Annotated in this window: 58 protein-coding genes (2 of these 58 cut by a window edge); 38 read left to right on the top strand and 20 right to left on the bottom strand. The window is 74.1% G+C overall.

From position 1 onward, the window contains the following. Together ACFZP7_RS31705 and ACFZP7_RS31700 are read left to right on the top strand one after the other, a co-directional pair. A protein-coding gene (locus ACFZP7_RS31705; protein ID WP_385637420.1) for an amidohydrolase crosses the window boundary here: on the top strand, positions 1-709 show its 3' portion. The gene continues 917 nt to the left of window position 1, outside the view; only the last 709 of its 1,626 coding nucleotides appear in the window; its start codon lies beyond the left edge, outside the window; it ends in the stop codon at positions 707-709. A gap of 93 nt (positions 710-802) precedes the next feature. Next, positions 803-1,513, top strand: coding sequence for a type 1 glutamine amidotransferase (locus ACFZP7_RS31700; RefSeq protein ID WP_385637417.1), 711 nt, complete (start codon positions 803-805; stop codon positions 1,511-1,513). 45 nt (positions 1,514-1,558) lie between these two features. Here the strand turns inward: ACFZP7_RS31700 and ACFZP7_RS31695 are convergent, their stop codons facing one another. Both ACFZP7_RS31695 and ACFZP7_RS31690 read right to left on the bottom strand, forming a co-directional pair. Further along, complete coding sequence (locus tag ACFZP7_RS31695; protein WP_385637414.1) at positions 1,559-2,734, bottom strand: GDSL-type esterase/lipase family protein; 1,176 nt, start codon at positions 2,732-2,734, stop codon at positions 1,559-1,561. Between the two features lie 32 nt (positions 2,735-2,766). Next, positions 2,767-3,345: a TetR/AcrR family transcriptional regulator gene (locus tag ACFZP7_RS31690; protein ID WP_019327898.1), complete on the bottom strand. Its 579-nt coding sequence runs from the start codon at positions 3,343-3,345 to the stop codon at positions 2,767-2,769. A gap of 131 nt (positions 3,346-3,476) precedes the next feature. Here ACFZP7_RS31690 and ACFZP7_RS31685 point away from each other — a divergent pair, with 131 nt between their 5' ends. The 9 genes from ACFZP7_RS31685 to ACFZP7_RS31645 all read left to right on the top strand — a co-directional run bounded on the left by ACFZP7_RS31685 (position 3,477) and on the right by ACFZP7_RS31645 (position 12,165). Next, a complete protein-coding gene (locus tag ACFZP7_RS31685) occupies positions 3,477-4,043 on the top strand; it encodes a GNAT family N-acetyltransferase (RefSeq protein WP_385637412.1) in 567 nt (188 codons plus the stop codon). 278 nt (positions 4,044-4,321) lie between these two features. Continuing rightward, entirely contained in the window at positions 4,322-5,320 is a 999-nt protein-coding gene (locus ACFZP7_RS31680) for a GlxA family transcriptional regulator (protein WP_385637409.1), read from the top strand. A gap of 28 nt (positions 5,321-5,348) precedes the next feature. Beyond that, a complete protein-coding gene (locus ACFZP7_RS31675) occupies positions 5,349-5,918 on the top strand; it encodes a DUF488 family protein (RefSeq protein WP_385637406.1) in 570 nt (189 codons plus the stop codon). Positions 5,919-5,960: 42 nt separating this feature from the next. Continuing rightward, on the top strand, positions 5,961-6,971 hold the full coding sequence (locus ACFZP7_RS31670; RefSeq protein WP_385637405.1) for a hypothetical protein: 1,011 nt from the start codon (positions 5,961-5,963) through the stop codon (positions 6,969-6,971). 73 nt (positions 6,972-7,044) lie between these two features. Next, positions 7,045-7,383, top strand: a complete 339-nt coding sequence (locus ACFZP7_RS31665; RefSeq protein ID WP_385637402.1) for an SCO0607 family lipoprotein — start codon at positions 7,045-7,047, stop codon at positions 7,381-7,383. Positions 7,384-7,561: 178 nt separating this feature from the next. Continuing rightward, entirely contained in the window at positions 7,562-8,389 is an 828-nt protein-coding gene (locus ACFZP7_RS31660) for a hypothetical protein (protein ID WP_385637399.1), read from the top strand. Between the two features lie 45 nt (positions 8,390-8,434). Then, on the top strand, positions 8,435-9,319 hold the full coding sequence (locus ACFZP7_RS31655) for a DMT family transporter (protein ID WP_193449565.1): 885 nt from the start codon (positions 8,435-8,437) through the stop codon (positions 9,317-9,319). A gap of 41 nt (positions 9,320-9,360) precedes the next feature. Continuing rightward, positions 9,361-10,815 (top strand): basic amino acid/polyamine antiporter, encoded by a 1,455-nt coding sequence (locus tag ACFZP7_RS31650; protein ID WP_385637396.1) that lies wholly within the window; start codon positions 9,361-9,363, stop codon positions 10,813-10,815. Positions 10,816-10,902: 87 nt separating this feature from the next. Then, a complete protein-coding gene (locus ACFZP7_RS31645; RefSeq protein WP_019327889.1) occupies positions 10,903-12,165 on the top strand; it encodes an arginine deiminase in 1,263 nt (420 codons plus the stop codon). A 25-nt stretch (positions 12,166-12,190) separates the two neighbouring features. On the opposite strand, the gene ACFZP7_RS31640 is transcribed toward ACFZP7_RS31645, so the two are convergent. Both ACFZP7_RS31640 and ACFZP7_RS31635 read right to left on the bottom strand, forming a co-directional pair. Continuing rightward, entirely contained in the window at positions 12,191-12,469 is a 279-nt protein-coding gene (locus ACFZP7_RS31640; protein ID WP_019327888.1) for a hypothetical protein, read from the bottom strand. Between the two features lie 124 nt (positions 12,470-12,593). Then, entirely contained in the window at positions 12,594-13,484 is an 891-nt protein-coding gene (locus ACFZP7_RS31635; protein WP_385637393.1) for an MBL fold metallo-hydrolase, read from the bottom strand. Between the two features lie 133 nt (positions 13,485-13,617). On the opposite strand from ACFZP7_RS31635, the gene ACFZP7_RS31630 reads away from it, so the two are divergent. From ACFZP7_RS31630 to ACFZP7_RS31615, 4 genes are all read left to right on the top strand, one after another. Next, positions 13,618-13,794, top strand: coding sequence for a hypothetical protein (locus tag ACFZP7_RS31630; protein ID WP_019327886.1), 177 nt, complete (start codon positions 13,618-13,620; stop codon positions 13,792-13,794). After that, on the top strand, positions 13,781-15,148 hold the full coding sequence (locus tag ACFZP7_RS31625; protein ID WP_019327885.1) for an Asp-tRNA(Asn)/Glu-tRNA(Gln) amidotransferase GatCAB subunit A: 1,368 nt from the start codon (positions 13,781-13,783) through the stop codon (positions 15,146-15,148). The genes ACFZP7_RS31630 and ACFZP7_RS31625 overlap by 14 nt, the downstream gene beginning before the upstream one ends. A gap of 28 nt (positions 15,149-15,176) precedes the next feature. Continuing rightward, entirely contained in the window at positions 15,177-15,740 is a 564-nt protein-coding gene (locus ACFZP7_RS31620; protein ID WP_385637392.1) for a TetR/AcrR family transcriptional regulator, read from the top strand. A 142-nt stretch (positions 15,741-15,882) separates the two neighbouring features. Then, entirely contained in the window at positions 15,883-16,341 is a 459-nt protein-coding gene (locus ACFZP7_RS31615; RefSeq protein WP_239099868.1) for a hypothetical protein, read from the top strand. 12 nt (positions 16,342-16,353) lie between these two features. On the opposite strand, the gene ACFZP7_RS31610 is transcribed toward ACFZP7_RS31615, so the two are convergent. Together ACFZP7_RS31610 and ACFZP7_RS31605 are read right to left on the bottom strand one after the other, a co-directional pair. Next, the gene (locus ACFZP7_RS31610) at positions 16,354-18,729 is read right to left on the bottom strand and encodes a glycoside hydrolase family 65 protein (protein ID WP_385637389.1); all 2,376 of its coding nucleotides are present in this window, start codon (positions 18,727-18,729) and stop codon (positions 16,354-16,356) included. Then, a complete protein-coding gene (locus tag ACFZP7_RS31605) occupies positions 18,726-21,116 on the bottom strand; it encodes a phosphoketolase (RefSeq protein WP_385637386.1) in 2,391 nt (796 codons plus the stop codon). The genes ACFZP7_RS31610 and ACFZP7_RS31605 overlap by 4 nt, the downstream gene beginning before the upstream one ends. Positions 21,117-21,590: 474 nt before the next feature. On the opposite strand from ACFZP7_RS31605, the gene ACFZP7_RS31600 reads away from it, so the two are divergent. Next, complete coding sequence (locus ACFZP7_RS31600; RefSeq protein WP_385637384.1) at positions 21,591-22,973, top strand: rhodanese-like domain-containing protein; 1,383 nt, start codon at positions 21,591-21,593, stop codon at positions 22,971-22,973. After that, positions 22,970-23,713, top strand: a complete 744-nt coding sequence (locus ACFZP7_RS31595) for a sulfite exporter TauE/SafE family protein (protein ID WP_127443714.1) — start codon at positions 22,970-22,972, stop codon at positions 23,711-23,713. The genes ACFZP7_RS31600 and ACFZP7_RS31595 overlap by 4 nt, the downstream gene beginning before the upstream one ends. A gap of 48 nt (positions 23,714-23,761) precedes the next feature. Here the strand turns inward: ACFZP7_RS31595 and ACFZP7_RS31590 are convergent, their stop codons facing one another. Beyond that, complete coding sequence (locus ACFZP7_RS31590) at positions 23,762-24,040, bottom strand: metal-sensitive transcriptional regulator (RefSeq protein ID WP_003978241.1); 279 nt, start codon at positions 24,038-24,040, stop codon at positions 23,762-23,764. Positions 24,041-24,136: 96 nt separating this feature from the next. Here ACFZP7_RS31590 and ACFZP7_RS31585 point away from each other — a divergent pair, with 96 nt between their 5' ends. The 3 genes from ACFZP7_RS31585 (at position 24,137) to ACFZP7_RS31575 (ending at position 27,166) form a co-directional block, all read left to right on the top strand. Beyond that, entirely contained in the window at positions 24,137-24,718 is a 582-nt protein-coding gene (locus ACFZP7_RS31585; protein ID WP_385637381.1) for a rhodanese-like domain-containing protein, read from the top strand. Between the two features lie 89 nt (positions 24,719-24,807). Then, the gene (locus tag ACFZP7_RS31580) at positions 24,808-25,428 is read left to right on the top strand and encodes a TetR/AcrR family transcriptional regulator (RefSeq protein WP_029393858.1); all 621 of its coding nucleotides are present in this window, start codon (positions 24,808-24,810) and stop codon (positions 25,426-25,428) included. Positions 25,429-25,543: 115 nt separating this feature from the next. Beyond that, entirely contained in the window at positions 25,544-27,166 is a 1,623-nt protein-coding gene (locus ACFZP7_RS31575; RefSeq protein ID WP_385638554.1) for an MDR family MFS transporter, read from the top strand. Between the two features lie 107 nt (positions 27,167-27,273). Here the strand turns inward: ACFZP7_RS31575 and ACFZP7_RS31570 are convergent, their stop codons facing one another. After that, positions 27,274-27,786, bottom strand: coding sequence for an N-acetyltransferase (locus ACFZP7_RS31570; protein ID WP_359485471.1), 513 nt, complete (start codon positions 27,784-27,786; stop codon positions 27,274-27,276). Positions 27,787-28,334: 548 nt separating this feature from the next. Between ACFZP7_RS31570 and ACFZP7_RS31565 the strand changes: the two genes are divergently transcribed. Together ACFZP7_RS31565 and ACFZP7_RS31560 are read left to right on the top strand one after the other, a co-directional pair. After that, entirely contained in the window at positions 28,335-29,969 is a 1,635-nt protein-coding gene (locus ACFZP7_RS31565; protein ID WP_371847229.1) for an ABC-F family ATP-binding cassette domain-containing protein, read from the top strand. A gap of 67 nt (positions 29,970-30,036) precedes the next feature. Beyond that, positions 30,037-30,489, top strand: coding sequence for a flavodoxin family protein (locus ACFZP7_RS31560; protein ID WP_030975953.1), 453 nt, complete (start codon positions 30,037-30,039; stop codon positions 30,487-30,489). Positions 30,490-30,517: 28 nt separating this feature from the next. Here the strand turns inward: ACFZP7_RS31560 and ACFZP7_RS31555 are convergent, their stop codons facing one another. The 6 genes from ACFZP7_RS31555 to ACFZP7_RS31530 all read right to left on the bottom strand — a co-directional run bounded on the left by ACFZP7_RS31555 (position 30,518) and on the right by ACFZP7_RS31530 (position 37,875). Then, positions 30,518-31,450 (bottom strand): M56 family metallopeptidase, encoded by a 933-nt coding sequence (locus ACFZP7_RS31555; protein WP_031015719.1) that lies wholly within the window; start codon positions 31,448-31,450, stop codon positions 30,518-30,520. A 6-nt stretch (positions 31,451-31,456) separates the two neighbouring features. Then, positions 31,457-31,843: a BlaI/MecI/CopY family transcriptional regulator gene (locus ACFZP7_RS31550; RefSeq protein ID WP_019327861.1), complete on the bottom strand. Its 387-nt coding sequence runs from the start codon at positions 31,841-31,843 to the stop codon at positions 31,457-31,459. Positions 31,844-31,925: 82 nt separating this feature from the next. Further along, positions 31,926-33,614 carry a hypothetical protein gene (locus ACFZP7_RS31545; protein ID WP_385638553.1) on the bottom strand — a complete coding sequence of 563 codons (1,689 nt, stop codon included), beginning with the start codon at positions 33,612-33,614 and terminating at the stop codon, positions 31,926-31,928. A 128-nt stretch (positions 33,615-33,742) separates the two neighbouring features. Further along, entirely contained in the window at positions 33,743-34,435 is a 693-nt protein-coding gene (locus ACFZP7_RS31540; protein WP_062130796.1) for a lytic polysaccharide monooxygenase, read from the bottom strand. A gap of 253 nt (positions 34,436-34,688) precedes the next feature. Continuing rightward, the gene (locus ACFZP7_RS31535; RefSeq protein ID WP_385637377.1) at positions 34,689-36,665 is read right to left on the bottom strand and encodes a DUF1996 domain-containing protein; all 1,977 of its coding nucleotides are present in this window, start codon (positions 36,663-36,665) and stop codon (positions 34,689-34,691) included. A gap of 196 nt (positions 36,666-36,861) precedes the next feature. Next, positions 36,862-37,875 carry a zinc-binding dehydrogenase gene (locus ACFZP7_RS31530; protein WP_385637374.1) on the bottom strand — a complete coding sequence of 338 codons (1,014 nt, stop codon included), beginning with the start codon at positions 37,873-37,875 and terminating at the stop codon, positions 36,862-36,864. Between the two features lie 140 nt (positions 37,876-38,015). On the opposite strand from ACFZP7_RS31530, the gene ACFZP7_RS31525 reads away from it, so the two are divergent. Further along, positions 38,016-38,606 (top strand): TetR/AcrR family transcriptional regulator, encoded by a 591-nt coding sequence (locus ACFZP7_RS31525; protein WP_385637371.1) that lies wholly within the window; start codon positions 38,016-38,018, stop codon positions 38,604-38,606. Positions 38,607-38,616: 10 nt separating this feature from the next. On the opposite strand, the gene ACFZP7_RS31520 is transcribed toward ACFZP7_RS31525, so the two are convergent. From ACFZP7_RS31520 to ACFZP7_RS31495, 6 genes are read right to left on the bottom strand one after another with little or no spacing between them, the layout of a single operon-like run. After that, positions 38,617-39,453 carry an ABC transporter ATP-binding protein gene (locus ACFZP7_RS31520; protein WP_385637368.1) on the bottom strand — a complete coding sequence of 279 codons (837 nt, stop codon included), beginning with the start codon at positions 39,451-39,453 and terminating at the stop codon, positions 38,617-38,619. Next, the gene (locus tag ACFZP7_RS31515; protein WP_355513158.1) at positions 39,450-40,523 is read right to left on the bottom strand and encodes an ABC transporter ATP-binding protein; all 1,074 of its coding nucleotides are present in this window, start codon (positions 40,521-40,523) and stop codon (positions 39,450-39,452) included. The genes ACFZP7_RS31520 and ACFZP7_RS31515 overlap by 4 nt, the downstream gene beginning before the upstream one ends. Then, a complete protein-coding gene (locus tag ACFZP7_RS31510; protein ID WP_031015736.1) occupies positions 40,523-41,368 on the bottom strand; it encodes an ABC transporter permease in 846 nt (281 codons plus the stop codon). The genes ACFZP7_RS31515 and ACFZP7_RS31510 overlap by 1 nt, the downstream gene beginning before the upstream one ends. After that, entirely contained in the window at positions 41,365-42,318 is a 954-nt protein-coding gene (locus ACFZP7_RS31505) for an ABC transporter permease (protein ID WP_385637365.1), read from the bottom strand. Before ACFZP7_RS31505 ends, ACFZP7_RS31510 begins: the two co-directional genes overlap by 4 nt. Before the next feature lie 7 nt (positions 42,319-42,325). Next, positions 42,326-44,002, bottom strand: a complete 1,677-nt coding sequence (locus ACFZP7_RS31500; protein WP_385637364.1) for an ABC transporter substrate-binding protein — start codon at positions 44,000-44,002, stop codon at positions 42,326-42,328. 15 nt (positions 44,003-44,017) lie between these two features. Next, the gene (locus tag ACFZP7_RS31495) at positions 44,018-45,277 is read right to left on the bottom strand and encodes a C45 family autoproteolytic acyltransferase/hydolase (protein WP_385637361.1); all 1,260 of its coding nucleotides are present in this window, start codon (positions 45,275-45,277) and stop codon (positions 44,018-44,020) included. Positions 45,278-45,404: 127 nt separating this feature from the next. Between ACFZP7_RS31495 and ACFZP7_RS31490 the strand changes: the two genes are divergently transcribed. The 15 genes from ACFZP7_RS31490 to ACFZP7_RS31420 all read left to right on the top strand — a co-directional run. Further along, positions 45,405-46,340: a MurR/RpiR family transcriptional regulator gene (locus ACFZP7_RS31490; protein ID WP_385637358.1), complete on the top strand. Its 936-nt coding sequence runs from the start codon at positions 45,405-45,407 to the stop codon at positions 46,338-46,340. A 170-nt stretch (positions 46,341-46,510) separates the two neighbouring features. Further along, positions 46,511-46,738 (top strand): hypothetical protein, encoded by a 228-nt coding sequence (locus ACFZP7_RS31485; protein WP_385637355.1) that lies wholly within the window; start codon positions 46,511-46,513, stop codon positions 46,736-46,738. Then, a complete protein-coding gene (locus ACFZP7_RS31480) occupies positions 46,735-47,586 on the top strand; it encodes an SDR family oxidoreductase (RefSeq protein ID WP_210902334.1) in 852 nt (283 codons plus the stop codon). Before ACFZP7_RS31485 ends, ACFZP7_RS31480 begins: the two co-directional genes overlap by 4 nt. Positions 47,587-47,773: 187 nt before the next feature. Continuing rightward, a complete protein-coding gene (locus tag ACFZP7_RS31475; protein ID WP_385637352.1) occupies positions 47,774-48,430 on the top strand; it encodes a class I SAM-dependent methyltransferase in 657 nt (218 codons plus the stop codon). Between the two features lie 86 nt (positions 48,431-48,516). Next, a complete protein-coding gene (locus ACFZP7_RS31470) occupies positions 48,517-48,834 on the top strand; it encodes a gas vesicle protein (protein ID WP_046251147.1) in 318 nt (105 codons plus the stop codon). Between the two features lie 34 nt (positions 48,835-48,868). Beyond that, positions 48,869-49,390, top strand: coding sequence for a gas vesicle structural protein GvpA (locus ACFZP7_RS31465; protein ID WP_127432281.1), 522 nt, complete (start codon positions 48,869-48,871; stop codon positions 49,388-49,390). Beyond that, the gene (locus ACFZP7_RS31460; RefSeq protein WP_046251145.1) at positions 49,387-50,208 is read left to right on the top strand and encodes a GvpL/GvpF family gas vesicle protein; all 822 of its coding nucleotides are present in this window, start codon (positions 49,387-49,389) and stop codon (positions 50,206-50,208) included. The genes ACFZP7_RS31465 and ACFZP7_RS31460 overlap by 4 nt, the downstream gene beginning before the upstream one ends. 4 nt (positions 50,209-50,212) lie before the next feature. Then, a complete protein-coding gene (locus ACFZP7_RS31455; protein WP_019327847.1) occupies positions 50,213-50,491 on the top strand; it encodes a gas vesicle protein GvpG in 279 nt (92 codons plus the stop codon). Next, a complete protein-coding gene (locus tag ACFZP7_RS31450; protein WP_385637347.1) occupies positions 50,488-51,078 on the top strand; it encodes a hypothetical protein in 591 nt (196 codons plus the stop codon). Before ACFZP7_RS31455 ends, ACFZP7_RS31450 begins: the two co-directional genes overlap by 4 nt. Continuing rightward, a complete protein-coding gene (locus tag ACFZP7_RS31445) occupies positions 51,075-52,031 on the top strand; it encodes an SRPBCC family protein (protein WP_385637344.1) in 957 nt (318 codons plus the stop codon). Before ACFZP7_RS31450 ends, ACFZP7_RS31445 begins: the two co-directional genes overlap by 4 nt. A gap of 18 nt (positions 52,032-52,049) precedes the next feature. Then, a complete protein-coding gene (locus tag ACFZP7_RS31440; RefSeq protein WP_019327844.1) occupies positions 52,050-52,418 on the top strand; it encodes a gas vesicle protein in 369 nt (122 codons plus the stop codon). Then, on the top strand, positions 52,415-53,254 hold the full coding sequence (locus tag ACFZP7_RS31435) for a GvpL/GvpF family gas vesicle protein (protein ID WP_385637341.1): 840 nt from the start codon (positions 52,415-52,417) through the stop codon (positions 53,252-53,254). Before ACFZP7_RS31440 ends, ACFZP7_RS31435 begins: the two co-directional genes overlap by 4 nt. A 35-nt stretch (positions 53,255-53,289) precedes the next feature. Beyond that, positions 53,290-53,499, top strand: coding sequence for a gas vesicle protein (locus tag ACFZP7_RS31430; RefSeq protein WP_029393852.1), 210 nt, complete (start codon positions 53,290-53,292; stop codon positions 53,497-53,499). Next, entirely contained in the window at positions 53,496-53,789 is a 294-nt protein-coding gene (locus ACFZP7_RS31425) for a gas vesicle protein K (protein WP_019327841.1), read from the top strand. The genes ACFZP7_RS31430 and ACFZP7_RS31425 overlap by 4 nt, the downstream gene beginning before the upstream one ends. 98 nt (positions 53,790-53,887) lie before the next feature. Further along, a protein-coding gene (locus tag ACFZP7_RS31420; RefSeq protein WP_385637338.1) for a substrate-binding domain-containing protein crosses the window boundary here: on the top strand, positions 53,888-54,215 show its 5' portion. 755 nt of this gene lie beyond the right edge of the window; the window shows 328 of its 1,083 coding nt (coding positions 1-328); it begins with the start codon at positions 53,888-53,890; its stop codon lies off the right edge, out of view.

Raw genomic sequence — 54,215 nt, 5'->3', positions numbered from 1 at the left:
CGGCGAGTCCCGGCACGCCTTCTGGCCGGACCCCGAGGAGTACACCCGGATCGTCGGCGAACTGCACCGGGCTGGCGTGCCCACGGCCACGCACGCGATCGGCGACGCGGCCGTGCGCCATGTCCTCGACGCGGTCGAAAAGGCCCGGGCGAGCGGCGGGCGCGGGGTGCGTCACCGGGTGGAGCACATCGAGACCGTGCCGGACGACACCCTGCGCCGGTTCGCCGAGCTGGGTGTCGTGGCGTCGATGCAGCCCACCCACTGCTGCGACTTCACCCGGGCCGACCACTCCGACAACTGGTCCCGGCGACTGGGCGAACCGCGCGCCTCACGGGCGTGGCGGTGCCGGGACCTGCACGACTCCGGCGCCGTCGTGGTCCTCGGCTCCGACTGGCCCATCGCGCCGTACCCGCCGCTGGGTGTCATGGCCGGGGCCCGCCACCGCCGCCCGACCCGTGATCTCAGCCTGCCGCCGCACGGCCCGGACCAGGCCCTGTCGGCGTTGGAGGCGCTGCGCGGCATGACCGTCAACGCGGCTTACGCGGCCGGCGAGGAGCACGAGGCCGGGCGGATCGCGGTCGGTCACCGCGCCGACCTGACCGTGCTGGCCGCCGACCCGCTCACCGTGCCGGCCACTGAACTGGCCGATGTTCCCGTGCTGTTGACGGTCGTCGACGGCGAACCGACCCATCGTGCCGCGCAGGTGTGACCCGTCGGCCGGGTTGCGTTCCGAGGCTCCGCGGGCAGTGAGGTGGTGTCCGAGGCCGTGAGGCGGGGAGTGCTGTGAGGCAGGGAGTGGGCGATGGCGCGGCTACTGGTGGTGCAGAACGGACCGGGCGGCGGGCCGGGCCGGTTCGGTGACTGGCTGACGGCGGAGGGGACGGCGCTGGACGTGGTGCGCGCCCATGCCGGCGCCCCGCTCCCCCGGCGCCTGGCGCACGACGGCGTCATGGTCCTCGGCGGCGGTTATCTGCCCGACGACGACGTCCGCGCGCCCTGGCTGGCGCCCACCCGCGCGCTGGTCGCCGAGGCACTGGAGCGGGGCGCCCCCGTGTTCGGCATCTGCCTCGGCGGACAGCTCCTCGCCCAGGTCGCGGGGGGCACGGTCCGCGGCGAGCACGGCGCACCGGAGTTCGGCAGCACGCCGCTCACCCTGCGACCGGAGGCCGGGGACGATCCGCTGCTGTCCGGGCTGCCGCGGCGGGTGACCGCCGTCGAGCACCATGTGGACGCCGTCACCGCCCTGCCGCCGGGCGCCGCCTGGCTGATGGAGAGCGAGCGGTGCCCGTACCAGGCGTTCCGGGTCGGCGACCGGGCCTGGGGCGTGCAGTTCCACCCCGAGGCGGACGCGGCCCGGGTCCGGTCGTGGAATCCGGAGCGGATACGCGCCCGGGGCCTGGACCCGGTGGCGCTGGCCCGCCGGGCGGAGCGCGACGAGCCCGCCGCCCGGACGGTCTGGCACGAGGTCGCCCGGCGCTTCGCCGCCGTCCTGCGAGGCCGGGGCGGCGGGTGAGCGCTCGGCGGCGGTTCGGGGGCGGTCAGGCGGGGGTCCGGGCGGTCAGGCGGCGAAGGCGCCGCCGTCCCCGAAGGCCAGCGCGGCGAAGCGCTCGCCCATGCGGCGATGGGTGGCGGCGTCCGGGTGGACGTTGTCCGGCAGCGGCAGCTCGGCCGCGTCCGCCTCGCCGTAGAGTTCGCGGCCGTCGAGGTGGTGCAGGTTCGGGTCGTCGGCCGCCCGCTGGGCCACGATCCGGGCCAGCTCGTCCCGGATGACGTTCAGGGTCAGCTTGCCGCTCGCGCGTTCCGCCGGGTCGCCGGTGGCCACGAAGCGCAGCCGTCCCTCGGCGGCCTCGCTGAAATCGGGTGCGAGGGGGCCGGGCGTGTCCTCGTGGACGGGGCACAGCACGGGCGAGACGACCAGCAGCGGGGCGGTGGGATGGCCTTCGCGGACGGTGTCGAGGAAGCCGTGCACGGCGGGGCCGAAGGCACGCAGCCGCATCAGGTCGGCGTTGACGACGTTGATGCCGATCTTGACGCTGATCAGGTCGGCGGGGGTGTCGCGCATGGCCCGGGCGGTGAACGGGTCGAGCAGGGCGCCGCCGGACAGGCCCAGGTTGACCAGTTCGACGCCGCCGAGGGAGGCGGCGAGGGCGGGCCAGGTCGTGGTGGGGCCGGCGGCGTCGGAGCCGTGGCTGATGGAGCTGCCGTGGTGCAGCCAGATCCTGCGGCCCGGGTCCGGGGCCGGCCCGACGGGCGCGTCGGCGCGCAGCGCGACCAGTTCGGTGGTCTCGTTGTGCGGCAGCCAGATCTCGACGGTCTTGTCTCCCGGGGGCAGATCCGGGAAGCGGAGGGTGCCGACCGGTCCGGGCTCGAGGGACGCGGTGCCGGCGGTCATGTCGATGGTCAGCGTGTTGCCGCCGGCGACCGTGCCCTGCCCCGCCGGACGTCCGTCGACGAGCAGGTCGTACACGCCGTCCGGGCGGGGCGGGGCCCCGGCGTAGACCCGCTTGGTGGGCAGCGTGTCCAGCTCCAGGACGGTGGCCCGGGTGCGCAGGGCCAGGCGTACGCCGGAGGGCTGGGACTCGGCCATGGCCAGCTGTCCGTCGGTGTTCTGGGCGCGGGCCCGGGCGGGCAGCCGGTGCGGCAGCAGACCGTGCGGGGTGCGCTCCAGGTCGAGGGCGCCGCGGACGAGGTCCGGGGTGAGGGGGGTGCTGATCAGGTCGCCGTGGGCGTGCATGTCTTCTCCGGCTGTGGGGGTGTCGGTGCTCGTTACGGGGCCGAGGGGGCCGGCCAGTTGCGCAGCAGGGCGTCGAGGGCGTCCACGATGCGGGTCCAGGTCTGCTGGGTGTCGGGGGCGCTGTGGCTGAAGCCGCCGCCCATCTCGAGGCTGACGTAGCCGTGGAAGACGCTGCCCAGCAGGCGGACGGCGTGGGTCTGGTCGGGCTCGGTCAGGTCGTAGCCGCGCAGGACGGCGCGGGTCATCCGCGCGTGGCGGACGCCCGCGCTGGCGGCCGCCGTCTCGGGGTCCAGGCGCAGCTGCGCCGCGGCGTAGCGGCCGGGGTGTTCGCGGGCGTAGTCCCGGTAGACGTCCGCGAAGGCGGCGAGGGCGTCCTTGCCGGCCCGCCCGGCCAGCGCCGTGGCGGCCCGGTCGGCCAGCTCCTCCAGGGCGAGCAGGGCGATGCGGGTCTTGAGGTCCTGGGAGCTGCGCACGTGCGAGTACAGGCTCGCGACCTTGACGTCGAACCGCCTGGCCAGCGCGGAGACCGTCACCTGGTCGAAGCCGACCTCGTCGGCCAGTTCCGCGCCCGCCCGCACCAGGCGTTCCGTGCTCAGACCCACGCGCGCCATAACCATCCCTCCGTTTACCTGAAGCGATTATGCGTTTGCCTAATAGCTTTAGGCAAGCCGGACGCAGAGGCTGAGGGCGGAGACCGGTGGCCGCGTGCGGGCCGTTCGCGTCACGCGACTACGATCACGCGATGATCGAAGGACGACTGACCAGGTTGCGGGCGCTGCGGTCCGAGGACGCGGCGCATCACCTCCGGTGGCGCAACGACCCCGAGGTGGTGCGCTGGGCGGCCGCCGGCGACCCGTGTTTCGGCCCCGTCACGGCGGAGGCGGTCGCGCTCGCCTTCGACACCATGCTGCGGCTCAGCCCCCGGGAGTCGGCCGTGTTCACCGTCGAGGACGCGGCCGAGGGCGGGGCGATAGGCATGGCCGACTACCGCGACCTGGACCCGTACGCCGGAGTGGCCACCCTGGGCGTCACCATCGGCGAGAAGGAGTTCTGGGGCCGCGGTCACGGCTCGGAGGCACTGCGCCTGCTCATGGACCACCTGTTCGGCGCGTACGGCCTGCACCGGCTGGAGCTGGACACCTGGAGCGGCAACGAGCGCGCCGTGCGCTGCTTCCTCGGGCTGGGCTTCCGGGAGGAGGGCCGGCGCCGTGCCGCCGTGCTGACCGACGGGCGGCGGCACGACCGGGTGCTGTTCGGCATCCTGCGCGAGGAGTGGGCGGGCCTCGCGGCCGCCACCGGCCGGCCGTGAGCCTCGGCCCCGGCACGGCGGCGCCTCGGCGGCGGGGGACGCGTCCGGCGGCGGGGCGCTGGCGTCCGGCGGCCGGGCGGTGGCGGCGTTCGGCGGCAGGGCGGTGGCGGCGTCCGGCGGCAGGGCGGTGGCGGCGTCCGGCGGCAGGGCGTGGCATTCGTGCCACCTTTCGACGGGATAGTGCCACGGTGCGCGAGGGCCCCCGCGACCTGCGGTTCAATGGGTCGGCGGCGGGCCGTGGCCGCGGCCGCCGATCCGTGAGGAGGTCCGATCCGGCCGTGCACACCGTCGCCGTTCTCGCCCTGGACCAGGTGATCCCGTTCGACCTGTCCACGCCGATCGAGGTCTTCACCCGCACCCGGCTCCCCGACGGGCGCCCCGGCTACCGGATCCGCGTGTGCGCCGAGCACCCCGAGACCGACGCCGGGGCCTTCACCCTGCGCGCGCCCTGGGGTCTGGACGGCCTGCGGGACGCGGACACCATCATCGTGCCGGGCACGGCCACTCCCGGCGGCGCGCTCTCCCCCGCCGTCATCGAGGCGCTGCGCGCCGCCGCCGCCGAGGGCACACGCATCGCCTCCATCTGCTCGGGCACCTTCCCGCTCGCCGCCACCGGGCTCCTCGACGGCCTGCGGGTCACCACCCACTGGGCCGCCGCCGACGTCCTGGCCGCCGCGTACCCGGCGGTGGAGGTCGACCCGGACGTGCTCTACGTGGACAACGGCCGGATCCTCACCTCGGCCGGCGCCGCCGCGGGACTGGACCTGTGCCTGCACATGATCCGCCGCGACTACGGCTCCGCGGTCGCCGCCGACGCCGCCCGGCTGTCGGTCATGCCGCTGGAACGCGAGGGCGGCCAGGCCCAGTTCGTTCCGCACGACACCCCGCCCACACCCCGCGGCTCCGCTCTCGAACCGCTGCTCGCCTGGCTGCGGGACAACCTCTCCCGCGACCTCAGCCTCGCGGACATCGCCGGCCACGCCGGGATGAGCACCCGCACGCTGATCCGCCGGTTCCGGGACCAGACCGGTTCCACGCCGCTGCAGTGGCTGCACCGGGCACGCGTCCGGCAGGCGCAGCACCTGCTGGAGACCACGGAGCACTCGGTGGAACGCATCGCGGCACAGGTCGGCTTCGGCTCGCCCACCTCGTTCCGCGACCGCTTCAAGCGCACCACCGGGGTCAGCCCGCACGCCTACCGGCGCACGTTCGGCCGGCGGCCGGTGCCGGACGCGGGCGGCCGGGGGGCCATGAGCACGGGTGGTCGGGAGGCATGAGGGCGGGCGGTGCGGGGACCCCGTTCCCATGGCACAGCCCCATCTGGTCACCTTCGGGCACGGCACCGCGGACCGCGCCGCGCTGGCCGAGCTGCTGAGGGGCGCCGGCGTCTCCACCGTGGTCGACGTCAGGACCGCGCCGGGCAGCCGCCGCGACCCCGACCTGCTGCGGGAACGGCTCGCCGAGTGGCTGCCCGAGGAGGGCCTCGCCTACCGGTGGGAGCGGCGGCTGGGCGGGTTCCGCAAGCCGGCCGCGGACTCGCCCGACGTGGTGTGGCGCAACACGTCGTTCCGCGGGTACGCGGGCCACACCCGTTCGCCGGAGTTCGTCACCGCCATGGACGAGTTGCTGGAGGCGGCGGCGCGGGAACGCACCACGGTGATGTGCAGTGAAGCGGTGTGGTGGCGGTGCCACCGGCGCCTCATCGCCGATTTCGCCGTCCTGGCCCGCGGTGTCCCCGTGGACCACCTCATGCACGACGGACGCCTGACGGCCCACTCCCCCACCCCGGGCGCCCGGCTGCGCGAGGACGGTCTGCTGGTGTACGACGACGAGGACGCGGCGGAGGCGGCGGTGGCGAAGCACGCACGGCCGTAGGGGCCGCGCCGCGCACGGACGCCGAGGCGGAGGCGGAGACGGATGAGCACGCGACGCGAGGACGGACCCGGCCGGAAGGACGGCGACCGGGGCCCGGTGCCGGTCGGTTCGGCCGGTTCGGCCGAGGACGCCCCGTCGGTCGGGCCGGTCGAGTCGGAGCTCGACCTGCTGTACGCCGCGCCGCCGTCCGACTTCGTCTCCCTCCGCGAGCGGCACGCCGGGGCCGCCAGATCGGCCGGCCGCAAGGAGGACGCCCGCCGTCTGCACGCGGCCCGCCGGCCCACCCTCGCGGCGTGGGCGGCGAACCTGCTGACCCGTTCCCTGCCCGAGGAGAGCCGGCGGTTCCTGGAACTCGGCCGGGCGCTGCGCGAGGCGTACCGCGCCCTGGACGCCGACGGCCTCAAGGAGTTGTCCGCACAGCGGCGCAGCGTCGTGACCGCCCTGTCCCGGCAGGCCGCCGACCTCGCCCGCGAGGCGGGGCACCCCTTGTCCGAAGGGGCGCGCCGGGAGGTCGAGTCGACGCTGCTGGCCGTACTCGCCGACCCGGCCGCGGCGGAGCAGTGGGCCGGTGGGCGCCTGACCGGCTCGCTCACCCCGCCGTCCGAGTTCCCCTCGGGCGGTGGCCGGGCCGGGCCCGCACCACGTGAGCGGCCCACCCGTCCCCACGCCCCTCCCGAGGGCCCGGCGGGGGACGAACTCGCCGAGCGGCGCCGCAGACGTCGCCAGGAGGAACAGGCCCGCGCGGAGCGGGCGGCGGAGCGGGCCGCGCGGGAAGCACATGACCGGCGCGCTGAGCGGGAGGACGCCGACGCCGCGTCCCGGCGGGCCGGCGACGCTGTCGACCGGGCACGCGAGGAGGTGTCCGCGGCCGAGCGGCGGCTGCGTGAGGCGCACGCGGAACTCGCCCGGGCCGAGCGGGAACTGGGCACGGCACGCGAACGGGAGCACACGACCGCGCAGGCCCTGGACCGGGCCGAACGGGAGGCACGTGACGCGGCGCACGAGGCCGACCGCACGGCCGGGCGAGCCGAGCGGCGGGACCCGCGGGACTGAGTACCCGTACTCATGAGACACCCTCCCCGTCCGGGGGAGGCTTGCCCTGTCAGTCGTCACGAGGGAGTCACCCATGCGTCGCACCGGCCGAGCCGTCCGACCGTCAGCCCGCCACCGAGTCCGCGCGGCCTGCCCCGCGTTGGGCCTCGCCCTGGCCTGCGCGGCCGCCGCCGCGGCACTGAGCGGCTGCTCCATGGAGGAGGCGACCTGCGGCGGCGGCGAGTACCCCGTCATCTCCGTCGGCGGCACCGGCAGCGCGTGCGTCCCGAACGGTGAGGAACCACCCGAGGGTTACACCCGTTATCCGGAAGGAAAGGTCCCCGAGCACGTCGGTGACGAGTGGGACACCTACTGGCAGACGCACACCGTCGACGAGGACGGGAACATCGTGGAGGTGCCGGAGGGCCAATGAGCCCGGGGTGTTCGCGGACCGAACGCACGCACGAGGAAACACGGCGGGACATACCGCGGTGACCGCCATACGTGGTATACCGGCCGAGCGCCGATCGGACATGGTCCTCATGTCCCGCGCCCGAAGTCCCGTAGTTCCTCCCGAGCCTTCACGGCCGCGAATCGAGGAGAGTGGAAGCATGTCCGAGAGCACGACACAGCCCGCCACCCAACTGGCATCGCAGTACAGCGTCCAGGTGACCGACGACCTGGAGCGCAACGTCAAGGAGCAGGAGCGGGTCAGCGCCGAGATCGCCGCGCTCCAGCAGCAGTTGGCCGGGCTGCAGCACGACCACGCCCTGCTGGTGAACATGCAGCAGGCGCTGGGCATCACGCCGCCGTCGGCCGCCCAGGACGCCGCCGACACCGCCGCCGGCACCGACACCGCGCCGGACACGGCCGACGCGGCATCGGTGCCCGCGCCCCGCGACGGCGCCGCCACGGAGCCCGCCGCCAAGCGGACGCGGGGCCGCAAGAGCGCGGCGGCGCCCCGGCGCGCCGCCGCCCCGAAGCCGGGCGCCAAGCCGGCCTCCAAGTCCACGGCCAGGTCCAGGTCCGCGGCGAAGCCGGCCCCCGGACAGGCCGCGAAGACGCCCGCCGGGCAGGGCGCGAAGTCGTCCGCCAGGACGGGCGGGAAGCGCGCGGCGAAGAAGCCGTCGGCGAAGGGCTCCGCCGCCGAGCAGGCCACCGCCCAGCCCACCCTGGTCGAGCTGGTGCGCGCCCACCTCGCGGAGCAGAGCGAGCCGCGTTCCGCCGCCGAGGTCGCCACGGCACTGGGGCGGGCCAACACCGGGCGGAGCATCAAGAGCACGGTCGTGCGCACCACGCTCGAGGGGCTCGTCGCCAGGAACCAGGCCCAGCGCACCAAGCAGGGCACCTCGGTCTACTACACCGCCGCCGACGCCCCGCGGGCGGCCGAGCAGCAGGACACAGGTGCCGAGGCGGAGCCCGCCGAGAAGAAGGACTGACGGCCGCCGCGCGCGGAGTGCGGCGAACCGGGCGAGTATCGGTGGATGGCTGTCGTACTGCCGGTGCTCTTCGCACTCCTCGCCGCGTTCAGCAACGCGCTGGCCACCGTGCTCCAGCGCAAGGCGGCGTTGACCGTGCCGCAGTCCCAGGGGTTCCGCCCGGGACTCGTCCTCGACCTGCTGCGGCGGCCGGTGTGGCTCGGCGGCATGCTGGCCGTGGTCGTCGCCGGTGTGAGCCAGGCGGTGGCCTTGGCGACGGGGCCGCTGTCACTCGTACAGCCGCTGTTCGTGCTGGAGCTTCCGCTGGCGCTGCTGCTGGCCTCGCTCGCCACCGGCCGCCGTCTGGCCCCCGCCGTGTGGCTGGCCGTGGGCGGGGTGGTCGTCGGGCTCGGCATCGCGCTGGTGTCGGCCGCGCCGGACGCCGGTGAGGAGGACGTCCCCCTGGACCGCTGGCTGCCCGCACTGGTGGCCTGCGCCGGAGCGGCCGTGCTGTTGGCGGCGGCGGGCCTCAGACGTGCCGTCGGCAAGGCGCGCGCCGGTTGCCTCGGGGCGGCCACCGCGGTGTGCTACGCGCTGACGGCGGCCCTGATGAAGGACTCCATGCGCGTCCTGGACACCGACGGGGTGGCCGGCTTCCTGACGGCGTGGCAGACGTACGCCTTCGCCGCCGCCGGTGTGGGCGCCGTGCTGCTGCTGGAGCACGCCATGCAGGGCGGGCCGCTGGTGGCCTCCCAGCCCGCCCTCACCCTCGGGGACGCCGCGGTGAGCCTCATGCTCGGTGTCGTCCTCTACCGCGAGGAGGTGCGCGCCGGCTGGTGGGTCCTGCCGCAGTTGCTCGGTGTGGCCGTGGTCGTCGCGGGCGTGCTGACCCTCGCCCGGCGAGGCATCGATCTGCGCGAAACGAACAAGATGCCCGAAGCCACCAAGTAAGGCACAGTGGTCGCAATCGCCCGGCGACCACGAGGGACGGCATGTCGCAGGCCGCTACCACCGACGACGGCGGACAGGCCCCGCCCACCGCCAAGCTGCCGCTGTTCACCCTGACGGCCATGGTCGTCGGGTCGATGGTGGGCGCCGGGGTGTTCTCGCTGCCGGGACGGTTCGCCGAGGAGACCGGCGTCGCGGGCGCGCTGATCGCCTGGACCGTGGCCGGGACGGGCATGCTGACGCTCGCCTTCGTCTTCCAGTCCCTGGCGGTGCGCAGGCCCGACCTGGACGCGGGCGTCTACGCGTACGCCAAGGCGGGCTTCGGCGAGTACCTGGGCTTCTTCTCGGCCTTCGGCTACTGGGCCAGCACCTGCGTGGGCAACGTGACCTACTGGGTGCTCATCATGTCGACCGTCGGCTCCGTCTGGCCGGAGCTGGGCGACGGTGACACCGCGCTCGCCGTCGTCCTGTCCTCGGCCGGGCTGTGGGCGTTCTTCTGGATGATCCGGCGCGGGGTGCGGGAGGCGACGGCCATCAACCGGATCGTGACGGTGGCCAAGCTCGTCCCCATCGTCATCTTCGTGCTGCTGGCCCTGATCTGCTTCAGGCCGGGCGTGTTCGCCGACAACTTCGGCGGTGCCGACTACTCGGGTTCGCTCTTCTCCCAGGTGCGCGGCACCATGCTGGCCACCGTCTTCGTGTTCCTCGGTGTCGAGGGCGCCAGCGTCTACTCCCGGCACGCCGAGCGCCGTTCGGACGTGGGCCGGGCGACGGTGCTGGGTTTCCTCAGCGTCTTCGCCGTCTTCGCGTCGGTGACCATCGTGTCGTACGGCATCATGCCGATGGCCGAGATCGCGGAGCTGCGCCAGCCTTCCATGGCGGGCGTCCTGGAGGAGGCCGTCGGCACCTGGGGCAGGGTGTTCGTCAGCGTCGGTCTGATCGTCTCGGTGCTGGGCGCCTATCTGGCGTGGACGCTGATGGCGGCCGAGGTGCTCTTCGTCGCGGCGAAGGACGACGACATGCCGCGCTTCCTGCGCCGCGCCAACGCCGCCGACGTGCCCGTGCCGGCCCTGCTGATGACCTCGCTGCTCACCCAGGCGGTGCTGATCGTCACCAGTTTCTCGGACGACGCCTTCGACTTCGCGCTCAACCTGACCAGCGCGCTGTCACTGATCCCGTACCTGCTGGCGGCGGCGTTCGCGGTGCGGATCGGCGTCCGGGACGACCCGCGCACGGAGGGCGGGCGCGGTTCGCCGCGCGAACTGGCCGTCGGTGTCGTCGCCACGCTGTACACCGCGTTCCTGCTGTACGCGGCCGGACTGAAGTACCTCCTGGTCTCGTTCGTCCTCTACGCCCCGGCGACCGCCCTGTTCGTGATGGCCCGCCGCGAACAGGGCCGCCGGCTGTTCTCGCCGGCGGAACTCGTGGTCCTCGGCGTCTCCGTGGCCGGCGCGGTCCTGGGCGTGGTGGCGCTGGCCGTCGGATGGATCAGCCTGTGACCCCCGCGCTCCCCGTCCCTCCTGATTCCTCCTGATTCCCCGACCCCTTCCCGCACCCCTCGCTCACCGCACCTTCAGGGAGACCGTGTGACCAGCATCGACAGCGTGGAGCAGCCCGCGCTCGGCGTCCACTCCGAGGTCGGCCGGCTGCGCAAGGTCCTGGTGTGTTCCCCCGGCCTCGCACACCGGCGGCTGACCCCGACCAACTCCGACGACCTCCTCTTCGACGACGTGATGTGGGTGGAGAACGCCGAGCGCGACCACGCCGCGTTCGTCGGTGAACTGCGCCGGCGCGGGGTGGAGGTGGTGGAGCTGCACGATCTGCTCGCGCAGATCATGGCGATCCCGCAGGCGAAGGCGTGGCTCCTGGACCGGAAGATCACCGCCAATCAGGTCGGCATCGGCCTCATCGACGCCACCCGCGCCTATCTGGAGACCCTGTCGCCCAGGGAGCTGGCCGAGTACCTGGTCGGCGGGCTCGCCGTCGGCGATCTGCCGGAGGACTTCCGCTCCCCGTACCTCTCGCTCGCCCGCGAGTCCACCGGCGCCCGCGAGTACCTGATGCCGCCGCTGCCCAACACGCTGTACACCCGGGACACCACCTGCTGGCTGTACGGCGGGGTCACCCTCAACCCGTTGTACTGGCCCGCCCGGCACGACGAGACGCTGCTGATGAAGGCGATCTACACCTTCCACCCCGACTTCACCGGCGCCAAGGTGTGGTGGGGCGACCCCGAACTCGACTGGGGCCAGGCCACCTTCGAGGGCGGCGACATCATGCCGGTGGGCAACGGCGTGGTCCTCATGGGCATGAGCGAGCGCACGTCGCGCCAGGCCATCACCCAGGTCGCCGCCGCCCTGTTCCGCGCCGGCGCCGCCGAGCACGTCGTCGTGGCCGGGATGCCGAAGCTGCGGTCCGCCATGCACCTGGACACGGTGTTCACCTTCGCCGACCGCGATGTGGTGACCCTGTATCCGCGCATCATGGACGCGGTGCACACCTTCTCGCTGCGTCCCGGGGACCGGGCCGGCGGCCTGGACGTCGTCGACGAGGGCACGACGCCGTTCGTCGACGTCGTCGCCAAGGCCCTCGGGCTCTCCTCGCTGCGGGTGGTGGAGACGGGCGGTGACGCCTACGCCTCCGAACGCCAGCAGTGGGACAGCGGCAACAACGCCGTCGCCATCGAGCCGGGCGTGGTGTTCACCTACGACCGCAACACCCTCACCAACGCACTGCTGCGTGAGGCCCGCGTCGAGGTCGTCACCATCGTCGGCGCGGAACTGGGCCGGGGCCGCGGGGGCGGGCACTGCATGACCTGCCCGCTGGTGCGCGACCCCGTCGACTTCTGAGCCCGTGCCGGACCGCCGCCGCGGGTCAGCGGCAGAAGCCGTACGCCTGCTCCAGCCAGCGGTGCAGTGCCGTGTGCACGCTGCCGGGGAGTTCGCTGAGCCGTTCGATGGCGGCCCGGTCCCCGGCGGACGGCGCGATGCCGGCCGCGGTGAGCAGGGCCAGCAGGTCCAGGCGCCGCAGGTCGACCGGGTCGACGCGGCAGGGGAGGCGGTCGGCGGGGCGGGGCGGCGGGAGCAGGAAGTCGCCGTCGGTGTCGTCGCGGCGCGCCGGGTCGGCGCCGGTCGGGGCGGTCATGGTGTGCATGGCGCGGTCCTCCAACGGGGTGGGTCGCCTTGATGGGTCGGCGTTCTCGACGACTGGAGACACCGGTGCGGCGGCCGCGGTTGCGGACCGTCCGCCGGACCACACGGTGGATGCAATCGGCGCCTTATCGCACGAACCGGCCGGGCACGGGCGTCAGCCGGTAGGCGTCGCCGTCGGCGACGACCCGTCCCGCGGTGGGCGGCGGGAAGTGGGTGCCCAGCACCAGGGTGTCGGTGCCGGCCAGCGAGGCGAGCAGGGAGCGCCGGGTCGACGCGGCGAGGGCCGGGTCGATGTCCACGCAACTGCCCAGCTCGGGGTGGGCGAGCTGCACGGGGTGGTGGACGCAGTCCCCGGTGACGAGGGCACCGCCGCCGGGTCCGCCCACCCGCACGGCGACGTGGCCCGGGGTGTGCCCCGGTGTCGGCAGCAGACGCAGGCCGGGCGCGAGGTCGGTGCCCTCGGCGGGGACCTCCACGGCGTCGAGGAGTCCGGCGTCCTCGACCGGGTGGACGGAGTCCCGGAACATCTGGCGGCGCGGCTCGTCCATCGCGTACCCGGCCCAGAAGTCGCGCTCGGCGCGGGAGACGACGTAGCGGGCGTTGGGGAAGGTGGGGACCCAGCCGTCGTCGGTGCGGGTGGTGTTCCAGCCGACGTGGTCGGTGTGCAGGTGGGTGAGGATCACCAGGTCGACGGTGTCCGGCGGGAAGCCCGCCGCGGTGAGCCGCAGCGGGTAGTCGGTGCGCAGGTCGTGCCAGGCCGGGTTGGCGCGCGTCTTGCCGTTGCCGATGCCGGTGTCGACGACGACCCGCAGTCCCCCGGTGGTCAGGGCGAAGCTGTGACTGCCGAGGCGCAGGACACCGTCGTCGTCGGCGAAGTCGGGGCGCAGCCAGTCCTGGCGGGTGACCACCTCGGGGGTCGCTCCGGGCAGCAGCCAGGGGCCGGTGGCGGGCGGCAGAAGGGTCTCGTCGATGCGGTGGACGGTGGTGTCGCCCACGGTCCAGGACGGGGTCTGCATTAAGGGTCCGCTCTTTCCTCGATCGCTAAAAGCTATTGGTTTGCGTTTAGCCACCGTAGGACCTACGGTCCACTAACGCAAACCTTTGGCTTTAAGCGGCCAGGGGTTCCACCCCCGCAGGAAGGAGGGGCGCATGCCCACCCCGGAAGAGGACCACCGAGCCGTGGTGGCGGCCACCGCCCGCCACATCCAGGACGTCGTCTCGGTGCTGCGCGAACTGGACTTCGGCGACACGCCGCCCGCCGCCGCCTTCGACGCCGCCGACGCCTCGGACACCGTGCGGGAGGAGGGGCACCGTGCGGCCGTATGAGCTGTCCCTGACCGCCGCCGCGCGGGAGATCCGCGCCCGGCGGCTCTCCCCGGTCGAACTGGTCGACTCGGTGCTGGAGCGCGCCCGCGAGGTGGCGTCGCTCGGCGCGTACGTGACCCTGACGGCCGACCGGGCCCGGCGCTCGGCGCTGGCGGCCGAGCGGGACGTGGCGCACGGCCGCCTCCGCGGGCCGCTGCACGGCGTCCCCATGGGGCTCAAGGACCTGATCGACGTCGCCGGCACGGCGACCACGGCGAGTTCCCGCGTCCGCGCCGGGCATCGCGCCCCGGCCGACAGCACGGTCGCCGCGCGGCTGACGGCGGCCGGCGCGGTGCTGGCCGGCAAGACCCACACCCATGAGTTCGCCTACGGCCTCACCACCCCCCAGACGCGCAACGCCCACGACCGCGGCAGGGTCGCGGGCGGCTCCAGCGGAGGCTCGGCCGTCGCGGTGGCGGCGGGCGCGGCCACCTTCGCGCTCGGCACGGACACCGGCGGATCGATCCGCGTGCCCGCCGCGCTCAACGGCGTCGTCGGCCTCAAACCGACGTACGGCCTGGTGCCCCGGCACGGAGTGACCTCCCTGTCGTGGTCGCTGGACCACGTCGGCCCGATCACCCGGACCGTCGAGGACGCCGCGACGGTCCTGGCCGCCCTCGTGGGGCACGATCCGCGCGATCCCGCGTCACGCCCCGCGCCCGCCCCGGGCCACCGGCCGGCGACGGATCCGGACGACCTGTCCGGGCTGCGCGTCGGCGTGCCGACCACCTACTACTTCGACCACGTCGACCCGGAGGTCGCCGATGCCGTCCGCCGCGCCGTGGACCGGCTGGCGCTGCGCGGCGCCCGCCTCGTCGACGTGGAGATCCCGATGGCCCGCTACGTCCAGGCGGTCCAGTGGGGGCTGATGGTGCCCGAGGCCACCGCCTACCACGAGCGGACCCTGCGCACCGCCGCCGGACTGTACGAGGACGACGTCCGCGTGCTCCTGGAGGCCGGGGAGCTGATGTCCGCCGGGGACCACCTGCGGGCCCAGCGGGCGCGGACGCTGATGCGGCGGGAGTGGGCGCGCATGCTCCGGCAGGTCGACGTCGTGGTCGCCCCGACCGTGCCGCTCACCGCCGTACCGGCCGGACAGACGTCCGTGTCGTGGCCCGACGGCACCGTGGAGAGCGTCTCGGACGCCTACGTCCGGCTCTCCGCGCCGGCGAACATCACCGGCGTTCCCGCGCTCACCGTGCCGGCCGGCACCGACCGGGCCGGGCTGCCGATCGGCCTGCAGGTGCTCGGACGCCCCTTCGACGAGGCCACCGTGGTGCGCGTCGGCCTGGCCCACGAACGGGGCTCCGCCTGACGCGAGGGCGCTGTTCTAAGGTGTGGGCATGAGTCCCAGACCGATGGCCCGCCCGGGCGGGCGCAGCGCCCGGGTCCAGGAGTCGGTGCACACGGCCGTCCGCGAACTCACCGCCGAGGTGGGCCGTGAGGCGCTGACGGTGCCGCTGGTCGCCGCCCGCGCCGGAGTCACCCCGTCGACGGTGTACCGCCGCTGGGGAGACCTCCAGGAACTGCTGTCGGACGTGGCCGTCGAACGGCTGCGCCCCGACTCGGACCCGGAGGACCGCGGCAGCCTGCGCGCCGATCTGACGGCCTGGGCCGAGCAGTTCCTCGACGAGATGGCCTCTCCCCCGGGCCGCGCCTACATCCGCGACGCCCTGCTGGGCGATGCGGACGGCGCCAACGCGGGCCAGTGCTCGGCCTACGCCGCCGAGCAGATCGACGTGGTCCTCGCCCGCGCGGCCGGCCGCGGGGAGGCGGTGCCCGACACGGAGACGGTGGTGGACCGCGTCGTCGCGCCCGTCATGTACCGGATCCTGTTCCGCCCCGGCGGGCTCGACGCCGGGTACGCGCGCCGCCTGGTGGCCGGTGTGCTGGACGCGCCCGGGTAGCACCGGCCGGCTCCCCGCGCCGGTCCGGGCGCTGCTCCGTACGAGTGGTGCGTTCCCGGGCGCGGTCGTACGGTCGGTACGGGGAACGGAGCGGAGACAAGCGACCCCGAGAAGGCCGGGAGCAGACATGGGCAGAAACCCGATGAGGGCAGCGATCACGCTCTGTGCCGCCGCCGCGCTCGCAGTACCCATGGGCACGGCCTTCGCGGCACCGTCGGCGCAGCACACCGACACCGCCCGGACGGCGCAGCACCGGCAGGCATCTGACCCGGTGCTCCTGGACTGCGCCTCGCAGCCCGAGGTCCGTCCCGAGGCGTACGTCCTCGCCTGCGGGGACGGCAACAGCCGCCTGGTCTCGATGCACTGGCTGCGCTGGGACGCGCACGCCGCGGTGGGCCGGGGCACCAACGTCGTCAACGACTGCGATCCCTACTGCGCCGCGGGCACCTTCCGCGCGTACCCCGTGACCGTGCGGCTCGACGAGCCGAGGGCCTCGCAGAGCGACCCCGGCGAGCGGCACTTCACGCGGATGACCCTCACCTACACCGACGGCAGGCCGGACGGGTTCCCGCGCACCGTGGCCTACCCGCTGCCGGGCTGACCGGGCCGGCGGTCAGTCCGGCAGGGCCAGCCTGCAGGTGTCGCCGGGCTCCAGCCGCACCTCGCGGTCCGGCAGCCGGACGTCGATGGGCAGCGGGCCGGAGTCGGGCACGGCGATCTCCAGCCGGCCGTGCTCCAGCCGGAACCGGACGCCCCAGTGGCCCTGGTAGCGGACGGAGAAGCCGTACGACGACAGCTCCGGGAGCGGCACGGGGTTCAGCCAGAGGGCGCCGGAGCGGGTCTCCAGCCCGGTCAGGCCCCGCTGCACCAGGTCGAGGGTGCCCGCCATGGCACCGAGGTGGATGCCCTCGCCGGTGGTGCCGCCCTGGAGGTCGGCGACGTCGCCCTTGAGGGCCTCCAGACAGTAGGCCCACGCCTCGGCGCGGCGGGCCCGGGCGAGGATCCAGCCGTGCACCAGGCCGCTGAGGGTCGAACCGTGGCTGGTGCGGGCCAGGTAGTAGTCGACGGTGCGCTGCCAGGTCTCCTCGTCCAGGCGGTACCCCAGGCGGTCGAAGAGCGAGCGCAGTTCGTCCGGGGAGAAGAGGTAGCCGAGCATCAGCACGTCGGCCTGTTTGGACGCCTGGTAGTTGTTCGGGCTGTCGCCCTCGGCCTCCAGGACGCGGTCCAGGCGCCGGATGTCGCCGTACCGCTCCCGGTAGCCCGCCCAGTCGAGTTCGGCGAGGTCGCCGTAGCCCTCGAACTGGCTGACGACGCCCTGGTGGAAGGGGACGTGGAGGGTGCGGGAGACGCTCTCCCACTGCTCGAGTTCGGTGTCGTCCAGGGCGGTGCGCTCGACCAGCTCGCGGCGGCGGGGCTCGGGCAGGTCGCGCAGGACCTCCAGGGCGCGGGCCAGGACCCAGGCGGCGGTCACGTTGGTGTAGGCGTTGTCGTCGAGACCGGGCCGGTCGGCGCCGGGGTACGCCTCGTGGTACTCGTCGGGGCCGACGACGCCCCGGATGCGGTGCCGGCCCAGCCGGGCGTCCCAGGTGGCGGAGTCCGCCCAGAAACGCGCGATCTGCAGCAGCATCTCGGCGCCCTTGGTGTGCAGGAACTCGGCGTCCCCGCTCGCCTCGCAGTACTGCCACACGTTGTAGGCGATCGCCGACCCCACGTGGTGCTGGAGGTGCGAGTGGTCGGGCAGCCAGCGGCCCGAGTGCGGGTTGAGGTGCAGCTGCTGGGTCTCCTCGCGTCCGTCGCTGCCGCTCTGCCACGGGTAGAGCGCGCCGCGCCGGCCGGTCGCGCGGGCCGCGGCGCGGGCCCGTTCCAGGCGGCGGTGGCGGTAGTGCAGCAGGGCCCGGGACACCTCCGGGAAGTGCAGGTTGAGGTAGGGCAGGACGAACAGCTCGTCCCAGAAGACGTGACCGCGGTAGGCCTCCCCGTGCAGCCCCCGGGCCGGTACGCCGACGTCCAGGTCGGCGGTGTGCGGGGAGAGGGTCTGCAGCACGTGGAAGAGGTGCAGGCGCAGGATGCTGCCCGCCTCACCGGGGACGTCGAGTTCGGCGCGGCGCCACAGCTGGCCCCAGGCGGTGCGGTGGGTCCGCAGCAGGTCGTCGAAGCCGGGGGCGTCGGTCACCCGGTCCACGGCGGCCTGCAGCGGATCGCTGATCGCCGGGTCGCGCGAGGTGTGCAGGGCCACGACCTTGTCGACGGTGGCGGTGCGGCCCGGCCGGGCGCGCAGCGTCGCCCGCTGGGTGACCCGCAGGTGCTCGCGGGCCGGGGCGACGGGCGCGCCCGCCGTCGTACGGGCCGCGAGGCCGATCCGGATGTCCGAGGTGCGGGTGCGGCAGCGCAGCCAGACCCCGCTGTCGTCGGTGACGCCCGTGTGCACATGGGTCAGGTGGCGGCCGTCCAGGTCCCGGTAGCGCGGCACACCGGAGTTGGTGACGCCGCCGTCCAGGGCCGACTCCACCTCCAGGTCCACCGCGCCGGCGTCGACCGTGAACTCCGTGCGCAGCGCGGCGAGGTGCGGGTCGGCCATGTGCACCAGGCGCAGCTGGCGCACCACCAGCACGCGCCCGCCGCCGATCCCGAAGTGGGTGCGGCGCTCCAGTACGCCCGAGTCCAGGTGGACGGTCTGCCGGTGGTCCAGCACCTCCGCGGTGTCCGGTGTGAGCCAATCACCGCCGGCGAGCCGGAAGCGCAGCGGCAGCCAGTTGGGGAGGTTGACCATGTCCTCGTTCTCCACCTCGCGTCCGGCGACGGTGGAGGTGAGCCGGTTGTAGCAGCCGGCCACGTAGGTGCCCGGGTAGTGCACGTCGTCCGCGGCGCACTCGGGCAGCGCGCCGCGGGTGGCGAAGTAGCCGTTGCCGAGCGTGCACAGCGACTCGCGCAGCCGCTCCTCGGCCGGGTCGTAGTGGTCGTAGTCCCAGGTCGAGGGTGTCGCGGTCACCTCCGGGCCTCCCAGGTCCAGTCGGCGACCTCGGGCATGTCCACCCCGTGCTCGCGGATGTACGCGTGGTGGCGCAGCCGGGCGTCCTCCATCCGCTGGCGCACGGCCGCCGCGCGCACGGCGAGACCGGGGACGCGGTCGATGACGTCCATGACGAGGCGGTAGCGGTCCAGGTCGTTGCCGACCACCATGTCGAAGGGCGTGGTGGTGGTGCCGATCTCCTTGTAGCCGCGCACGTGCAGATGGGCGTGGCCGGTGCGCCGGTAGGCGAGCCGGTGGATCAGCCACGGGTAGCCGTGGTAGGCGAAGACGACCGGCTTGTCGGCGGTGAACAGGCCGTCGTACTCGAAGTCGCTCATGCCGTGCGGGTGTTCGCCACTGGGCAGCAGGCGGGCGATGTCCACGACGTTGACCACGCGTACGGCGAGGTCCGGCAGGTGGTGGCGGACGAGCTGGGCGGCGGCGAGCACTTCCTGGGTCGGGACGTCGCCCGCGCAGGCGAGGACCACGTCGGGTTCCCGGGTGCCGTCCTCGGTGCCGGCCCAGTCCCAGATGCCGGCGCCGCGCGCGCAGTGCACCCGGGCCTCCTCCAGGGTCAGCCAGTCGAAGCAGGGCTGCTTGCCGGCGACGATCACGTTGACATAGTCGCGGCTGCGCAGGGCGTGGTCGGCGACGGAGAGCAGGGTGTTGGCGTCCGGCGGCAGGTAGACCCGTACGGCTTCGGGGCTCTTGTTGAGGATGTGGTCGACGAAGCCCGGGTCCTGGTGGGAGAAGCCGTTGTGGTCCTGGCGCCACACGTGCGAGGTGAGCAGGTAGTTGAGGGAGGCGATGGGCGCGCGCCAGGGCAGGCGCCGGGTGACGCGCAGCCACTTGACGTGCTGGTTGACCATCGAGTCGACGATGTGGACGAACGCCTCGTAGCAGGAGAACAGTCCGTGCCGGCCGGTGAGGAGGTAGCCCTCCAGCCAGCCCTGGCAGGTGTGTTCGGACAGGATCTCCATGACGCGGCCGTGCCGGTCCAGGTCCTCGTCCACGGGCAGGGTGCGTTCCTGCCAGGCCTTGCCGCTGGCGCCGTAGACGGCCTGGAGACGGTTGGAGGCGGTCTCGTCGGGGCCGACGAGGCGGAAGTCGCGCCGGTCGGCGGTGGCGGCCATGACGTCGCGGAGCAGGTCGCCGAGGACCCGGGTGGGTTCGTGGGTGCTCGCGCCGGGCCGGTCGACGGCCACGGCGTAGTTCTCCAGCGGGGGCACGGGCAGGTCGCGCAGCAGGAGGCCGCCGTTGGCGTAGGGGGTGGCGCCCAGGCGGCGCGGGCCCTCGGGGACGGCGGCGAGGACGGCGGGGCGGGGCGCCCCGGTCTCGTCGAACAGTTCCTCGGGGCGGTAGGAGCGCAGCCACTGCTCCAGTCGGCGCAGGTGGTCGGGGTCGGTGCGGACGGCGGACAGGGGGACCTGGTGGGCGCGCCAGGTGTTCTCCACGGGCAGGCCGTCGACCTCGGCCGGGCCGGTCCAGCCCTTGGGGGTGCGCAGGACGATCATGGGCCAGCGGGGGCGGTCGGTGGCGCCGTCCTCGCGGACGGCGCGCTGGAGGGCGGCGATGCGGTCCAGCGCGGTGTCCATCGCGTGGGCCATGGCACGGTGGACGGCGGCCGGGTCGTCGCCGGTGACGTGGATCGGGTCGTGGCCGTAACCGCGCAGGAGGTCGTCCAGCTCGGCCTCGGGCAGCCGGGCGAGCACCGTGGGATTGGCGATCTTGTAGCCGTTGAGGTGCAGGATCGGCAGGACCGCGCCGTCGTGGACGGGGTCGAGGAACTTGTTGGAGTGCCAGGAGGTCGCCAGCGGTCCCGTCTCCGCCTCGCCGTCGCCGATGACGCAGGCGACCACCAGGCCGGGGTGGTCGAAGGCGGCGCCGTAGGCGTGCGAGAGCGCGTAGCCCAGTTCGCCGCCCTCGTGGATGGAGCCGGGCGTCTCGGGGGCGACGTGGCTGGGCACACCGCCGGGGAAGGAGAACTGCTTGAACAGCCGGGCCATGCCCGACGCGTCCCGGGTGACGTCCGGATAGGTCTCGGTGTAGGAGCCTTCCAGCCAGGCGTTGGCCAGCACGGCGGGCCCGCCGTGACCGGGGCCCCAGACGCAGAGGGCGTCCAGGTCGCGTGCCTTGATCACCCGGTTGAGGTGGGTGTGGACCAGGTTGAGGCCGGGTGAGGTGCCCCAGTGGCCGAGCAGGCGCGGCTTGACGTGCTCGGGGCGCAGCGGCTCGGTGAGCAGGGGGTTGGCCATCAGGTAGATCTGGCCGACGGAGAGGTAGTTCGCGGCGCGCCAGTGGGCGTCCAGACCGGCCAGCTCCTCGTCCGTGAGTCCGGGGGGCGCCTGGTGCGTGTCGGCGGACATCGGGGTCCTTTCCGTGTCGGGACGGCGATCGGGCCGCGCGGGCACGGGGGTGCCCGTGCACATCCCAACCCCGCGCGGGCCGGTCGGGTACCCGACAGGACCGTTCGGGTCACGTCGGGGCCCGAACGGGGCCGGCGCGCGGGTGACCCGGACACCGGACGGGCACGGCGGAGACACGCGGAAGCACGGCAGGTACATGGCACGGCCGCCACCGGCGCCGACCCCGGTGCCGACCGTGCTGCACCACCGTCTACCCCAACTCCGGCGGAGCACGCAGGAGTTGTACAAGCCCTGCACAAGGTCTGACGGACCGGGCGACGGCGACCCCACCCCTTCCCGCCCACCGCATCCCGCCCCTCTACCGCCCACGCACCCCGCACGGCAGGGCCGACGGACGCCCCTCGATACCCCCCTGGGTATCTCTGCTACGGTGGAGGAAATACCCCGGGGGGTAATCAGGAAGGAGAGTGTGCCATGTTCTTCGTCGACGTCCTGGAGACCGAGGGGCTGGGCAATCGCAGCTACCTGGCGGGCGGCGCCCGCGCGGCCGTGGTCGTGGACCCGCCGCGGGACATCGACCGGGTCATCGCCGCGGCAGCCCGGCGCGGGGTGCGGATCGCCGCGGTCGCCGAGACCCACGTCCACAACGACTACGTCACCGGGGGCCTGGAGCTGGCCCGCCTCACCGGCGCGCGCTACCTGGTGCCCGCCGGGGCCGGGGTGGCGTACGCCCGGGTGGCCGTGGCCGACGGGGACGTGGAGCCGGTCGACGAGGCGCTGGAGCTGCGCGCGGTGGCCACGCCCGGCCACACCCCGCACCACACCTCGTACGTGCTCGAAGAGGCGGGCCGGGCGGTGGCGGTCTTCACCGGCGGCTCGCTGCTGATCGGCGGTGTGGGCCGCCCCGACCTGGTGGAACCCCGGCTGACCGAGGAACTGGCCCGTGCCCAGCACGCCTCCGCGCACCGGCTCGCCGAACGGCTGGACGACGAGGTGCCCGTGCTGCCGACGCACGGGTTCGGCAGCTTCTGCTCCTCCTCGCCGGCCGGCGGCGCGCGGAGCACCATAGGCGCCGAGAAGGCGGCCAACCCGGCGCTCCTCCAGGACGTCGACTCCTTCGTGGCCGGGCTGCTGGCGGGGCTGGACGACGTACCCGCCTACTACGCCCACATGGGCCCGGCCAACGCGGAGGGGCCCGCCCCGGTGGACCTGACCGAGCCCCGGCGTGCCGACGCCGACGAGATCGCCGGGCGGCTGGCCGCCGGCGAGTGGGTCGTGGACCTGCGCAGCCGGGTGGCGTTCGCCGCCGGGCACGTGGCCGGGTCGTTCAACTTCGAGGTCGACGGACAGCTCGCGACCTACCTGGCGTGGATGATCCCGTGGGGCAAGCCCGTGACGCTGCTCGCGCACAGCGCCGAGGACGTCTCCCGCGCCCAGCGCGAGCTGGCCCGGGTGGGGATCGACCGGCCGGCCGCCGCGGCGGTCGGCTCCCCGGCCGACTGGGTCCAGGACGGCACCCGCCCGGCCTCGTTCCGTCGGGCCGCGTTCGCCGAGCTGGCCGCGGCGCGGCGGGCCGGCGAGGACGTGGTGGTGGTCGACGTGCGCCGGGCCGCCGAGCGCGCCGACGGCTGGATCGAGGGCAGCGTGCACATCCCCGTCCACGAGATCCACCGGCGGCTGCACGAGGTGCCGCCGGGCACGGTGTGGGTGCACTGCGCGGGCGGGATGCGGGCGGCCGTCGCCGCCTCCGTGCTGGACGCCGCCGGCCGTGAGGTGGTCGCGGTGGACGACGGCTTCGCGGCGGCGGAGGCGGCCGGCCTCGCGCTGGTCGCGCCGTCGGACGACCGTGCCGCATGACCGCCCTGGTCCTCGCCCTGCTCGCCGGTGCCGTGGCCGGTCTGGCGCTGGGCGCGCTGGGGGCGGGCGGCAGCATCCTCACCGTCCCCGCGCTGATCTTTCTGCTGGGTTTCACCCCTGCGGCGGCGACCACCGCGAGTCTGGTCGTCGTGATCGTGTCGTCGGTCGCCGCCCTGGTCGCCCACGCGCGGACCGGAGCGGTCCACTGGCGGGCCGGGCTGCTCTTCGCGGCGGCGGGACTGCTGCCCGCCGCCGCGGCCGGCGCCCTGTCCGCGCGGATTCCCGGGACGGTGCTGACGCTGGTGTTCGCGGCACTCGCCGCACTGGCCGCGCTGCGGATGCTGCGCCGCCGCGAACCCCGCGAGGGCGGCCCCGTGTCGGGGGCGCGGGCGGTCGGGGCCGGGGCCGGGCTGGGCGCGGTGACCGGGTTCCTCGGGGTGGGCGGCGGGTTCCTGGCGGTGCCCGCGCTGGTGACGGTGCTGGCCGTGCCGATGGGCGCGGCGGTGGGCACGAGTCTGCTGGTCGTGACGGCCAACGCGCTGGTGGCCCTCGCGGCCCGGGCCCACACCGCCGTACACCTCGACCTCACCCTGCTGCTGCCCTTCCTGGCGACCGCCGTGCTGGGCGCGTGGGACGGCAAGCGGCTGGCCGCCAAGGTGTCCCCCGGGACGCTGCGGCGCGTGTTCGGCGCCGTGCTGCTCGCCGTGGCCGTGGCGATGGCCGCCTCGGCGGCGCTGTGAGCGGCGGCGCCGGGAGCGGCGCGGGCCGGGAGCGGCGCGGGCCGCGGCTCAGGCCAGCGAGAGAAAGAGCTTCTCCAGACGGGCCCGCATCTGGGCCGAGTCCCGCACCTCGGGGTCGTCACTGGTCATGCACTGCTGCAGGCCCGTGGCGATGATCGAGAAGCCGGCCCGGTCCAGGGCCCGGGAGACGGCGGCCAGCTGGGTGACCACGTCCTCGCAGTCGCGCCCCTCCTCGATCATCCGGATGACTCCCGCGAGCTGCCCCTGAGCGCGCCGCAGCCGATTGAGCGCCGACTTCAGCTCGTCGGCGGACATGTCCAGTTCCACGCTTCCTCCTCCACCCGGCCCCTTATACCCCCGCGGGTATCCTACCGCGAGGGTGCGCGAGAACGGGGCGCACGACAACGAGAAAGGTTCTCCCTCATGACCACCCGCACCACCCCGACCGCCCTCGCCCCCGCGCAAGCCGCGGCACGGCTCGACGCGTTCACCGTCGTCGACGTCCGCTCCCCCGGCGAGTACGCCGGCGGCCACCTCCCCGGCGCGCACAACGTTCCGCTCGACCGGTTCGACGAGGCGGCGGACGCACTCACCGCGGCAGCCTCGCGCGGCCCGCTGCTGCTCGTGTGCGCCTCCGGCAACCGGTCGGCGCAGGGGCTCGCGCGGCTGGCGGCACGCGGCGTCGAGGCGTCCCACCTGGACGGCGGCACCGGCGCGTGGGCGGCTCAGGGGCACCCCGTCGAGCGCCCCGCGGGCGCCCGCGCGCCCTGGCCGATGGACCGGCAGGTGCGCTTCGCCGCCGGTTCGCTCGTCGCCCTGGGCTTCCTGGCGGGCCGCGCCTGGCGCCCGGCGCACTGGCTGTCCGGCGCCGTCGGCGCGGGCCTGGTCTTCTCCGGGGTGACCGGCACCTGCGGGATGGCGGCGGTGCTGGCCCGGCTGCCGCACAACCGGGCGGCCGGGGACGCCGTGCCCCTCGAGGAGACGCTGACGCGCCTCGCGGGCTGATCCGGGACACCACCGCACGACGACGGGCGCCGCTCCTCCCGGGGGCGGCGCCCGTCGTCAATTTTGCATGTCGTGCATCTTTGCATACCATGCAACTTATGTCGGAGAGGGGAGCCGCGGGGGGCGGCCTGCGCGAGCGGAAGAAGCGGGCCACCCGTGCCGCGCTCGCCGAGGCCGCGGTACGGCTCGCCGCCGAGCACGGGGCCGAGAAGGTCACCGTGGAGGCGATCAGCGCCGCGGCCGGGGTGTCCGTACGCACCTTCTTCAACTACTTCGAGACCCGTGACGACGCCTTCGTCGTCATCGACGCGGACGCGGGCGCGCGCATGCGGGCCGCCGTGCTCGACGCGCCGCCCGGGCTTCCCCCGCTGGAAGTCCTGCGCGGGGCCCTGGCGGCGGAGATCGCCGAGGCGGAGCAGCAGCACGAGCTGTGGCGACTGCACGCCGAGGTGCTGCACGCCTCCCCCCACCTCCTGGCGCGGGGCGTCGGCGCGCACATGGCGGCCGAGGCGGAGCTGGCCGAAGCCATCGCCGAGCGCCTCGGCGACACCGGGGGCCTCTACCCGCGGCTGCTGGCGGCGGTGGCCGGCACCGCGGTGCGCATCAGCATGGACCACTGGTCGGCCCACCAGGAGGAAGCCGCCTTCCTCGACGTCTTCCACGAGGTGTTCTCCCTCCTGGCCGCCGGTCTGCCGGCCCCTCCCGCGTAACCGCCTCAGCACCACCTCCCCACCGCGCCGGGCGCCGGCGCGAATTCGTCAGTCCACCACCGAAAGAGATGCCGTGACCGCAGCCCAGGCGCCCGCCGACGCGCCGCCCACCTCCATGGACCAACGCCAGATACTCCAGGCGATGTCCGGCCTGATGGCCGGCATGTTCGTCGCCATCCTGGCGGGCACCGTCGTCTCCAACGCGCTGCCGACGATCATCGCCGACCTCGGCGCCAGCCAGTCCTCCTACACCTGGGTCGTCACCGCCGAGCTGCTGGCGATGACCGCGACCGTCCCCCTGTGGGGCAAGCTGTCCGACCTGTTCAACAAGAAGCTGCTGCTCCAGCTGTCGCTGCTGATGTTCGTGATCGGCTCGCTGCTGGCGGGCTTCTCGCACGACACGACGCTGCTGATCTTCAGCCGGGTCGTCCAGGGCATCGGCGCGGGCGGTCTGACCGCGCTCGCGCAGGTCGTCATGGCCGCCATCATCCCGCCCCGGGAACTGGGCAAGTACTCCGGCATCTTCGGTGCCGTCTTCGCCGTCGGCACCGTGGCCGGGCCGCTGATCGGCGGCGTGCTGGTCGACACCGACTGGCTGGGCTGGCGCTGGTGCTTCTTCATCGGTGTGCCGTTCGCGCTGCTGGCCATCTTCCTGCTGCAGCGGACGCTGAAGCTGCCCACCGTGAAGCGCGAGGTGAAGATCGACTGGCTCGGCGCCTTCCTGATCGTCGCCGGCGTCTGCGCGCTGCTCATCTGGGTCTCGCTGGCGGGCAACCAGTTCGACTGGGCGTCCTGGCAGACCGCCGCCCTGGTCGCCGGCGGCGTGGTGCTGCTGGCCCTGGCGGTGCTCGTCGAGGCCCGCACCGCCGAGCCGGTGATCCCGCTCGGCATCTTCAAGAACCGCACGGTCACCCTGACCACGGTCGCCAGCCTCCTGGTCGGTGTCGCCATGTTCGGCGGCACGGTCTTCCTCTCGCAGTACTTCCAGGTGTCCCTGGGCAAGTCGCCGACGATCGCGGGCCTGATGAGCCTGCCGATGATCCTCGGTCTGCTCGTCTCCTCCACCGTCGCCGGACAGCTCATCAGCCGGACCGGCAAGTGGAAGGGCTACCTGGTGGCGGGCGCGGTCATCATGACCGCCGGCCTCGCCCTGCTCTCCCTGATCGACGCCGACACGCACTTCGGCCTCCTCAGCCTCTACATGGCCGTCCTCGGCATCGGCGTCGGCATGCTGATGCAGAACCTGGTGCTCGCGGCGCAGAACGACGTCCCCGCCGCCGAGCTGGGCGCCGCGACCTCCGTGCTGTCCTTCTTCCGCAGCATGGGCGGCACGATCGGCACCAGCGTCCTGGGCGCGATCCTCGCCAACCGGGTCGCGACCGAGATGACCAAGGGGCTGGAGAAGGCGGGCGCCGCAGGTGCGGCCGAGGGCGGCTCGGGCGGCGGCCACGGCGCCGTCCCGGACATGAGCACCCTGCCCGCCCCGATGCGGGAGATCGTGGAGCACGCCTACGGTGTCGCCACCGCCGACCTCTTCCTGGTCGCCACCCCGTTCGCGCTGCTGGCCCTGGTCGCCGTGGTCTTCATCAAGGAGAAGCCGCTGAAGACCACCAGCGGCATGGAGCGGCTGGCCGAGGAGGCCGGCGAGGCCCCGGGCGCGGGGATCTCCGTCCCGTCGCAGCGCTCCGGTGACGCGCCGTCGAAGGCCGACAGCGGACCGGCGTCGCCGGTCGCCTGAGCCGGACCCGGCCCACGACGCCGAAGGGGCCGCCCACCGCACACGGTGGGCGGCCCCTCGCGCGTACCGGCGCCTCAGCAGCGCGCGACCGCGGTCGGTCCGGTGTCTCAGATGCCGAACGGGGCCGCGTAGCGGACGGTGCCGGCGGGCAGCGGGTGGGCGGCGTCCAGGGTGAGGGCCATGAGGGCCTCGTCCGGGACGTCGATGGTCAGGCCGATGCCGTGGGCGGAGGCCCGGCCGAAGCCGAACCGGGGGTAGTACTCGGGGTGGCCGAGCACGACGACGTGGCGCTCGCCCAGGCGCCCGGCGGCGGCGAGGGCCGCGCGGACGGCGGCCGAGCCGGCGCCCGTGCCCTGACGGTCGGGGCGTACGGCGACGGGGGCCAGGCAGAGCGCCGGGCTGTCCCCGATGTGGCAGCGGGTCAGCAGGGCGTGGCCCACGGGGCGGTCGTCGTCGTCCACCGCGACCAGGGACAGGCCGTCGATCCATGCCTCGGGGTCGGCGCGCAGCGCGTCGACGAGCAGGGCCTCTTCCGGCGTGGGGAAGGCGGCACGGACGATGTCACGGACGGCGGGGATGTCGGCGCCGGTTTCGGCACGGGTGTTCCAGGTGTACGACATGGCGGGATACGAATCCGTTTCCGGGTTGCGTTCGGCTGGGTCAGGTCGTGGCCCGGGGTGTGAGGGAGACCCGGGCGCCGCGAAGCGCGGCTTCGAGCGCGGTCATCGACCTCACCTCCCCGTCGTCCCGGTCCATCGGCTCGCCGAACGCGAACCTCTGCCACTCTACCCGTGCGGCGCCTGCGGGGTCACCCGCCGGGCGTGGGACCGGTGTCGTGCACCGGGCCCTGCGACGGGGCCGGACGACGACACGGCACGGTGGTCGGCCGTGGACGACGGCGGTGGGCGACGGTCGTGGGCAGTGCACGTCCGTGCCGGCCCGCCTCGCCGATCCGCGGCTGCTACGGTGGTGGAGACGTTGAAGTGGATCGAGGAGTCCCAGACATGGTGGGTGACGACGACATCTCCGGGTGATACCCGGATCTGATCGGCCGCCGGCGGGCGCGTGGAAGCGCCGCCGTGGTGGCCGCCTCGTCGTGCCCTTTCCCCTTCCTGTCTGTCCGGGCAGAGGTCTCTTCCCGCCCGGCCTCCCCTTCACGAGGTCTGTCATGTCCGACGCCGCGATCCGCTGCTCCCACCTGTCCTTCTCCTGGCCCGACGACACCCCCGTCTTCGAGGACCTGTCGTTCACCGTGGGCACCGGCCGCACCGGGCTGGTCGCCCCGAACGGTGCCGGCAAGTCCACCCTGCTGAAACTGATCGCCGGGGAGCTGCGGCCCGGCGCCGGAGCCGTGTCCGTGACCGGTGGTCTCGGTTACCTGCCGCAGAGCCTCCCGCTGACCGGCGACCTCACCGTGGCCGAGGTGCTGGGCATCGCCGACATCGTCCGGGCCATCGACGCCGTGGAGGCCGGCGACGTGGCCGAGGAGCACTTCACCGTCATCGGTGACGACTGGGACATCGAGGAACGCACCCGCGCGCAGCTCGACCGCCTGGGCCTGTCCGGTCTCGCCCTGGACCGCCGGCTGGGGACGCTCAGCGGCGGTCAGGTCGTCTCCCTCGGGCTCGCCGCGCAGTTGCTGAAGCGGCCCGAGGTGCTGCTGCTCGACGAGCCGACCAACAACCTCGACCTGGAGGCGCGCACCCGGCTCCACGACGTGCTCGCGGACTACACCGGCTGTCTGCTGCTGGTCAGCCACGACCGGGTGCTGCTCGACCGCATGGACCGCATCGCCGAACTCGGCCGGGGAGAACTGCGCTTCTACGGTGGCAACTTCACCGACTACGAAGCGGCCGTCCGCTCCGAGCAGGAGGTCGCGGAGAAGAACGTCCGCAACGCCGAACAGGAGTTGAAGCGCGAGAAGCGGGAGATGCAGCAGGCCCGCGAACGCGCCGAGCGTCGCGCGAGCAACGCCGCGCGCAACCTCAAGAACGCCGGGCTGCCCCGCATCTTCGCGGGCAACATGAAGCGCGGGGCGCAGGAGTCCGCGGGCCGGGCGGGCCAGACGCACGCCGGCCGGGTCGGCGAGGCCCGGGCCCGGCTGGACGAGGCGGAGCGGTCGCTCCGCGACGACCAGCGCATCTCGCTGGACCTGCCGGAGACCGACGTGCCGGCCGGACGGAACCTCTTCGTCGGCAGGCGGCTGCGGGTCCGGCTCGGCGAGGCGGACGTCTTCGGGGGCGAGGGCGTCGACCTGAGTGTCCGGGGCCCCGAGCGCATCGCGCTGACCGGGCCCAACGGCGCCGGCAAGAGCACGCTGCTGCGCCTGGTCAACGGTGATCTGGAACCCGGGAGCGGTGAGGTGCGACGGGCCGACGGACGCATCGCCTACCTCTCCCAGCGGTTGGACCTGCTGGACCCGGACCGCACGGTCGCCGAGAACTTCACCGCGTACGCCCCGGGCCGGCCGGAGGCCGAGCGGATGAACCTGCTCGCCCGTTTCCTCTTCCGGGGCGCCCGGGCGCACCTCCCGGTCGGCCTGCTCTCCGGGGGCGAGCGGCTGCGGGCCACGCTGGCCTGCGTCCTGTGCGCGGAGCCCGCTCCCCACCTGCTGCTACTGGACGAACCGACGAACAACCTGGACCTGGTCAGCGCGGGCCAGTTGGAGAGCGCCCTGAACGCGTACCGGGGCGCCTTCGTGGTGGTCAGCCACGACCAGCGGTTCCTGCGTGAGATCGGCGTGGACCGGTGGCTGCGGCTGTCCGGCGGGGAACTGACGGAGACGGGGGCTCCCGAGGTGTGAGCCACCGCTGCGGTGGCCCGGTGGCGTCGCTTGCCCCGAACGGGCACCGGACGGCAGGCTTCGGTCCGTGGCCACCTTGCTGATCGTGCATCACACGCCGTCGCCGAACTGCCAGGCGATGCTGGAGTCCGTCGTGTCCGGGGCGAGCGATCCGGAGATCGAGGGGGTGCGGGTGGTCCGGCGCGCGGCGCTGGCGGCGACCGCCGTCGACGTGCTGGAGGCCGACGGGTACCTGCTGGGCACACCGGCCAACCTCGGCTACATGTCCGGGGCGCTGAAGCACTTCTTCGACCAGGTCTACTACCCCTGCCTCGACGCGACGCGGGGCCGGCCCTTCGGCTACTACGTCCACGGCGGCAGCGACACCACCGGCGCGGTGCGCGGCATCGAGGCGGTCACCACGGGCCTCGGCTGGCAGCGCGCGGCGCCGGCGGTGAGCGTGGCCGGCGAGCCCGGCAAGGCCGACCTGGAAGCCTGCTGGGAGCTGGGGGCCACGCTCGCCGCCGGGCTCATGGACTGACCGGGGACCCGCGTGGGGACGGGCCCGTTCAGAGGGGCGTGGCGGCGCGGAGGATGAGGAACATCGTGACGGCGGCGTTCGCCGACGACATCGCCGACACGGCCGTACCGGCGGCCGCGGCCCAGGCCGCCAGGCCGACCGAGGTGAACAGCGAGGGCCAGGTGCGGACCGCGGGAGGGGGCCCGAGCAGCGCCGCCACCCGGCGCGGCACCGGGCCGGGCGCGGCGAACCCGGCGAGGGTGGCGACCGGAGTGCCCCGGGAGACGAGGGCCGCCTTGCCGATCGCCGTCGCCACCGCGCGGCGGTCGCCGACCACCCGGGCGGCCGCCTCGTCGGCCCACCGCTCCGCCGCGTAGGCCACGGCGGTCCGCAGCGGCCGCAGGAAGGGGTTGGCGAGCGCGGCGAGCCGGACGGCGAGCAGGAAGCGGTGGTGCCGGGCGGCCAGATGGGCGCGCTCGTGGGCGAACAGCGCGCGGCGCTCGGCCGGCCGGAGGCGGTCGAGCAGGGCGGTGCTCACCACCACCCGGTCCCGCCGTCCGCCGGGCAGCGCGTACGCGTAGGGCACGTCGTCCGGCAGCACGGCCACGCCGGTGCCCGGCAGGCCGGCCAGGGCCCGGTGGGCACGGCGGCGCACCCTGCCGTGGCGCCACAGGGCCCGCGCCGAGGCGGCGACCACGGCGCACAGGGCGGGGATCGCCGCCTTGCCGACGACCTCGTCGTAGGGCACCGCCGCCCGCACCTCGGGGTCGGACCAGCCGTCGGGCAGGGGATTGCCGGGCAGCTGCGCGGTGCCCACCACCATCACCAGGGCCAGGCACACCGTGCTGCACAGGGCCATCACCGCGGCCACACCGGTGAGCAGCCTGGTCGCGGTCCGCGGATGCAGGTGCTGTTCGGCCAGCCGGGCGATCGGCCACGCCGTCAGCGGCAGGACCAGCGGCAGGAAGACGAAGATGCCCATGCGGCGTCAGCCGTCCCCCGCGTCCGGGAGGTGGCCCAGCAGCTCGCGCAGCAGCCGCTCGTCGTCGGCGTCCAGCCCGGTCACGAAGCTGGCCAGCACCGCCCCCCGGTCGCTCTCGGCGTCCAGGACCTTGCGCATCTTCCGGGCGGCCAGACCGGCCTGGTCCGAGGCGGGGGTCCAGGCGAAGGACCGGCCCACGCGCTCGCGGTCGACCGCGCCCTTCTCCAGCAGGCGCGTCAGGATCGTGATCACCGTGGTGTAGGCGAGGTCGCCGCCCAGGCGCTCCTGCACCCAGCCGGCCGTCGCGGGGCCGTCCGCCTCGCGCAGCGCCGACAGCACCAGCGCCTCCAGCTCGCCCTGGCCTCGCCGCCGCGGACGCCGGTGATCCGTCACGGCCCGCCTCCTTCCGCCGCAGTCCCTGTTCCGGGGCGCCATCGTATAGACCGGCCGCCGGTGAGCGGCGACCGTCTCCCCCTCAGCCCTCCGCGGCGCAGCAGTCGCCCGCGCCGGCGTCCGGGCCCGTGCCCAGGCGGCAGAAGCACGAGGCGTCGACCGGTACGTCCGCCAGCGCGGCGGCGAAACGGAGCTGCTGGGCCACGAGCCGCGCCTCCGCCTCCCTGCCGAGGCGCACCAGGCACTCGTGGAGTCCGTGCAGGGACCAGACGTTGCCCGGGTGCTGGAGCGGCCGGGGCAGGGTGTCGTCCAGTCCCAGGTCGGCCCGGTAGACGGCCTCCGCCTCGGCGAGGCGGCCCTGCTCCAGGAGCAGGGCGCCGTAGGCGTGCCGGGTGGGCTGCATCCAGCCCCACGGTTCGTCGTAGGGGAGGTTGTCGTCCAGTTCGATCGACCGCTCCAGGGCGGCGAAGGCGGCGGCGTGGTCTCCCCTGCGGTACTCCAGCTCGCCGTCGAGCATGGCGGAGGCGATGGCGAGGATGTCGGCGCAGGTGTTGTTGAACAGGGTGCGGGACTCGGGCACCCGGGCGACCGCCGCGCGGAAACGCGCGCGTTCGGCCTCCGCCTCGTCCACCCTGCCGGTGGCCGAGAGGGCCACGCCCCGGGCGTAGTGGAGCATCGCGGTCGTGACGCGGTACAGGTCCGGGTCGGCGGGCGGCGGCAGCCGGAGGATGTCCGTCCAGCGGCCGAAGCGGATCAGGACGTGCACCCGCATCGCGAGGAAGCCCTCCAGCCAGTCGGCCATGGGCGGGCTCTCGACGCGCAGCAGTTCCTCGGGAACCGCCGCCTCCAGCCGGGCGGCGGTGTCCAGGGCGGTCCGGTACTGCCCGAGGAACATCGCGCCGTAGATCTTGAAGTGGTAGTTGTGGGCGCGGTAGAGGGTGTAGAAGTTCATCGCGCCGGCCCGCGCGCGGTACTTCTCGTCGGCGGCGATCGCGGCGCTGTTGTCCGACACCACCCGTCGGTAGTCGCCACACAGCACCTCCAGGTGCGAGGGCATGTGGTGGAGGTGCCCGGCGTCGGGCACCAGCCCCCGCAGCCGGTCCGCGACGGTGAGCGCCGCCTCCGGGGTGGGGGACATCTCCATCAGGTGGGTGTACAGGTGCAGTACGCCGGGGTGCTCGGGTCCGCCCTCGGCGGCCAGGGCACGGTCGAGCACGTCCTTCGCCTCCGTGGTGCGGGCTCCCCGCGCCGGGAGCCCCGTGCGCAGGTCCCACAGCTGCCAGGGAGTGAGGTTCATCAGCGCGTCGGCGTACAGGGCCGCCACGTCCAGGTCGTCCGGGGCCAGTTCGTGGACGGTCCGCATGCGGTCGGCGTACGGCGCGTTCCACACCGAGCAGTCCGCGACGGCGCCGGACTGGGGATACCGGGCGCGAAGGGCTCCGATCAGGGCGCGCTCGACCGGGGTGGCGGCCCGGAGCGCCTTCTCGTGGGCGCGCTCGACGGCGGCGTGGGTGCGGTCGACGGTCCGGGTCAGTTCCTCGGTGTCGAAGGCATCCCACGGCTTGTTGTAGTTCGGGCCGAGGGCGTACGCGATGCCCCAGTGGGCCATGGCGCAGTCGGGGTCGGCCTCGGCGGCGGCCTGGAAGCAGGAGACCGCCTCCTCGTGGTGGAAGGCGTACGTCCACACCAGTCCGCGGTCGAACCAGCGCTGCGCCTCGGGCGACGAGGTCGTCACGGGCCGGCCGTGGCCGCCGAGGTCGTAGTAGTCCATCGGGTCCATGAGGGGACGTATACCGCAGCGGCGAGCGGCCGCGGGCCCCGTCGCGGGGGTTGTCCACCGACGGTGTCCCCGCCGGACGCGGGGCGTCCGGCGGGGGTGGGGGGACGGGACGGCGCGGATCAGCCGAAGTCCACGTCGCTGCACAGGAAGTACGTCTGGTCCATGTGCGACGCCTGCCAGATCGTGTAGACGACGTGCCGGCCGCTCAGGCCCGAGGTGCTCACCGGGATCTCGTAGTTCTGGCTGGGGGCGTAACGGCCCGTGGTGGTGAGCAGCTGGAGGTCGTCCCAGCCGAGGGGCTGCGTGGTGGGGTCGAAGCCCTGCCGGGTGACGTAGACCTTGAAGTAGTCGGCACCGTGGCTGGCCTGGTCGTACAGCTTGACGGTGAAGTCGTCCGCCACGGCCGTGGTCTTCCACGCGCCCACGGTGTCGAGGGAGTTGTAGCGCCCGCCCTCGGTGCGGCCGCCGCTGCACAGCTGGCCGTCCGGGACGACGGACTCGAAGTTGCCACCGGAGCCGTTGCGGTACAGGCCGTTCCAGTTCCACATGGCGTTGGGGTTGTCCTGCCATGCCTGCCAGCACATGGGGTCTTCCTGGGCCATGGCGGGGTTCTGGAAGTCGTCGCCCCAGCGCAGCCAGCAGCCGTAGTTGCGGGAGGCGGGGTCGACGACCGAACCGTGGGCGACGGCGGTGCCGCTCCAGGGGACGAGGGCGAGCAGGGCGGCGGTCAGGGCGCCGAGGACGAGGGTCGAGGCCCGCCGGGCTCTCGTGAGGGGTCCCGGCGCAGCTTTGGCGTGATCATGACAAGTCATGACGTCCTTCTCTCGCGTGGGGGGACTGCGGGTGGACACCGGCCCGGAAGCACTTTGGGAGCGCTCCCAACCCGGTTCGGAGACCAGGCTGCGCCCGGGGCGACGGAATGGCAATGGTTGAATCACGCCACTTCCCGGAGGGCCGTGGCGTGTTCGATTCGTTCGCGGGTCGGGCGGGCGGGAGCGTTCCCGCCCGCCCGACGGCTGGGTTCACGGCGTCCTGTACGGGGTCATGCACGGCGTCATGCGGGCCTCACCGCGCATGCCTCCTGGAGCGGACCAGCAGCACACAGCCGCCCGCGAAGAGGACGCCTCCGACGGCCGCGGGCCACAGGCCGAGGCCGGAACCCGTCTCGGCGAGTCCTCCCTGGGGCACCCTCGGCTCGCCGTCGGCGCCCGCCGCGACGTCCTCGCGGGCACCCGCGTCCCCCTCCGCCCCGGGGGCGGCCTCGGCGGCGCTCCGGTCGTCGGCGGCCCCGGCGGGCGTGGTGGCGGCCCTCGGCTCGGCGCTCGGGGAGGCGGTCTCGGTCTGCCGGGCGTCCTCCTCCGGGGCTCCGGAGCCCTGCTGCGGCGCCCCGGTGGGCTCCTCGGTGGGCGCCGCCCGGGTGGGCTCCTCTATCGGCTTCTCGGTGGGCTCCTCGGTGGGCTTTTCGGTGGGCTCATCGGTGGCGTCCTCACCGGGGTTCGCTCCGGGGTCGCCGGGGTTCGCTCCGGGGTCGCCGGTCGGCTGCTCCTGCGGCGCTTCCCCGGCGCCCTCCCCCGGGTCCCCGCCCTGGCCCGGCCCCGGGGACGCGCCCGCACCGCAGGCGCGGCCGGTGTTGATGCAGTCGACCATCTCCCGCATCAGGTCCTCGTCGAAGACGTTGATGAAGTCGCTGTGGTCCGTCACCGGCTTGTGCAACTGCTCCGGGAAGGAGTCCACGGCGAACAACGGAACCGTCTTGCCTCCGTCCTGGAGACTGGGCGCGTCCACGTCGTACACGATCCGCTGCACGAGGCGCGGAATGGGACGGAATCCGTCCGGACAGCTGCCGTCGGCGGCGGCGAAGGCCACGTGGGTGCGGTGGTTGGCGCTGTCGATGTTGCGGCCGTCCCAGCAGCTCTGGAAGGTGAAGGTGCGCACCACGTCGCTGCCCGACGGGCACAGCGGGTACTTGTCCTTCAACTGCCGGTCCTCGAAGCCGGTACAGCTCCAGGAGGCGTTGGCGTTGGCGTCGCCGTTGACGAACGCCTTCGCGTCACCGGTGATGATGCGCAGCAGCCGCGGCATCTCGGTGACCTTGCCGCGCTCGTTGCCCTCGAAGGTCAGCGTGACCTCGGCCGGCGTGACGATCTCCCCCGCGTTGCCCTCGATGCCGCCGCCGGGCGACTGGGCGTCCTGTTCCACGGTGCCGTTCTGGAGCCGGAGCACGGGCCAGTAGTACGAGGACTTGTCGCCCCGGTCGGCGCAGCTGGTGTCGGCGGCGGCCAGGTCCTCGTCGCTGGAGAAGGCGTCGTTGTCCTGGTTGCCGACGTAGTCGTGGAAGTGGTGGGCGCCGTTGCCGACGCCGGGGGCCGCGATCAGGTTGTCCGAGTTGAACAGGCCCTCGGCGTTGACGCCGCAGCTGGTGGCGAAGGACCCGTTCGAGGCGCCGTCCCGCCGGGGCGCCTCGACGGCGTTCGGCCGGACGGACTCGATGGCGGCGTAGTCCCCCGCCACCGGGCCGTTGCCCGCCTGCCCGCCGTTGCCGGGCGGCCGCTGTCCGCCGGCGTCCTGACCGGTCCCGTCGGCGTCGTCGCCGTTCCCGGTCTCTTGCTCCTTGCCGTCCTGGCGCTGCCCCTGCTCCGGGCCGCCGCTCTCCGCGCCCGTCGTCGTCGCCTCGGTGCGGCGCAGCGCGCACGCCGCCTCGGCGTCCAGGCCCTCCGGGCGGTCGCCTGCCTTGTCGACGGCGGCGACGATGCGCTCGATCGTCGCCGCCCGTTCCCGTTCCAGCGGGTCGAGGACGGCGGCCTCGTCCAGCTCGCCGTCGTCGGCGCCGCGGGCCGCTTCCTGGAGCTGGCCGTAGGCGGTGGCGATCTGCTGGTCGAGCCGGGCGAGTTCGGTGTCGACCTCAGGCCGCGCCGCCTGCGGGACCGTAGTCAGCCGCTCGCTGAGGTCGGGGCAGTCGATGGTGGCCGCCACTCCGGAACTGCCCAGGGGAACGGCGGTGTTGCCGCCCTCGGTGGCGGAGGCGAACACGTTCACGGCCACCAGGCCGCCGCCTCCCAGTATCAGCGCGCATGCTCCGAAGGTCGCGCGTCGCGCCCCGGTCGGGCGTCTGCGCCTGTTGTGTCCCAAGACGTGCTCCTGTGTCGTGGCGGACTCGGACATGAAATGCCCCCGGCTCCATACGGAGCCGGGGGCCGGAGCGTTCAGCGGTCCCGGGGATTCTCAGCGATCCCTCACCTCACGGGCGCAGGATCAGCCGGATCGGGTCGCCCTCCTTCCTCTCCAGCCGCGCGACGGCCTCGGCGGCCTCGGCCAGCGGCAGCACACCGCTGACGGAGCCGGAGAAGTCCAGCCGTCCGCCCTGGATCAGGCGCAGGAGCTGCGGCAGCGCGACCGGCATGTCGGAGCCGTAGTGGCCGAGGATGCGCTGCTGGAGGTAGCTGAAACGGGTCCCGTCCGTGACGGTGAGCGGCTTGTCGGTCAGGCCCACCAGGACCAGCCGGCCCTTGGGCGCGAGGACGGACAGGGCCTGCTCGCGGACCGGCGGCACGCCCGCGAAGTCGAAGGCGGCGGCGAGTCCGGCCCCGCCGGTCGCCGCGCCCACGGCCTGGCGCAGCTCCGGGTCGGCGGAGTCCAGGGCGAGGTCGGCGCCCGCGGCGAGGGCGCGTTCCCGGGCGACCGGGTTGGGGTCGACCGCGACGACCGGGCAGGCGCCCGCGGCGCGCAGGAGCTGCACGGCGTGCACGCCGAGGCCGCCGACGCCCCACACGCCGACCGCCTCGGCCGGGCGGACGGCACCGGTCTCGGTGATCGCGCCCCACGGCGTGGACACAGCGTCGGGGATGATGGCGCCCTGCTCGAAGGGGATGGCGTCGGGCAGCAGGGTCAGCGCGGTCTCGGCCGACAGCGCGTACTCGGCCCAGCCGCCGTCGTAGTCGACGCCGCGCGTGTAGGTGACGCCGTCGCGCACCTCACCGGCGTACAGCACGACCCGCTGCCCCGGCGACCAGGCGGTGACGCCCGCGCCGACCTCGGAGATGGTGCCGGAGACCTCGTGGCCGAGGGTGACGGTGTCGCCCTGGAGGAGCAACGGGGTCAGCGTGCCGTCGATGAGGTGGACGTCGGACAGGCACACCCCGGCCGCCTCGACCTTGACCAGCACCTCCCCCGGGCCCGGCTGCGGGCGGGGCACCTCCTCCAGCCGCAGAGTGCGGCTCGGGACGTGCAGGCGGGCGGCGAGCATCTGCGCCATGACAGGACCTCCTCGGTGCGGCGGCGACCCCGGACGGCCCCCAGCGGTCCATCGCAGGTCGACTTGCGTTAACCGTACACCCAACGCAAGGCGACCTGCGTTGACCTTCAACGCAGGACGACCTGCTTTAGGCTGAGAGGATGACCGCTTCCGAACCCGCCGCCCCGCCCCTGCGCCGCCGTGGGGAGCGGATGCGGCGGGCGGTGCTGGCCGCCGCCGTGGACCTGCTGTCCACCCAGGGGCTGACCGGCGCGACCGTCGGCGCCGTCGCGCGGGCGGCCGGGGTGCACGAGACGTCCGTCTACCGCCGCTGGGGCACGCGGGAGAACCTGATCCTGGACGCGCTGACCACGGAGCTGGACTCCGCCCTGCCGGTCCCGGACACCGGCCGCGTCCGGGACGACCTGCTCGGCTTCTTCTCCTCGCTGGCCCGGCTGCTCGGCACCGCGCAGGGCCGGGCACTGCTGCGGCTGAGCGTCGAGCACGACGCCACCCTCGAGGACCGCCGCGGCCCCTACTGGAGCGAGCGCCTCGACCGGGCCGTGGTGATGGTCAGGCGCGGTGTCGAGCGGGGCGAGCTGGCCGCGGACACCGACCCCGGGCTGCTCATCGAGGCGGTCAGCGGCCCGCTGTTCGTCCGGGTGCTGCTGAGCGGCGCGGAGCTGGACGACACGCTGGTGCGGGGCCTGGTGGACCTGGCGCTGCGGGGCGCCCTGCCCCGCCCGGAGTGACCCGGCGGGCTCAGGCCCGGGCGGCGGCCGCCTGCCGCGGGTCCCAGCCCTCACGGGGTACGGCGGCCAGCAGCAGCCGGGTGTAGGCGTGGGCCGGCTCGGTCAGGACCCGGTGCGTCGGCCCCTGCTCGACCACGCTTCCCCGGCGCATCACCAGGACCTCGTCGGTGACGTGCTGGACCACTGCGAGGTCGTGGCTGACGAAGACCAGGGCGACGCCCGTGTCGCGGCGGACGGTGTCGAGGAGCTGGAGGATCTGCGCCTGGATCGAGACGTCCAGCGCGGCCACGGCCTCGTCCAGGACGAGCACGCGGGGCTCGACGGCGAGGGCGCGGGCGATGGCGAGCCGCTGCCGCTGGCCGCCCGACAGCTCCCGGGGCCGGGCGCCCGCCTCCCGTGCGCCGAGCCCGACGCGCTCCAGCAGGGCGAGGGCCTGCCGTTCGTCCCGGCCGTGCAGGCGCAGGGTGGTGCGCAGGCACTGGGCGGCGGTCAGCCGCGGATCGAGGGAGACGTAGGGGTCCTGGAAGACCATCTGCATCTCCCGGGCGCGGACCAGCCGGGCCCGCTTCCCACGCGCCCGGGGCGGGCGGAGCCGGCCGTCGACCGTGACCGTGCCGGCGTCGGGGCGCACCAGGCCGACCAGCATCCTGGCGACGGTGGTCTTGCCCGACCCGGACTCCCCCACGATGCCGAGGGAGCCGCCCGCCGGCACGGAGAACGAGACGTCGTCGGCTGCGGTGAGCCGGCCGCGCCCCGGGAGGGGGTACGTCTTGCGCAGGCGGTCGACGACGAGCAGGGCGGCGCCGGGGCTCTCGCCCGTCGAGGACGAGACGGGACGCTCACTCACGGGGTCCTCCTGTGGACGGTCATGGACTCGACGGCCGCGGTCTCGGCGCACCTCGGCGCCGTGGTCCCGGCCCCCGCCGTCGCCGGACCGTCGGCCGGGGGCGTTCCGGGCAGGGGCTTCTCGGCCCCGGTCCCGTCGGTGGACGGCTGGGCCGGGGTGCGGCGGCACGCGGACGCTCCCCCGTCCGGGAGTCGCAGGGCCTCGGGCCGCCAGGTCTCGCAGTCCGGCTCGGCCTCCTGGCAGCGGGGCGCGAAGGGACAGCCGGGGAAGACGTCGCCCAGGGAGGGCGGGCGGCCTGGGACGGGCGTCAGGGAGCGGCCGGTGTCGCCCAGGGTGGGCGAACAGGCCAGCAGACCGCGGGTGTAGGGGTGGGCGGGGGCGGCGAAGAAGGCCGCGGCCGTGCGCTCCTCGACGACGCGTCCGGCGTACATCACGTACACCCGGTCGCAGTAGGCCGCGGCCAGGTGCAGGTCGTGCGTGATGAACAGCAGCCCGGCGCCCTGTTCGGCGCGCAGGCCGCGCAGCAGGGCGAGGATCTCCGCCTGGGTGGTGACGTCGAGCGCGCTGGTCGCCTCGTCGGCCAGCAGGAGCCGGGGACGGGCGGCGAGGGCGCCGGCGATGACGACCCGCTGGAGCATGCCGCCGGAGAATTCGTGCGGGCGCTGACGGAGCCTGCGTTCGGGGTCGGACAGGCCGACGGCGTCGAGGAGTTCGGCGGCCCGGGCGCGGTCGGCGCCGCGTTCGCGCAGGAAGTCGCCGACGCGGCGGACGGGGTTGAGGGCGGCGCGCGGGTCCTGGTGGATCATCGCGACGGTACGGGCGCGGTGGCGGCGCAACTCCTCGCCGGTGAGGGCGAGTACGTCGGTGCCGTCGACGCGGACGGTGCCGGTGGCGGCGGCCCGGCCCGGGAGCAGGCCGAGGGCGGCCTTGGCCGTGGTGGACTTGCCGGAGCCCGACTCGCCGACCAGGCCGACGACCTCGCCGGCCGCCACGCGCAGGGTGACGTCGTCGAGCACGGGCCGGGCGGCGCCGGGAAGGCGGACGGTGAGGTGGTCGAGGGTGAGCAGCATCAGACGGCCTGCCTTCCGAGCCGGTCGGCGGCCCAGACGCCGACCACGTTGAAGGAGACGACGACCAGGGCGATGGCCGTGCCGGGCACCAGGGCGGGCAGCAGCGCGCCCTGGACGACGGCAGCCTGGCCCTCCTGCACCATCAGACCCCAGTCGGAGCTGGGCGGTTGGGCGCCGAAGCCGAGGTAGGACAGGGTCGCGAGGGACATCAGGGCCTCGCCGAAGAGGACGACCAGATAGCCGACGACCGCGCGGGCGAGGTTCGGCACCAGGTGCCGGGCGCAGATCCGGGCGCCGCCCATGCCCTGGACGCGGTAGGCGTCGACGTAGGGTTTGCGGGCCTCGGCGAGGGCGAGGGAGCGGGTGTACTTGGCGACCGTCGGTGTGTAGGCGAGGCCGAGGGCGAGCACGGACGTGGTGGTTCCGGTGCCGAAGACCGCGATGATCAGGACGGTGAACAGCAGTCCGGGGAAGGCGTACATGACGTCCGTCAGCCGGGAGACCAGGGCGTCGGTCCAGCCGCCGCGCCAGGCGGCCAGCACCCCGAGCGTGACGCCGAGCAGCGCGGCCACGGCGAGCAGCAGCACGGGTGCGACCAGGCTGCCGCGGGCGCCGTGGAGCACCCGGGAGAGCAGGTCCTGCCCGGAGGAGTCGGTGCCCAGGAGGTGGTCGCCGCTGGTGCCGGCGAGGGAGGCGGACAGGTCGATGGCGTCGGGGGCGTAGGGCGCGATCCAGGGGGCGAGCAACGCGGTGAGGACGACCAGGGCGAGCAGGGCGGCGGCGACGGTCACGCCGAGGGGCCTGCGGTCCGAGGTGCGGACCGGGGTGAGGGTGAGCGTGGTCATGCGTTGCGGGCCTCCTGCTTCACGCGCGGGTCTAGCAGCGGGTGGACCAGGTCGACCAGGGTGGTGACGGCGATGTAGCCGGTGACCATCAGCAGCAGCACGGCCTGCGCGACCGGGAAGTCGTGGGTGTTGATGGCGTTGACGAGCAGCGAGCCGATGCCGCTGATGCCGAACGCGGTCTCCACGACCACGGTGCCGGCGAGCATGCCGGCCATGACCAGGCCGCACATGGTGATGATCGGGCCGAGGGCGTTGTGCAGCACGTGCCGGCGCACGATCTCCCGTTCCGGGACACCGGAGGCGCGGGCGGCCTCGACGTGGTCGGAGGCGGCGGCGTCCGCCATGGCCTGCCGGGTGACGCGGCTGATCAGCGCGAGCGCGCCGAGCGCCAGGGACAGCGCGGGCAGGGTGAGGTGGTGGAGGGTGCCGGCGAAGCCCTCGCCGCTGCCGGTCACCGGGAACCAGCCGAGCTGGACGCCGAAGAGGGACACCAGGGCGATGGCCGCGACGAAGGACGGCACGGACGCGGCCAGCGTGGTGGTGCCGACGACGGCCGAGTCGACCCAGGTGGACTGCCGTACGGCGGCCAGGACGCCGGCGCCGACACCGAGGACGACGAAGAGCACGGTGGCGTAGGCGACGAGTTCCAGGGTGGTGGCGAGACGGGCGGTGATGAGGTCGGCTACCTGGTCGCCGTACTTGAAGGAGCGCCCGAGGTCGAAGTGGAGGCAGTCGCCGAGCCAGCGGCCGTACTGGACGACGAGGGGTTCGTCGAGGTGGTACTGGGCGCGGACGGTGGCCAGGCGCTCGGGGGTGAGCTTGTCCCGGCCGCCGGCGAGGAAGACGGCCGGGTCGCCCGGTGCGGCGTAGACGGCGGCGAAGATGACGAAGGAGGCGGCGAGCAGGGTGGCCAGGAATCCGGCCAGGCGCCGCGCGATGCGGACGGCCATGGTGTCCTCAGCCCTTCTTGGCGCCGAGGTCGGCGGCCCACGGGTAGTAGAGGTACGCCTGGGAGGCCGGGGCGCCGGTCAGCTCGTCGTTCAGGACGAGGACGGTGGGCACCTGCGCGACGGGTATCCACACGGCGGCCTCCGTGAAGCGGCGTTGCACCTCGACGACGAGGGCCGCGCGCGCCGTGTCGTCGAGGGTGGACAGGGCCTGGTGGACCTTGCGGTCGTAGGTGGCGTCCTCGAAGCCGACCCAGTTGTTGGAGGAGTCGGACAGGCCGTTGTCGTAGAAGCCCATGGGATCGGACTTGGAGATGTACCAGTCGCCGACGAGGACGTCGATGTCGGCGCGGGCCTGCGGGTCGCTGTAGAACTCCTCGAACTGAGCCGTGGGCACGGTCTTGATGCGCGCCTCGACACCGATGCGCTGCAGGGCGGCGCGTACGGCGTTGGCGGCGACGGTGCGGCCCTGGGTGCTGTCGGTGCCGATGACGACGGGGTCGGTGGGGGCGCCGGCCTCCTCGACCAGCTTCTTGGCCTCGGCGAGGTCCTCGGCGTCCGGGGAGGCGGGGGCGAGGGCGTCCAGTTCCTTCTGCGCGGCGGCGAAGGTCTGCTGCTCGTAGCCCCAGGAGCCCGATCCGACCGGGGTCGCCCAGGGCTGGACGAGGCCGCCGTAACCGGAGTCGGCGATGCCGGCGCGGTCCAGGGAGAGGGACAGGGCCCGCCGGAGGCGGGGGTCGGTCAGGCCGCCGCGGTCGGTGGGGATGAGGTCGAGGGTGGCGGTGGAGGGGCCGTAGTACTGGCTGAGGCCCTTGACGTCGCGCAGGGCGGCGGCGGTGTCGGGTGACTCCGCGTAGGCGCCGTCGGCGGCGCCGGTTTTGAGCGCGTTGACCAGGGCACTGTCGGAGGCCCAGCGGAAGACGACCTCCTCGGTGAGCGGCCGCTCGCCCCAGTAGCCGTCGTAGGCGCGCAGGGTGAGGGAGTCGCCGGACTTCCAGCCGGCCAGTTCGTAGGGGCCGGAGCAGGCGTCCGGGTGGCCGGGGGTGCCGAAGTCGCGGCCGGCCTTTTCGACCTGTTCCTTGTTCCAGACGATGCCGGCGTCGCCCGCGAGCGCCTTGGTGAACAGGGCGTCGGGGGTCTTGAAGCGGATGGTGATCTCGGCGGCCCCGGTCTTCGTCATCGAGGCGACGTTGCCGAACTCGTCGCTCTGTTCCATGTCCGGGTCGGCGTGGCGGTTCAGGCTCCAGAGCACGTCGTCGGCGGTGAGCGGGGAGCCGTCGTGGAAGGTGACGCCGTCGCGGAGGGTGAGGACGAGGGTCTTGTCGTCGGGGTTGGCGGCCTGTTCGGCGAGCAAGGGCTTCACGGTCATGTCGGGCTGGAGCCGGTAGAGGCGCTCGCAGACGTTGGTGAGGACGACGCGGCCCGCGCTGCTGCCCTGGGTGTCGAGGTCGAGGGAGTCGGGTTCGTCCTCCAGCAGCCAGTCGACCCTGTCCACGGGGCCCCGGGCGGCCGGGGTGGTCGGCGTCAGCTTCAGGGAGGCCGCGTCGGCGGGCGCGGCTCCGGTGGCGGGCCGGTCGGCGCCGCTGCATCCGGCGGCGGTGAGTGCGGCGGCGGCGACGAGGGCGACGGTCACGGTGGTGCGTGCGCGTGCGTCGTCGCGCGCGTTTCTCCTGGTGAGCGGGGGCATGAGTGGGCTCCTGTGTCAGGCGGGGCGGCCGGCCGGCGCGGCGTCGCCGTACGGGCCGTCGTAGAGGTTCCAGGGCAGGTGCTGGTAGTCGCGGTCGCAGGGGGTGCCGGCGGTGACGTGGTAGTCGCCGGTGGTGAGGTCCACGCAGGAGGAGACGAGGGTCGCCCAGTGCTCGACGACCGGTCTGCGCGGGTCGGGGTGGGTGCACAGGGACTCGGGGTGGCCGAGATGGTCGGACAGGGCCTGCTTGATGAGCTTGCGGGACTCGTCGGGGCCGGTGGAGCCGCGCAGTGCCCTCAAGCCCTGTTGGGCGCGGGGGACGCGGACGAGGGAGTCCGGGGAGAGCGGACGGTAGTCGGCGGCGAGGGCTGCGGGGACGCCCGCCTGGTAGTGGTTGCCGTGAACGAGCAACCCGTCGTCCGGGTAGAGCCAGCCGTGTCCGGCCGGGGTGGTCTCCAGGTCGACGGCGAAGCCCTCGCGGCAGGTGAGCAGGGCGTTGGAGGCGATGTGCGCACGGGTGCGGCACAGCACGTCGAGGGCGTCGGTGATCGCGGACTGGTCCAGGACGCTGCGGCGGACGACGGTCTGCGGCAGGCCGATCGCGGAACCGAACCGGCCGCCGAGGCCGTTGGCGTTGAACGCGATGCCCGCGGAGTTGGCCCCCTGGCGGCCCACCTGCCCGGCCTCGACCTGCATGATCAGGGTGGGGGCGGGCGGCTGGACGACGCGCAGCATGACGACCGTGTCGGCGACGCCGGCCCGCCAGTCCCAGTTCTGTCCGGCCCACACGTGGCCGTCACCGCTGGCGGGCCCGTAGGCGGCGAAGGAGGTGCAGCCCTCGGCGCGCTCGTCGGGGCGCTCGTACGGACGGCCGTGGACGGTCACCTCGGGTTCCGCGGGCCCTTCGGGGCCCTCGGGTCCCTCGACGGCGATGTCGGCGAAGGAGTTGTCGTAGAGGACTTCACCGCGTGCGTTGAGGGCGAGCACGTCGAGCAGGTCCGCGCCGGCGCCCTCGGCGATGCCGCGCATCTCCTCCAGCAGGTCCGGGGCGTACTCGTGCACCGGCCGGTGCCAGCGGGCGGCCCGTGCGGTCACCTGTCTCCAGGTAAGGCCGGCGGCGCGGCCGAAGGCCTCCTCGTAGTAGCCGAGGGCGGCACGCAACTGGGGCCGGACCGCCTCACCGTACTGGCGGCCGCGGTCACGGGGGCCGCCGGAGATCTCAACCAGTGGCAGCGTGCGGGGTGTTGGGCTTGCCGAGGGGGCGGGGGCTGTCATTCTTCTCCTCGCTGCGGGAGGGCTGCCCGGACGACCGACGTCCTGTAACGTCGATTACGAGCAGCGCTCCTCTTGGAATGCGTTGTCCAGGAGAGTAACGGCCGTCACAGGGAAGTCAATGTCCGTAATGAAAATTTCAGAGCACGGAGACTCCGGGTCCCGGGGCGAGGCGGGCGAGTCCGACGGTATGGCGCGGCTCCGGGCGGCCGTACGCGATCACTGGGAGCATCTGTCCGCGTCCGAGCGCGCGGTCGCCCAGTACCTGGTGGGCGCCCCCGTCGAGCACCTGCTGTACGCCGGGGCCCAGGAGCTGGGCGCCGCCAGCGGCACCAGCAACGCCACCGTGGTGCGCGCCCTCCAGCGCCTCGGCTACGCCGGACTGCCCGCGCTCAAACGGGAGCTGGCGAGCGGCTTCACCGCCGCCGTGGCCCCGGAGGTGCGGCTGAAGCAGCGCATCGCGCATGTGGGGCGGGACCTGGACGGCATCTGGACCGAGGTGCTGGACGAGGCCCGGGAGCGGATCGAGCAGACCCGGCGCCTCACCGAGCCGGACGTGCTGCGGGCGGCGGTGACGGCCCTGGCGGACGCCGGAGAGGTGCACGCCTTCGGGGTCGCGGCCTCGGAACCGGCCGCCCGTCATCTGGCGCTGGCGCTCGGCCGGATCGGACGCCGGGCCCGCTTCGTCGGCGCGACCGGATTCGCCCTCGCCGACGATCTGCTGGCGCTGCGCCGGGGCGACGCGGTGGTGGTCTTCCAGCCCGGCCGGGCCCTGCACGAACTGACCGTCCTGGTCGAGCGGGCACGGGCGGTGGGGGCACGAGTCGTGCTGGTCACCGACGAACTGGGCGAGCAGTTCGGCGACCGGGTCGACGCGGTCCTCACCGCGCCGCACACCCCGACGGGCATCACCTCAGAGGCGCTCACGGCACTGGTCGTGGCGGACGTGCTGCTGCTCGCCCTGACGACACTGGCGGAGCCCGGGGCGGTGGACGCCTCCCACCAGCTGACCCTGCTGCGCGAGCAGTTGCTCTCACCGCCGAAGGGGAGCGGACGGAAGGGCTGAGCACCGGCGCGGGAAGCGGCCGGTGGGCCGGGGGCGGGGAGACGGGCGCCCCGGGCGGTGGGGACGGGCCGCCCGCCTGTTAGGCGCCGGGGTTCGGGGAACCCGGGGTCGCAGTGCCCGCAGGTGCGGCCGCGCCCGGCGCGTCGCCGCCCACGCCGAGGGAGGTCCGCATGTCCGTGACCAGAGGTCCCGTCGCCCCGGCGGCCGGGACCGACGCGCCGAACCTCACCGCCCACGGCGACCCGCCGCTGCGCGGCCGGGAGGCCGGCGGTCCGCCGGTGCCGGTGCCCGTGCCGGTGCCCGGGGTGACCGCCGCGAGGTCGCGGGACCGCGCTCCCCGGGTGCCGCATCCGGTGGACCGCTTCCCCGTGGCCGCGGTCCACGGAGAACCGCGGTGAACGGGGACCGCGCGGGCGGTGGCAGGCCGTTGGCCCTGATCACCGGGGCGTCCAGCGGCATCGGGTACGAACTCGCCAGGCTGTTCGCGGAGCACGGGCACGATCTCGTGGTCAACGCCGAGGACGAACGGCTGGAGCACGCCGCCCGGCGCCTGCGGGAGACCGGCGTCGAGGTGCGCGCCGTGCGGGCGGACCTGCGGACCGCCGAGGGTGTGGACCGGCTGGTCGCCGCCCTGACCGGGCTCACGGTGGACGTGGCCGCCCTCAACGCGGGTGTCGGGCAGGGCGGCGCCTTCGTCGACACCGACCCGCGCGACGACCAGTCCGTCATCGACCTCAACGTGTCCTCGACCGTACGGCTCGCCAAGCCGCTGCTGCGGGACATGGTGGCCCGGGGCGTGGGACGGCTCATGTTCACGTCGTCGGTCGCCGCGACGATGCCGGGTTCGTTCCAGTCGGTGTACAACGCCTCGAAGTCGTTCGTGCAGTCCTTCGCCCAGGCGTTGCAGGAGGAGGTCGCGGACACCGGCGTCACGGTCACCTCCTTCATGCCGGGGCCCACGGAGACCGACTTCTTCCGGCGGGCCGGCATGACGGACACCAAGGTCGGCACCATGGAGAAGGACGATCCGGCGCAGGTCGCGCGGCAGGCGTACGACGCCGTCATGAAGGGTCGCGGGAAGCTGGTCACGGGCTCGGCGAAGACCAAGGCGCAGGGGGTCGCCGACAAGGTGCTGCCGGACCGCGTCAAGGCCGCCGTGCACCGACGGATGGCGGAGCCCGGATCGGCGACGGAGCACGGAGCAGCGACGGGGAACGGGTCGGCGACGGAGGACGACGGCCGGTAGGGCATGCGGACGGTAGGGCGTGCGGCCGGTAGACATACGGCATACGCCAGGTAGGGCGTGCGGACGGTCGCGGGACCGGCATCGGGCCCTCCGACATGGCCGGTCACCCGTAGGGGCCCTTGTCGGCGGCCCCGCACCGGTGGAACGATGCCCACGGCACCGGGCCCGTCCCACCGAAGGGAACCTCGTGACCGACGAGCAGCAACGGCCGCCGGCCGCCGCCGTGTTCGACGCGCTGGGCGCCGACTACGAGAAGGCCTTCGCCGGATCGAAGGCGCACCGGCGCTCCCTGGAGTGGCTGCTCGGGCGGCTCGCACCGGGCAGCCGGGTGCTGGACGTGGGCAGCGGCACGGGCCGCCCCACCGCCGAGACCCTGGCCGCCGCCGGGCACGACGTCCTGGGCGTGGACGTCTCCCCCGTCATGGTGGAGCTGGCGGCGCGACAGGTGCCGCGGGCCGCCTTCCGGTGCGCGGACATCCGTGAGGTACCGCTCGCGGACGCCTCCTTCGACGCGGTCTGCGTGTACTTCTCACTGCTCCAGCTGGACCGGCGCGAGCAGACGGACCTGATCCGGCGGCTGGTGCGGGCGCTGAAGCCGGGGGGCCACCTGGTCCTGGCCACGGTGCCGCTGGACGTGGAGGGGGTCGACGCCACCTTCATGTGCCAGCCCGTGCGGGTGACCAGCTTCACCGCTCAGGCCCTCGTCGCGGTGGCCGAGGAGGCCGGCCTGGAGGTGCTGGCGCAGGAGGCGTCGATGTTCACGCCGGCCCACCCGCCGGCCCGGCCGGAGCCCCACCTCTTCCTGCACTGCCGGCGCCGGCCCGCCGACGACCCGCGCGGCTGACGCACCTTCGCCCCCTTCATCCCCTTCGTCCCCGGATGGGGTAACTGCGCACGCGCGGACCGGGGCCCGCGGCCAGAGTGGGCAGCATGACAGAACCTGGCGAGCGACGGCGCGGCACGCGTTCCACCACCACCCGCGAACGTTCCGTGCGGGGTGCCCGGGACGCCGCCGAACACGCCGCGGACGCCCTGTCCGAGCTGATCCGGCACCGCGTCGAGGGTGTCTCGGCGGTCTGCCGGAGCGAGGACGACGGGTGGGTCGTCAACGTGGACGTGCTGGAGGTCGCACGCATCCCCGACACCACCAGTCTGCTCGCCACCTACGAGGTCGAGCTGGACCCGTCGGGCGATCTGCTCCAGTACCGCCGGGTCGCCCGCTACCGGCGCGGTGCCCAGGACCAGTGACCGCCGTCGGGCCCGCTCCCGGAAGGACCACCGCATGATCACCTACGACGACGAGGTCGTCTGCGCCCCCCGCGCCGGCACCCTCTACGACGTCCTCGAACTCATCCTCGACCGCGGCATGGTGATCGACGTCTTCGTGCGCGTCTCGCTCGTCGGCATCGAGATCCTCAAGGTGGACGCCCGCATCGTGGTCGCCAGCGTCGACACCTACCTCCGGTTCGCCGAGGCGTGCAACCGGCTGGACCTGGAGCACGACGTGCGCTCCAAGACCGTTCCCGAGATGTTCGGCAGTCCCGTCGCCAAGACGATAGGCAGGGCGGGCGCCAAGCACACGGCACGCTCCCTGACCGACAAGGTGCGCGACATCCTCTCGCCCGAGGAAGAGGCGGAGGCGGCGGCGGAAGAGGAGACCCGTCCGCGCTCCCGCGCCGTCGAACGCACCGCGCGCGCCCGCGCCCCCGAACGGCGGCGCACCCGGCCGGCCGCGCGGTCCCCCGAGGCGGACGACCGTCCGCGCAGCCGCCCCCGCCGACGCCCGGAGCCGGAGGACGAATGACCGCGCCCGCCACCACCACGACACCCACCGGCACCACGGCCAGGACCGCCACCACCCGGACGGCCACCCCGGAGGCTGCCCCGGAAGCCGCCCCGAAGGCCCTGTACGTCTACGGCATCGCCCCCGCGGGGGTCCGCACCCCGGCCTCGCCGGGGGTCGACGGCGCCCCGGTGCGGCTGCTGACCGGCTCGGGCCTGTGCGCCGCGGTGTCGCCGGCTCCCGTACGGCTCCGGCCGCGGCGTCGTGACCTGCTCGCGCACCAGGCCGTACTGGACGAACTGGCCGCCCAGGGGCCGCTGCTGCCCATGCGCTTCGCCGTTCTCAGCCCTCGGCCCGACGCACTGCTCGACCAGCTCCGAGCGGACGCCGTTCCGCTGTCGCGGCAGCTCGAAGAGGTGCGCGGGTGCGCCGAGTTCAACGTCAAGGGGACGGTCGTACCGGGTCACTTCGCCGATCTGGTGCGCCGGGACCAGACACTGCGTTCCCTGGCCCTGCGCACCCGGCGCCGGCCCGACTACGAGGCCAACGTCCGGCTGGGCGAGGCTCTCGCGCAGGCCGTCCGCCGCGAGGCGCGGCGCGCGGCGCGCGAGGTGCTGGACCGCCTCACCCCGCTCGCGGTGCGCACCGCACCGGGCCGTACCGACGACGAGCAGGTGCTGAGCGTGTCGTTCCTGCTGCGCTCCACCGACGAACGGCGGTTCCGCCGCGAGGTGGACGCCCTGGCACGTGACCGCGGGGACCGGCTGGCACTCAGCCTGACCGGGCCCCTGCCGTGCTACAGCTTCGTCGAGCCGCGCCCCGCGCGGGCCGGGCGGTGACGCGGTGGGCATCGTGAGCGGTCTCCTGCTGCTCCCGCTCGCCCCGGTGCGCGGCACGGCGTGGATCGCCGATCACCTGCTGCGGGAGGCCCGGCGCCAGGCCCACGACCCGCGCGCCGTGCAGGCGCGCCTGGCCGCCCTCAACCGGGCCCTGGACGAGGGGTCCATCGACGAAGCGGCCTTCGAACGGGAGGAGGAGCGTCTGCTCGGCCTCCTCGAACGCCCGGCCCGGCCGAGCGGTCGCACCACCACCACGCATCGAGCGCAGGGAAGGCACGGATGAACGACAGCAAGGCGGCCCTGGCGGCGGCCGTGGCCGGCGGATACCTCATGGGCCGCACCAAGAAGGCCAAACTCGCTTTCGCGGTCGGTTCCTACCTCATGGGCCGGCGTATCGGACTCACCCCCGGACAGGTCCTTTCCCAGGGCCTGTCCGGAATCCAGCGGAACCCGCAGCTCCAGGAGCTGACGGACCAGGTGCGCGGCGAGCTGCTGACCGCCTCGCGCACGGCCGTCACCGCCGCGGCCAACCGCACACTCACCGGCCTCGCGGACAACCTCCGCGACCGCACCGACGCGCTCACGGGCGCCGGCCGGAGCGACGACGGCTACGAGGACGACGAGACCGACGAGGGCGGTCCGGACGAGGACGCCTACTTCGACGAGGAGGAACGGAAGGAGGCCCGACGGCCCGCACCACCCCGGAAGACGACGGCCGAGAAGGCCGCCAAGAAGACGGCCAAGAAGGCACCTCCGCGCAAGACCGCGCCTCCCGTGAAGACCGCGGAGGGCATGAAGAAGGCCGCGAAGAAGACCGCGCCGGCGAAGCGGACCGCGAACCCGGGTCGGCACGGAGGTGAGCGCGGATGAGCCCCGAACGACAGGGCGACGGCGGACCGTCCCCGCTCGGCGACCTCAAGGACGCTCTCGGCGGCTATCTCTCCGCCACGGGCCACAGCCTCGTCGGCAAGGCGGGGGAACGGATCGGCGGGCTGACCGAGCGACTCGCCGACTCGGCCGACGGCGGCGGTTCCCGAAGCAGCGGTGGCAGCGGTGGCAGGGGCGGCAGCGGTGGCAGCGGTGGCAGCGGTGGCAGCGTCAAGGCGACGCACATCATGGAGAGCGTCGACATCGGAGTCCCCCTGCGCACCGTCTACGACCAGTGGACGCAGCTCCAGGACTTCAGCGGTTTCACCAAGGGCGTCCAGAGCGTCAGCCCCCACGACGAGGTGACCTCGGACTGGACCGCCAAGATCGCCTTCTCCACCCGCAGTTGGAAGGCGACCGTCCAGGAACAGGTTCCCGACCAGCGGATCGTCTGGACCTCCGAGGGCGCCAAGGGCAGCACCAACGGGGTGGTCACCTTCCACGAACTCGCCCCCAGGCTGACCCGGGTCGTCGTGGTCGTGGAGTACTACCCGGCCGGCTTCTTCGAGAAGACCGGCAACCTCTGGCGCGCCCAGGGACGCCGGCTGCGGCTGGACCTCAAGCACTTCGCCCGGCACGTGACCCTGAGGGGCGAGGACGAGGAGCTGGAGGGCTGGCGCGGTGAGATCCGCGACGGGGAGGTCGTCCGGAGCCACGAGGAGGCGCTGGAGGAGGAGCACGAGGACGGCGAGGACGAAGACGAGGGCGACGACGGTGAGTACGACGACACGCGCGACGACGAGTACGACGAGTACGACGATCAGGACGAAGAAGACGCGTACGACGAGGAAGAGGGCGAGTACGACGAGGAGGACGGCGACGACGACGGCGACGGCGACGGCGACGAGGACGACGACGCGTACGAGGACCGCCCACGTGCCCGCCCGCGCCGCTGATCTCCCGGGGAGCACGCGGTGACGGACCTCGATCACCGCTACGCGGCTCCGGACACCCAGCCCTACGCACCCGTCACCGGCAATCTCGCCGACCTCCTCGAACGGGTGCTGGACAAGGGCATCGTCATCGCCGGCGACATCAAGATCGACCTGTTGGACATCGAACTGCTCACCATCCGCCTGCGCCTGTTCATCGCCTCGGTGGACACCGCGAAGAAGGCGGGCATCGACTGGTGGGAGACCGATCCGGCGCTGTCCTCCCGGGCCGCGCGGGACGCGCTCGCCGAGGAGAACGCCCGGTTGCGGGCCCGGCTCGACGCCCTGGAGGACGCGTTGGAGGAAGCCCCCCGCGAGGACGCCGAGGACACGAGGGAGGTCGCACGGTGAGCGAGTGCCCCGCCGGACCGGCGACGGTGGACCTCGTGTGCGCCTTCGCCGTCACCCGCACCCCACCGGACGGTGCCGCCCTGGCCGCGGTCACCGGACACGAGGAGGGCGGCCCGCTGCGCGTCCTGCGCGCGGGCGGCCTGTGCCTGGTCGTGCAGGACGTTCCGGCCGCGCTGTTCGACGAGGACGCGCTCGCGGAGCGGCTGAACCGGCCCGACGACCTGGAGCGCTGCGCCCGCGCCCATCACCGGGGCGTGGAGGTCGCCGCCGCCCGCGGCCCGGTCGTACCGCTGCCGATGGCGACCCTGTACCGCGGCGACCGGAGCGCCGAGCGGGCCGTGACCGGCCGGGAGGCGGTGCTGGACGAGCTGCTGGACCGTCTGCGGGACCGGACGGAGTGGGCGGTGAAGGCGCACGCCGTCGAGGGGCCGGACGGGCCCGCCGCCGGTCCCGGTGCCCATCGCGACCGGGGCGCCGGCGGTCGTGACTACCTCAGCCGGGTCAGCGCGCGGCGCCGCGACCGGCGGGACGGGCACGCGAAGGCGCTGGCCGAGGCGGAGAAGGTGGACGCGGAGCTGCGGCGGTACGCCGTCGCCGCGACCCGGCACCGGCCGCAGAGCGAACGGCTCACCGGCCGGCGTTCCCCGCAGGTGCTCAACGCCGCCTACCTGGTGGAGAACGCGGAGTCGGCCGCCTTCACCCGCGCCCTGGCCCGGCTCACCGCCGACGGCCGGCTCACCGCCGTGGAGGTCGACGCGTCGGGCCCCTGGATCCCGTACTCCTTCGCCCGCTGGGACGAGGAGCCCGGGCGCACCCTGCGGGAGGTAGGCGCGTGAACCGGTCGGACCTCCGTGCGCCCGGCCCGCCGACCGTGCCCTGGGACGGTCCCGAGCCCTACGCCCCGGTGGGCGTGCCCCTGGTCGACCTCCTGGACCGGGTGCTGGCCACGGGGGTCGTCGTCAGCGGGGACCTGGTGCTGGCCATCGCGGACGTGCCGCTGGTGCGGATCTCGCTGCACGCCCTGCTGTCCTCGGTGAACGAGCGGGTGCCTGCTCCCTGGCCGGACAGCGGGCCGCTGTGAGCGCGCCCCGGGCCCACTCCCTCGACCTGGACCCCGAGCGGGTCACCAACGACCTGGCCGCCCTGGTCCTCACGGTCGTGGAACTGTTGCGCCAGCTCATGGAGCGCCAGGCGGTGCGCCGCTTCGACGAGGGGACGCTCAGCCCGGAACAGGAGGAGCGGCTGGGCACGGCGCTGCTGCTGCTCGACGAGCGGATGGACGACCTGTGCGCGCAGCACGGCCTCAGTCGCGCCGACCTGAACCTGGATCTGGGCCCGCTGGGTCCGCTTCTCGCGGACCCCGAGCCCTAGGCCCTGTCACCGCCCCGGGAGACGCGGGCACCCGCTCCGAGCGATCGCTATGATGACGCGGAATCGCTCAAACGAACATCACGGGGGTGGGAGGCCAGATGCGGGAGCCGGTCGATCTCAGGCGTCAGCGGATTCTGGCGGCGGTGCAGGCGCGGGGCACCGCGCGGGTGCGCGACCTCGCCGACGAGTTGCAGGTCTCCGTGGTGACGGTGCGCCGTGACGTGGAGGAGCTGACACGCGAGGGCAGGCTGCGCCGGGGGCACGGCGTCGTCCGCTCGACGCTGCCCGCCCAGGAGGTCCCCGTCAGGGAGGCCGCCGACGGTGACCGGGTGGCCGTGGTGGTGCCGGAGCGGCACTCGTACCTGACCGAGACGCTGCACGGCGCGCGCACGGTGCTGGAGGAGGCCGGTGTGCGTCTGGCGCTGC

The sequence above is a fragment of the Streptomyces sp. SudanB5_2050 genome (genome assembly GCF_964272335.1).
GTDB classification, from domain to species: domain Bacteria; phylum Actinomycetota; class Actinomycetes; order Streptomycetales; family Streptomycetaceae; genus Streptomyces; species Streptomyces rochei.
Note: the sequence above shows the minus strand (reverse complement) of the source record. Positions and strands in the feature narration are given on the sequence as shown.

What these genes read in the sequence shown, in the direction of transcription:
- ACFZP7_RS31515 (WP_355513158.1), bottom strand. Translation starts at nt 40,523, where the DNA reads ATGCTGCTCACCCTCGACCACCTCACCGTCCGCCTTCCCGGCGCCGCC.
- ACFZP7_RS31690 (WP_019327898.1), bottom strand. Translation starts at nt 3,345, where the DNA reads ATGGCGCGCGTGGGTCTGAGCACGGAACGCCTGGTGCGGGCGGGCGCG.
- ACFZP7_RS31485 (WP_385637355.1), top strand. Translation starts at nt 46,511, where the DNA reads ATGTCCGTGACCAGAGGTCCCGTCGCCCCGGCGGCCGGGACCGACGCG.
- ACFZP7_RS31450 (WP_385637347.1), top strand. Translation starts at nt 50,488, where the DNA reads ATGAACGACAGCAAGGCGGCCCTGGCGGCGGCCGTGGCCGGCGGATAC.
- ACFZP7_RS31510 (WP_031015736.1), bottom strand. Translation starts at nt 41,368, where the DNA reads ATGACCACGCTCACCCTCACCCCGGTCCGCACCTCGGACCGCAGGCCC.
- ACFZP7_RS31545 (WP_385638553.1), bottom strand. Translation starts at nt 33,614, where the DNA reads ATGGACTACTACGACCTCGGCGGCCACGGCCGGCCCGTGACGACCTCG.
- ACFZP7_RS31655 (WP_193449565.1), top strand. Translation starts at nt 8,435, where the DNA reads ATGGCTGTCGTACTGCCGGTGCTCTTCGCACTCCTCGCCGCGTTCAGC.
- ACFZP7_RS31605 (WP_385637386.1), bottom strand. Translation starts at nt 21,116, where the DNA reads ATGTCCGCCGACACGCACCAGGCGCCCCCCGGACTCACGGACGAGGAG.
- ACFZP7_RS31465 (WP_127432281.1), top strand. Translation starts at nt 48,869, where the DNA reads ATGATCACCTACGACGACGAGGTCGTCTGCGCCCCCCGCGCCGGCACC.
- ACFZP7_RS31615 (WP_239099868.1), top strand. Translation starts at nt 15,883, where the DNA reads ATGAGGGCAGCGATCACGCTCTGTGCCGCCGCCGCGCTCGCAGTACCC.
- ACFZP7_RS31635 (WP_385637393.1), bottom strand. Translation starts at nt 13,484, where the DNA reads ATGCAGACCCCGTCCTGGACCGTGGGCGACACCACCGTCCACCGCATC.
- ACFZP7_RS31575 (WP_385638554.1), top strand. Translation starts at nt 25,544, where the DNA reads ATGGACCAACGCCAGATACTCCAGGCGATGTCCGGCCTGATGGCCGGC.
- ACFZP7_RS31675 (WP_385637406.1), top strand. Translation starts at nt 5,349, where the DNA reads ATGGCACAGCCCCATCTGGTCACCTTCGGGCACGGCACCGCGGACCGC.
- ACFZP7_RS31665 (WP_385637402.1), top strand. Translation starts at nt 7,045, where the DNA reads ATGCGTCGCACCGGCCGAGCCGTCCGACCGTCAGCCCGCCACCGAGTC.
- ACFZP7_RS31595 (WP_127443714.1), top strand. Translation starts at nt 22,970, where the DNA reads ATGACCGCCCTGGTCCTCGCCCTGCTCGCCGGTGCCGTGGCCGGTCTG.
- ACFZP7_RS31660 (WP_385637399.1), top strand. Translation starts at nt 7,562, where the DNA reads ATGTCCGAGAGCACGACACAGCCCGCCACCCAACTGGCATCGCAGTAC.
- ACFZP7_RS31525 (WP_385637371.1), top strand. Translation starts at nt 38,016, where the DNA reads ATGACCGCTTCCGAACCCGCCGCCCCGCCCCTGCGCCGCCGTGGGGAG.
- ACFZP7_RS31585 (WP_385637381.1), top strand. Translation starts at nt 24,137, where the DNA reads ATGACCACCCGCACCACCCCGACCGCCCTCGCCCCCGCGCAAGCCGCG.
- ACFZP7_RS31495 (WP_385637361.1), bottom strand. Translation starts at nt 45,277, where the DNA reads ATGACAGCCCCCGCCCCCTCGGCAAGCCCAACACCCCGCACGCTGCCA.
- ACFZP7_RS31540 (WP_062130796.1), bottom strand. Translation starts at nt 34,435, where the DNA reads ATGACTTGTCATGATCACGCCAAAGCTGCGCCGGGACCCCTCACGAGA.
- ACFZP7_RS31555 (WP_031015719.1), bottom strand. Translation starts at nt 31,450, where the DNA reads ATGGGCATCTTCGTCTTCCTGCCGCTGGTCCTGCCGCTGACGGCGTGG.
- ACFZP7_RS31565 (WP_371847229.1), top strand. Translation starts at nt 28,335, where the DNA reads ATGTCCGACGCCGCGATCCGCTGCTCCCACCTGTCCTTCTCCTGGCCC.
- ACFZP7_RS31460 (WP_046251145.1), top strand. Translation starts at nt 49,387, where the DNA reads ATGACCGCGCCCGCCACCACCACGACACCCACCGGCACCACGGCCAGG.
- ACFZP7_RS31630 (WP_019327886.1), top strand. Translation starts at nt 13,618, where the DNA reads ATGCCCACCCCGGAAGAGGACCACCGAGCCGTGGTGGCGGCCACCGCC.
- ACFZP7_RS31670 (WP_385637405.1), top strand. Translation starts at nt 5,961, where the DNA reads ATGAGCACGCGACGCGAGGACGGACCCGGCCGGAAGGACGGCGACCGG.
- ACFZP7_RS31570 (WP_359485471.1), bottom strand. Translation starts at nt 27,786, where the DNA reads ATGTCGTACACCTGGAACACCCGTGCCGAAACCGGCGCCGACATCCCC.
- ACFZP7_RS31685 (WP_385637412.1), top strand. Translation starts at nt 3,477, where the DNA reads ATGATCGAAGGACGACTGACCAGGTTGCGGGCGCTGCGGTCCGAGGAC.
- ACFZP7_RS31490 (WP_385637358.1), top strand. Translation starts at nt 45,405, where the DNA reads ATGAAAATTTCAGAGCACGGAGACTCCGGGTCCCGGGGCGAGGCGGGC.
- ACFZP7_RS31695 (WP_385637414.1), bottom strand. Translation starts at nt 2,734, where the DNA reads ATGCACGCCCACGGCGACCTGATCAGCACCCCCCTCACCCCGGACCTC.
- ACFZP7_RS31650 (WP_385637396.1), top strand. Translation starts at nt 9,361, where the DNA reads ATGTCGCAGGCCGCTACCACCGACGACGGCGGACAGGCCCCGCCCACC.
- ACFZP7_RS31620 (WP_385637392.1), top strand. Translation starts at nt 15,177, where the DNA reads ATGAGTCCCAGACCGATGGCCCGCCCGGGCGGGCGCAGCGCCCGGGTC.
- ACFZP7_RS31700 (WP_385637417.1), top strand. Translation starts at nt 803, where the DNA reads ATGGCGCGGCTACTGGTGGTGCAGAACGGACCGGGCGGCGGGCCGGGC.
- ACFZP7_RS31640 (WP_019327888.1), bottom strand. Translation starts at nt 12,469, where the DNA reads ATGCACACCATGACCGCCCCGACCGGCGCCGACCCGGCGCGCCGCGAC.
- ACFZP7_RS31580 (WP_029393858.1), top strand. Translation starts at nt 24,808, where the DNA reads ATGCAACTTATGTCGGAGAGGGGAGCCGCGGGGGGCGGCCTGCGCGAG.
- ACFZP7_RS31470 (WP_046251147.1), top strand. Translation starts at nt 48,517, where the DNA reads ATGACAGAACCTGGCGAGCGACGGCGCGGCACGCGTTCCACCACCACC.
- ACFZP7_RS31500 (WP_385637364.1), bottom strand. Translation starts at nt 44,002, where the DNA reads ATGCCCCCGCTCACCAGGAGAAACGCGCGCGACGACGCACGCGCACGC.
- ACFZP7_RS31530 (WP_385637374.1), bottom strand. Translation starts at nt 37,875, where the DNA reads ATGGCGCAGATGCTCGCCGCCCGCCTGCACGTCCCGAGCCGCACTCTG.
- ACFZP7_RS31445 (WP_385637344.1), top strand. Translation starts at nt 51,075, where the DNA reads ATGAGCCCCGAACGACAGGGCGACGGCGGACCGTCCCCGCTCGGCGAC.
- ACFZP7_RS31600 (WP_385637384.1), top strand. Translation starts at nt 21,591, where the DNA reads ATGTTCTTCGTCGACGTCCTGGAGACCGAGGGGCTGGGCAATCGCAGC.
- ACFZP7_RS31505 (WP_385637365.1), bottom strand. Translation starts at nt 42,318, where the DNA reads ATGGCCGTCCGCATCGCGCGGCGCCTGGCCGGATTCCTGGCCACCCTG.